General features: G+C 60.3%; 54 protein-coding genes and 2 pseudogenes (1 of these 56 cut by a window edge). 26 read left to right on the top strand and 30 right to left on the bottom strand.

What is annotated here, in order from left to right:
- The 4 genes in view from QP965_RS07720 to QP965_RS07705 are tightly spaced (at most 31 nt apart) and all read right to left on the bottom strand, a layout consistent with a single transcriptional unit that may run on beyond the window.
- On the bottom strand, positions 1 to 400 hold the 5' portion of the coding sequence (locus tag QP965_RS07720; protein ID WP_284844574.1) for a DUF3151 domain-containing protein. 17 nt of this gene lie to the left of the window's left edge; only the first 400 of its 417 coding nucleotides appear in the window; the start codon lies at positions 398 to 400; its stop codon lies beyond the left edge, outside the window.
- 31 nt (positions 401 to 431) lie between these two features.
- On the bottom strand, positions 432 to 1019 hold the full coding sequence (locus QP965_RS07715) for a Maf family protein (protein ID WP_269954123.1): 588 nt from the start codon (positions 1017 to 1019) through the stop codon (positions 432 to 434).
- Positions 1019 to 1228 carry an acyl-CoA carboxylase subunit epsilon gene (locus QP965_RS07710; protein ID WP_239278896.1) on the bottom strand — a complete coding sequence of 70 codons (210 nt, stop codon included), beginning with the start codon at positions 1226 to 1228 and terminating at the stop codon, positions 1019 to 1021. The genes QP965_RS07715 and QP965_RS07710 overlap by 1 nt, the downstream gene beginning before the upstream one ends.
- A gap of 8 nt (positions 1229 to 1236) precedes the next feature.
- Positions 1237 to 2697 carry an acyl-CoA carboxylase subunit beta gene (locus tag QP965_RS07705; RefSeq protein ID WP_269954122.1) on the bottom strand — a complete coding sequence of 487 codons (1461 nt, stop codon included), beginning with the start codon at positions 2695 to 2697 and terminating at the stop codon, positions 1237 to 1239.
- Positions 2698 to 3046: 349 nt separating this feature from the next.
- Here QP965_RS07705 and QP965_RS07700 point away from each other — a divergent pair, with 349 nt between their 5' ends.
- Genes QP965_RS07700 through QP965_RS07690 form a run of 3 tightly spaced genes read left to right on the top strand, consistent with a single transcriptional unit; the run spans position 3047 to position 5502 of the window.
- Positions 3047 to 4315: a hypothetical protein gene (locus tag QP965_RS07700; RefSeq protein ID WP_239235009.1), complete on the top strand. Its 1269-nt coding sequence runs from the start codon at positions 3047 to 3049 to the stop codon at positions 4313 to 4315.
- 33 nt (positions 4316 to 4348) lie between these two features.
- On the top strand, positions 4349 to 4921 hold the full coding sequence (locus tag QP965_RS07695) for a hypothetical protein (RefSeq protein WP_198492602.1): 573 nt from the start codon (positions 4349 to 4351) through the stop codon (positions 4919 to 4921).
- A 2-nt stretch (positions 4922 to 4923) separates the two neighbouring features.
- The gene (locus QP965_RS07690; RefSeq protein WP_005326721.1) at positions 4924 to 5502 is read left to right on the top strand and encodes a hypothetical protein; all 579 of its coding nucleotides are present in this window, start codon (positions 4924 to 4926) and stop codon (positions 5500 to 5502) included.
- A 112-nt stretch (positions 5503 to 5614) separates the two neighbouring features.
- Here the strand turns inward: QP965_RS07690 and QP965_RS07685 are convergent, their stop codons facing one another.
- The 5 genes from QP965_RS07685 to QP965_RS07665 form a co-directional block, all read right to left on the bottom strand.
- Positions 5615 to 7105, bottom strand: a complete 1491-nt coding sequence (locus QP965_RS07685) for an alpha-amylase family protein (protein ID WP_284844573.1) — start codon at positions 7103 to 7105, stop codon at positions 5615 to 5617.
- The gene (locus QP965_RS07680) at positions 7102 to 7287 is read right to left on the bottom strand and encodes a hypothetical protein (RefSeq protein WP_284844572.1); all 186 of its coding nucleotides are present in this window, start codon (positions 7285 to 7287) and stop codon (positions 7102 to 7104) included. The genes QP965_RS07685 and QP965_RS07680 overlap by 4 nt, the downstream gene beginning before the upstream one ends.
- Positions 7287 to 8108 (bottom strand): carbohydrate ABC transporter permease, encoded by an 822-nt coding sequence (locus tag QP965_RS07675; RefSeq protein ID WP_086587903.1) that lies wholly within the window; start codon positions 8106 to 8108, stop codon positions 7287 to 7289. Before QP965_RS07675 ends, QP965_RS07680 begins: the two co-directional genes overlap by 1 nt.
- On the bottom strand, positions 8108 to 9112 hold the full coding sequence (locus QP965_RS07670) for a carbohydrate ABC transporter permease (RefSeq protein ID WP_370658846.1): 1005 nt from the start codon (positions 9110 to 9112) through the stop codon (positions 8108 to 8110). Before QP965_RS07670 ends, QP965_RS07675 begins: the two co-directional genes overlap by 1 nt.
- 122 nt (positions 9113 to 9234) lie before the next feature.
- Positions 9235 to 10485, bottom strand: coding sequence for an ABC transporter substrate-binding protein (locus tag QP965_RS07665; RefSeq protein ID WP_284815229.1), 1251 nt, complete (start codon positions 10483 to 10485; stop codon positions 9235 to 9237).
- A gap of 401 nt (positions 10486 to 10886) precedes the next feature.
- Here QP965_RS07665 and QP965_RS07660 point away from each other — a divergent pair, with 401 nt between their 5' ends.
- The 4 genes and pseudogenes from QP965_RS07660 to QP965_RS11590 form a co-directional block, all read left to right on the top strand.
- Positions 10887 to 12539, top strand: a complete 1653-nt coding sequence (locus QP965_RS07660; protein ID WP_239278901.1) for an ABC-F family ATP-binding cassette domain-containing protein — start codon at positions 10887 to 10889, stop codon at positions 12537 to 12539.
- A complete protein-coding gene (locus QP965_RS07655) occupies positions 12536 to 13780 on the top strand; it encodes an MFS transporter (RefSeq protein ID WP_239228946.1) in 1245 nt (414 codons plus the stop codon). The genes QP965_RS07660 and QP965_RS07655 overlap by 4 nt, the downstream gene beginning before the upstream one ends.
- Positions 13780 to 13899, top strand: a pseudogene (locus QP965_RS11595) (IS481 family transposase); the annotation flags it as partial. The gene QP965_RS07655 and the pseudogene QP965_RS11595, both read left to right, overlap by 1 nt.
- 260 nt (positions 13900 to 14159) lie before the next feature.
- Positions 14160 to 14246: pseudogene (locus QP965_RS11590) on the top strand (hypothetical protein); the annotation flags it as partial.
- An 11-nt stretch (positions 14247 to 14257) separates the two neighbouring features.
- Here QP965_RS11590 and QP965_RS07645 read toward each other — a convergent pair.
- Positions 14258 to 15244, bottom strand: coding sequence for an ABC transporter ATP-binding protein (locus tag QP965_RS07645; RefSeq protein ID WP_239228957.1), 987 nt, complete (start codon positions 15242 to 15244; stop codon positions 14258 to 14260).
- Positions 15245 to 15288: 44 nt separating this feature from the next.
- On the opposite strand from QP965_RS07645, the gene QP965_RS07640 reads away from it, so the two are divergent.
- The gene (locus QP965_RS07640) at positions 15289 to 16158 is read left to right on the top strand and encodes a biotin--[acetyl-CoA-carboxylase] ligase (protein WP_284815224.1); all 870 of its coding nucleotides are present in this window, start codon (positions 15289 to 15291) and stop codon (positions 16156 to 16158) included.
- Between the two features lie 24 nt (positions 16159 to 16182).
- Positions 16183 to 16623, top strand: a complete 441-nt coding sequence (locus QP965_RS07635; protein WP_284844571.1) for a hypothetical protein — start codon at positions 16183 to 16185, stop codon at positions 16621 to 16623.
- Here QP965_RS07635 and budA read toward each other — a convergent pair.
- The gene (gene budA / locus QP965_RS07630; RefSeq protein ID WP_204610019.1) at positions 16601 to 17332 is read right to left on the bottom strand and encodes an acetolactate decarboxylase; all 732 of its coding nucleotides are present in this window, start codon (positions 17330 to 17332) and stop codon (positions 16601 to 16603) included. The two genes, QP965_RS07635 and budA, sit on opposite strands and share 23 nt — an antisense overlap.
- A gap of 79 nt (positions 17333 to 17411) precedes the next feature.
- Here budA and QP965_RS07625 point away from each other — a divergent pair, with 79 nt between their 5' ends.
- The 3 genes from QP965_RS07625 (at position 17412) to QP965_RS07615 (ending at position 20173) form a co-directional block, all read left to right on the top strand.
- Complete coding sequence (locus tag QP965_RS07625) at positions 17412 to 18527, top strand: 5-(carboxyamino)imidazole ribonucleotide synthase (protein ID WP_284844597.1); 1116 nt, start codon at positions 17412 to 17414, stop codon at positions 18525 to 18527.
- A gap of 24 nt (positions 18528 to 18551) precedes the next feature.
- Complete coding sequence (gene purE / locus QP965_RS07620; protein WP_005322524.1) at positions 18552 to 19052, top strand: 5-(carboxyamino)imidazole ribonucleotide mutase; 501 nt, start codon at positions 18552 to 18554, stop codon at positions 19050 to 19052.
- 257 nt (positions 19053 to 19309) lie between these two features.
- Positions 19310 to 20173, top strand: coding sequence for a DUF559 domain-containing protein (locus QP965_RS07615; RefSeq protein ID WP_284844570.1), 864 nt, complete (start codon positions 19310 to 19312; stop codon positions 20171 to 20173).
- Here QP965_RS07615 and QP965_RS07610 read toward each other — a convergent pair.
- Complete coding sequence (locus QP965_RS07610) at positions 20170 to 20421, bottom strand: type II toxin-antitoxin system Phd/YefM family antitoxin (protein ID WP_284766786.1); 252 nt, start codon at positions 20419 to 20421, stop codon at positions 20170 to 20172. The genes QP965_RS07615 and QP965_RS07610 overlap by 4 nt on opposite strands.
- A gap of 69 nt (positions 20422 to 20490) precedes the next feature.
- Between QP965_RS07610 and QP965_RS07605 the strand changes: the two genes are divergently transcribed.
- Positions 20491 to 20757, top strand: a complete 267-nt coding sequence (locus QP965_RS07605; protein ID WP_284844569.1) for a type II toxin-antitoxin system RelE family toxin — start codon at positions 20491 to 20493, stop codon at positions 20755 to 20757.
- On the opposite strand, the gene rbsD is transcribed toward QP965_RS07605, so the two are convergent.
- Genes rbsD through QP965_RS07575 form a run of 6 tightly spaced genes read right to left on the bottom strand, consistent with a single transcriptional unit; the run spans position 20754 to position 26421 of the window.
- Positions 20754 to 21128: a D-ribose pyranase gene (rbsD, locus tag QP965_RS07600; RefSeq protein WP_284844568.1), complete on the bottom strand. Its 375-nt coding sequence runs from the start codon at positions 21126 to 21128 to the stop codon at positions 20754 to 20756. The genes QP965_RS07605 and rbsD overlap by 4 nt on opposite strands.
- Positions 21121 to 22029, bottom strand: coding sequence for a ribokinase (locus QP965_RS07595; RefSeq protein ID WP_284844567.1), 909 nt, complete (start codon positions 22027 to 22029; stop codon positions 21121 to 21123). The genes rbsD and QP965_RS07595 overlap by 8 nt, the downstream gene beginning before the upstream one ends.
- Complete coding sequence (locus QP965_RS07590) at positions 22026 to 22940, bottom strand: substrate-binding domain-containing protein (RefSeq protein ID WP_284844566.1); 915 nt, start codon at positions 22938 to 22940, stop codon at positions 22026 to 22028. The genes QP965_RS07595 and QP965_RS07590 overlap by 4 nt, the downstream gene beginning before the upstream one ends.
- Before the next feature lie 12 nt (positions 22941 to 22952).
- On the bottom strand, positions 22953 to 23894 hold the full coding sequence (locus tag QP965_RS07585; protein ID WP_150851164.1) for an ABC transporter permease: 942 nt from the start codon (positions 23892 to 23894) through the stop codon (positions 22953 to 22955).
- A complete protein-coding gene (locus QP965_RS07580) occupies positions 23891 to 25435 on the bottom strand; it encodes a sugar ABC transporter ATP-binding protein (RefSeq protein ID WP_284844565.1) in 1545 nt (514 codons plus the stop codon). The genes QP965_RS07585 and QP965_RS07580 overlap by 4 nt, the downstream gene beginning before the upstream one ends.
- Positions 25432 to 26421 carry a LacI family DNA-binding transcriptional regulator gene (locus tag QP965_RS07575; protein WP_284844564.1) on the bottom strand — a complete coding sequence of 330 codons (990 nt, stop codon included), beginning with the start codon at positions 26419 to 26421 and terminating at the stop codon, positions 25432 to 25434. The genes QP965_RS07580 and QP965_RS07575 overlap by 4 nt, the downstream gene beginning before the upstream one ends.
- 130 nt (positions 26422 to 26551) lie before the next feature.
- Here QP965_RS07575 and QP965_RS07570 point away from each other — a divergent pair, with 130 nt between their 5' ends.
- From QP965_RS07570 to galK, 6 genes are all read left to right on the top strand, one after another.
- Positions 26552 to 26995 (top strand): YdcF family protein, encoded by a 444-nt coding sequence (locus tag QP965_RS07570; protein ID WP_284766779.1) that lies wholly within the window; start codon positions 26552 to 26554, stop codon positions 26993 to 26995.
- Between the two features lie 196 nt (positions 26996 to 27191).
- A complete protein-coding gene (locus tag QP965_RS07565) occupies positions 27192 to 28091 on the top strand; it encodes an aldose epimerase family protein (protein WP_284844563.1) in 900 nt (299 codons plus the stop codon).
- 11 nt (positions 28092 to 28102) lie between these two features.
- A complete protein-coding gene (locus QP965_RS07560) occupies positions 28103 to 29752 on the top strand; it encodes a sodium:solute symporter family protein (protein ID WP_225745861.1) in 1650 nt (549 codons plus the stop codon).
- 10 nt (positions 29753 to 29762) lie between these two features.
- On the top strand, positions 29763 to 30005 hold the full coding sequence (locus tag QP965_RS07555; RefSeq protein ID WP_005322508.1) for a hypothetical protein: 243 nt from the start codon (positions 29763 to 29765) through the stop codon (positions 30003 to 30005).
- Positions 30005 to 31099, top strand: a complete 1095-nt coding sequence (gene galT, locus QP965_RS07550; RefSeq protein WP_284844562.1) for a galactose-1-phosphate uridylyltransferase — start codon at positions 30005 to 30007, stop codon at positions 31097 to 31099. Before QP965_RS07555 ends, galT begins: the two co-directional genes overlap by 1 nt.
- The gene (gene galK, locus QP965_RS07545; RefSeq protein WP_284844561.1) at positions 31092 to 32291 is read left to right on the top strand and encodes a galactokinase; all 1200 of its coding nucleotides are present in this window, start codon (positions 31092 to 31094) and stop codon (positions 32289 to 32291) included. Before galT ends, galK begins: the two co-directional genes overlap by 8 nt.
- A gap of 172 nt (positions 32292 to 32463) precedes the next feature.
- On the opposite strand, the gene QP965_RS07540 is transcribed toward galK, so the two are convergent.
- Complete coding sequence (locus QP965_RS07540) at positions 32464 to 33507, bottom strand: RNase H family protein (RefSeq protein WP_284844560.1); 1044 nt, start codon at positions 33505 to 33507, stop codon at positions 32464 to 32466.
- Between the two features lie 251 nt (positions 33508 to 33758).
- Between QP965_RS07540 and QP965_RS07535 the strand changes: the two genes are divergently transcribed.
- The 3 genes from QP965_RS07535 (at position 33759) to QP965_RS07525 (ending at position 36782) form a co-directional block, all read left to right on the top strand.
- Positions 33759 to 34661, top strand: a complete 903-nt coding sequence (locus tag QP965_RS07535; RefSeq protein ID WP_284844559.1) for a DUF559 domain-containing protein — start codon at positions 33759 to 33761, stop codon at positions 34659 to 34661.
- Between the two features lie 187 nt (positions 34662 to 34848).
- On the top strand, positions 34849 to 36012 hold the full coding sequence (locus QP965_RS07530; RefSeq protein WP_284815287.1) for an NRAMP family divalent metal transporter: 1164 nt from the start codon (positions 34849 to 34851) through the stop codon (positions 36010 to 36012).
- Complete coding sequence (locus QP965_RS07525) at positions 36012 to 36782, top strand: putative hydro-lyase (protein WP_284815203.1); 771 nt, start codon at positions 36012 to 36014, stop codon at positions 36780 to 36782. Before QP965_RS07530 ends, QP965_RS07525 begins: the two co-directional genes overlap by 1 nt.
- On the opposite strand, the gene QP965_RS07520 is transcribed toward QP965_RS07525, so the two are convergent.
- From QP965_RS07520 to QP965_RS07495, 6 genes are all read right to left on the bottom strand, one after another.
- The gene (locus QP965_RS07520) at positions 36779 to 37399 is read right to left on the bottom strand and encodes a GntR family transcriptional regulator (RefSeq protein WP_284844558.1); all 621 of its coding nucleotides are present in this window, start codon (positions 37397 to 37399) and stop codon (positions 36779 to 36781) included. The genes QP965_RS07525 and QP965_RS07520 overlap by 4 nt on opposite strands.
- A 68-nt stretch (positions 37400 to 37467) precedes the next feature.
- Complete coding sequence (locus QP965_RS07515; RefSeq protein ID WP_284844557.1) at positions 37468 to 39249, bottom strand: acetyl/propionyl/methylcrotonyl-CoA carboxylase subunit alpha; 1782 nt, start codon at positions 39247 to 39249, stop codon at positions 37468 to 37470.
- Entirely contained in the window at positions 39239 to 40813 is a 1575-nt protein-coding gene (locus QP965_RS07510) for a 5-oxoprolinase subunit B/C family protein (RefSeq protein ID WP_284844556.1), read from the bottom strand. The genes QP965_RS07515 and QP965_RS07510 overlap by 11 nt, the downstream gene beginning before the upstream one ends.
- Positions 40813 to 41574, bottom strand: coding sequence for a LamB/YcsF family protein (locus QP965_RS07505; RefSeq protein ID WP_284844555.1), 762 nt, complete (start codon positions 41572 to 41574; stop codon positions 40813 to 40815). Before QP965_RS07505 ends, QP965_RS07510 begins: the two co-directional genes overlap by 1 nt.
- 212 nt (positions 41575 to 41786) lie before the next feature.
- Positions 41787 to 42359, bottom strand: coding sequence for a CAP domain-containing protein (locus QP965_RS07500; protein WP_204609981.1), 573 nt, complete (start codon positions 42357 to 42359; stop codon positions 41787 to 41789).
- Between the two features lie 531 nt (positions 42360 to 42890).
- Positions 42891 to 44798 carry a fructose-specific PTS transporter subunit EIIC gene (locus QP965_RS07495; protein WP_284844554.1) on the bottom strand — a complete coding sequence of 636 codons (1908 nt, stop codon included), beginning with the start codon at positions 44796 to 44798 and terminating at the stop codon, positions 42891 to 42893.
- Positions 44799 to 44893: 95 nt separating this feature from the next.
- Between QP965_RS07495 and QP965_RS07490 the strand changes: the two genes are divergently transcribed.
- Positions 44894 to 45403, top strand: a complete 510-nt coding sequence (locus tag QP965_RS07490) for a 2'-5' RNA ligase family protein (protein WP_284844553.1) — start codon at positions 44894 to 44896, stop codon at positions 45401 to 45403.
- Here the strand turns inward: QP965_RS07490 and QP965_RS07485 are convergent.
- From QP965_RS07485 to QP965_RS07475, 3 genes are all read right to left on the bottom strand, one after another.
- On the bottom strand, positions 45400 to 46593 hold the full coding sequence (locus QP965_RS07485; RefSeq protein ID WP_284844552.1) for an amidase: 1194 nt from the start codon (positions 46591 to 46593) through the stop codon (positions 45400 to 45402). The genes QP965_RS07490 and QP965_RS07485 overlap by 4 nt on opposite strands.
- Before the next feature lie 135 nt (positions 46594 to 46728).
- Positions 46729 to 47634: a polysaccharide lyase family protein gene (locus tag QP965_RS07480; RefSeq protein ID WP_284836533.1), complete on the bottom strand. Its 906-nt coding sequence runs from the start codon at positions 47632 to 47634 to the stop codon at positions 46729 to 46731.
- A 21-nt stretch (positions 47635 to 47655) separates the two neighbouring features.
- Complete coding sequence (locus QP965_RS07475; RefSeq protein WP_284844551.1) at positions 47656 to 49206, bottom strand: alkaline phosphatase D family protein; 1551 nt, start codon at positions 49204 to 49206, stop codon at positions 47656 to 47658.
- Positions 49207 to 49672: 466 nt separating this feature from the next.
- Here QP965_RS07475 and QP965_RS07470 point away from each other — a divergent pair, with 466 nt between their 5' ends.
- From QP965_RS07470 to uriH, 3 genes are all read left to right on the top strand, one after another.
- Complete coding sequence (locus QP965_RS07470) at positions 49673 to 49891, top strand: hypothetical protein (protein WP_225745844.1); 219 nt, start codon at positions 49673 to 49675, stop codon at positions 49889 to 49891.
- A 141-nt stretch (positions 49892 to 50032) separates the two neighbouring features.
- Positions 50033 to 51457 (top strand): uridine transporter UriT, encoded by a 1425-nt coding sequence (gene uriT / locus QP965_RS07465; protein WP_284844550.1) that lies wholly within the window; start codon positions 50033 to 50035, stop codon positions 51455 to 51457.
- 9 nt (positions 51458 to 51466) lie between these two features.
- Positions 51467 to 52408 (top strand): uridine-preferring nucleoside hydrolase UriH, encoded by a 942-nt coding sequence (gene uriH, locus QP965_RS07460; RefSeq protein ID WP_284844549.1) that lies wholly within the window; start codon positions 51467 to 51469, stop codon positions 52406 to 52408.
- Positions 52409 to 52561: 153 nt separating this feature from the next.
- Here the strand turns inward: uriH and QP965_RS07455 are convergent, their stop codons facing one another.
- Both QP965_RS07455 and QP965_RS07450 read right to left on the bottom strand, forming a co-directional pair.
- Entirely contained in the window at positions 52562 to 53620 is a 1059-nt protein-coding gene (locus QP965_RS07455; RefSeq protein ID WP_284844596.1) for a 5-methylcytosine restriction system specificity protein McrC, read from the bottom strand.
- A 46-nt stretch (positions 53621 to 53666) separates the two neighbouring features.
- Positions 53667 to 55763 carry an AAA family ATPase gene (locus tag QP965_RS07450; RefSeq protein WP_284844548.1) on the bottom strand — a complete coding sequence of 699 codons (2097 nt, stop codon included), beginning with the start codon at positions 55761 to 55763 and terminating at the stop codon, positions 53667 to 53669.
- Positions 55764 to 56068 lie beyond the last annotated feature (305 nt).

The raw sequence follows: 56068 nt of genomic DNA, 5'->3' as shown, positions 1-56068 counted from the left end.
CGACGGAGTCGGGGTCGGCGTCGGAAAGCATCTGGCGAATGCGGTCGTATTCGTCGTCCTCGCCGATGGCCTTGGCTGCATGGCCAAGCGCAGCGATGGCGCGCAGGACTCCCTGGTTCGGCTCGTGAGAGAAGGGGACAGGGCCCCAACCCTTCCAACCATTGCCGCGCAGGCGGTCGAGGCTGCGGTGGTAGCCCGTGCGCGCGTAGGCGTAGGCGGTGATGAAAGCGGATGGCTCAGAGCCCTCCTGTTGGTTGAGCTCCTGCTCCGCTAGGAGCGCCCACAGCAGCGGGGAATCGGGGTGGGCAACAATGCCGGCGGCGAGATCCGAGGTGGACTCTGCGCCGGGATCGGCTGGCAGCTCAATGGGTTTTGGGGCAAGCATGTCTTTCATTTCCATGCCACCCCACTGTAGCGACGCCGGCGCGCTGCTACCAGAAATCGGAGACGTTCAGATCAAAGGCGTAGAGCGCGCGGCGTACCACCGGTAGTGATAGTCCGATAACGGAGGAAGGATCGCCTTCGATGCGGTCAATGAACCAGCCGCCCATTGCTTCCAAGGTGAAGGCACCGGCGCAGTGGAGAGGCTCGCCGGAGTGGGCATAGGCGGCGATATCGGACTCGCTGGCCTGAGCAAAGTGCACCGTGGTGGTGGACGTTTCCACATGGCGCTCATCGCCAAAGATGAGGCAGTGGCCGGTAAGCAGCTCGGCTGTGCGGCCGGCTTGCTGGTGCCAGCGTTCAATGGTGGCTTCTTCGGTATGGGGCTTTCCTTGGAGTTCGCCGTCGAGCAGCAGCATGGAATCGCCGCCGATGACGGGCTCGGTGGGGTAGCGTTCCGCCACCTTTTCGGCTTTGGCGGTGGCGAGGGCCGCCACGATATCGGCCGGCGGTTGGCCTGCGAGCGAGGCTTCGAGGGAGCGCTCGTCAATATCGGCCGGCTCCAATACGGGCTCCACGCCCGCGCCGCGCAGAATAGACGCGCGCGAGGGTGATTGGGAGGCAAGGATAAGCCGCATTAGAAGTACCGCACGGTATGGAAGGCGGAGGGGTTGTAGACGCGCTGCGCGCCAAAGCGCTCGAAGCGCTCGGCCGGGTTGCCCCATTCATTGCGTTCTCCGGCAACGCCCGAGCGCTTGGCGCTCATCTGCGCCAATACGGTGCGCAGGGCCGCGAGCTCATCCTCGGTGGGATTGCCCTTGACTACCTTGATTTCCGGCGTAGACATTTCCCCTCCTAAACGGTTCCGTGCTTCTTCGGTACCTGGGCCACGGCCTTGCGCTCGAGCAAGCGAAGGCCTTCTACCAGGTAGTGGCGGGTTGCAGTTGGCTCGATAACATTATCTGCCAGCCCGCGCTCTGCTGCGGCATACGGGTGCAAGAAGAGCTCGTCCATCTCCTCTTCCTTGTCCTCCGAGCCATAAATGGCCAGGGAAGCTTGGGAGGCCTGGGTGACGGCAATTTCCGCGGTGGGCCATGCGTAGACCAGGTCCGCGCCGAGGTCCTTGGCGCCCATAAATACGTAGGCCGGGCCAATGGCCTTGCGGGTGATCACAGTAAGCTTGCCGACGCTCGCTTCAGCCTGCGCATAGGCAAACTTCGACGCCCTGCGCAGTAGGCCGGCCTTTTCCTCCTCCGGGGTAGGCACAAAGCCTGGGGAGTCCACGAATTCGACGATGGGGGTATTGAAAGCATCGCAGGTACGCACGAAGCGTGCGGCCTTTTCTGCCGCGGCGGAGTCCAAGGCACCGGCCAGTGCCAGCGGTTGGTTGGCAACGATGCCGACGGCGCGGCCATCAATGTAAGCAAAGCCAGTAACGATGTTTTGTGCCGCCTCGGCAGAAAGCTCGAAGAAGGAGCCTTCATCGACGACAGCCTTGATGACTTCGCTCATGTCATAGGCCTGCGCGGCGGTATCCGGGATGACGCTATTGAGATCAAAGTCCGCGACGCTACCGGCCTCCACGCGCGGCGCCGCGGCGCGGTTATTGGCGGGGAAGTAGGCCAAAACGTCGCGCACGAGGGACAAAGCCTGCTTGTCGTCGCTGGCCACCAGGTGAGCAGTGCCAGACTCTGCGTGGGCTGCGGCGCCGCCGAAGGTTTCTGGCTCCGCGCCGGCCACGTGGCTGGCGGCCTGGTGGAGGGCGGTGCCTTGGGTAACTACGAGGACATCGGCAAACGTCGGCGCGAACGCCGCAATGCCGCTGGTATTGCCCGCGACAACGGAAATCTGCGGAATGAGGCCCGAAGCCTGGGAGACACGCGCCATGAGGCGGGCGTATCCGGCCATGGTAACGATGCCTTCTTGTACACGCGGGCCGGTGGATTCATAGATGCCGATGATGGGCACGCCGGTCTTGATGGCGAGGTCATATACCTTGGTGAGCTTTTCGGCATAAACCTCACCCATCGTGCCGTCGAAGATCTCGCCGTCCTGGCTAAAGACGCACACGCGGCGGCCGTCGATAGTGCCGTAGCCGGTTACCACGCCATCGGTATAAGGGCGGTCATGCTCGCGACCGAAGTCGGTAGAGCGGTGGCGGGCTAGCGCGTCCGTTTCCACGAAGGAGCCCTCATCGAGCAGCTGCGTCACGCGGGTGCGGGCGGCCGGCTCGCCTTCTCCCAGCGGCGCGCGGGACTCGGCGAGCTTGGTGTCCAGGTCCTCGATCTTGCCGGCGGTGGTTTTCAGGTCAGTCATAGGCCCCCACACTACTAGCGCACCCCGCTCAATGCGGAATGGAACGCTGCGGGAACGCGGAGTGGAAAACGATTGTGTGGTAAATGCCACTGCAACGTGGGCAGTGCGTAGAATCTGGGGATTCCCTGGGTGACACCAGGTCGAAGGGCCCTAATCTGGGGGTGGTTTCTTCTGTAAACATTTAACGGTGCTGGGCAGGTGAGCACCCATTATTGCACCTCAAGGTGGGTAAAGCATTAGAAAGAATTTCATTCAACTATTGATGTGAGACCTGTAAGCCCTTATTATTACCTGAGTCTTCATGAATGTTTCCCCTAATTTTTAACGATCTATTAAGGACGGTCTTCTGGTGATTAAAAAGGGACTGCGTTTGCTCGCACCGCTCGCCGTAGCGGCTCTTTTCACGCCAGTGGCACACGCGGGAGATGTTCCCCCGATGCCGCAGGCATATCCCATTTCCAACCTCTACAAGAGCTGCAGTGCCGCCGGCGACAATGCAGAGCGTGAATGGCGCTTTGCGGAAACCGGCCGCCGCTACATGAGCGACGGCACCCTGCAGTTTAAAAACACCACCAACCAAGAAGTGCCCTACACCGCCGAGGTAGAAACTGGTACCAATCACGAGATTGAAGCCAATTCCAAGGCCAAGCTGCCTTCCGGTTGGGACACCACCGCTAAGTCCGATATCGGTCTGAAGATGACCAACGGCTGGCGCGATAAAGAAACCTTCGGCCCTGTGAAGCTGAAGCCAGGTGAGTCCTTCCGCGTCGAATACGGCGTCATTGAAAAGGACTTCATCTCCATGTTCGTAGGCTGCAACGATGACCGCCTGGAAAACATCCCAGGCTCCAACGTCATCCGCGGTAAGGGCCCGGCCGAGCGCTACGCCTTTGCCTACATCATCAAGGCGGACGGCTCCGTATCCGATTTGGCCATGGAAATTCCATCCCGTTCCCCGGGTGCAAACTCCAAGCCGATCGAGGGCAATTACACCTCTGTATCCGGCCCGAGCCTAGAAAAGATCGCCGATCCGAAGAAGGACGAGATCATGCAGCCTTCTGCAGATCTGCAGCGCGATCCCTCCTGGCCTAAGGAAGGCGACAAGTGTGAAGCCGGCGATAGCTCCTGGTACCCGCTGGACATCACCGCTGTAAAGCCGACCTACCGCAAGGCTGGTTACTCCACGGACTTCCTCAATTGGTCCAAGGGTGACTACGAGTTTGCACCGGTAACTGACTTCGTCGTTGGCGCCGAGCACGCCCCGTACACCAACTGGCAGGGCAACCGCGGCGATATTCCGAAGGGCTGGCTGGAGTCCGTCGGTGCCGTAAAGCGTGCCTACATGCCGGTCGGCACCGAGCTCAAGCACGTCGACCTCAAGCCAGGCGAGCGCGTGCGTGTGGAGTATGGCACCACCATGACCCGCATTAACTACCGCGAGATTCACTGCGGCAAGAGCGGAAACTACGACCTCACCTCTAACTACAAGCAGACCTCCGCCCCGAGCGGCTTCTGGGCAGAGGCCAAGATCACCGATAAGGCCGGCAATACCCGCACCGAGGACGTCACTCCAGACGAATTCCGCGACCTGCCGGTTCCTACCCAGACCATCTACTAAACACCACCCGCATCTACGCAAGGAGAAAGTTCCATGTTCAAGTCCAAGATTGCTTCTACCACCGCGGCTCTTGCCGTTGCTTCCGGCCTCATCTTCGCTCCGGCCGCTAACGCCCTGCCGCAGCGTGACCTCGGCCCGGCTAACCCGACCACCATCGGTGAGCGTTGCTCCAACCCGGGCGATACCGGCCAGACCGTTGACATCAAGCGCACCTACTTCGATGGCTCCGCCGGTTCCTGGACCGTGTCCAACTACAACGATGAGCCGTTGCCAGTAACCCGTTCCATCACCGAGACCAAGACCAAGACCTGGAATGTGTCCGCTGGCATTGACTTCAAGCTGATGGACCTCATCAACTTCACCTTCTCCTCCAGCTACACCGATAGCCAGTCCTACGAGGTAGGCGAGCAGGTTGGTCCGTACAACATTGCTCCGGGCAAGACCGCCGTCCTGCGCGCAGGCTGGGTTGTCTCTGACTTCGAGGGTCAGAAGACCGTGTGCGGTTCCGACCACAAGTGGCAGGCCAACGGTGGCACCTTCACCGCCACCCTTCCAAAGGAGCGCCACATCGAGGTCTCCACCCGCGATAACAACGATTGGGGCTAAACGTGAGCAAGACGTCCATCGCTAGCGCCCTCGCGGCGCTGAGCCTGGTGGCCGCTCCTGTTGCCCACGCCGCTGATTTCGGTGGGGACTTTGAGCTGCCCCAGCGCTGGAACGACGACTACAAGCCGGGCACGCATTGCTCGACGCCAGGTGAAAACGGCACCTACGTCACCGCAAAGCGCCGCTGGTTCAAGCAGACCGACGCCACCAGCGTGGCTAACCGCAACGCCGAGGAAGTACCGGTCAAGCACACCGTCACCCAAGCTCGCACCCAGACCATCGAGGTCTCCGGATCCGTTGAGGGCACCGGCGAGCTGGCCAAGGTGCTGACCAAGACCTATGGCTTCAACTACGTCAGCGAGCAGCACTGGAAGCTAAACCAGGTGGTTGGCCCGTACACCTTGCCTGCGAACTCGCAGGGCAAGCTGGTGTGGGGCTTTACCATGCTCGACACTGATGGTCAGGACGTGCGCTGCAACTCTGACCAGCAGTGGGAAGCCCAGGGCAAGCCATACTCAGCTTCTGTGCCAGAAGCGCGCTACTCCGAGCTGCGCCTCGAAGACGCGCCTGAGTGGAACTAGGCCACCACAACTATTAAGCGCCCTCTCGGTCCATAAGGACCGACAGGGCGCTTTTCTCTGTGGGTTGCGCAGTGCGCCAGTAGGAGAGGAGACTGCAGCCGCGCGCTAAGGCTTAGGCCGGCAGCCAGGCGTAGCCGTACGGCCCGAGCTCTACTGGGCCCAGATCGATGGACCGATCGCTGAAGTTGTGCAAGCACAGCAGATCGCCGCGCTGGTAGCCAAGGACGGCTTCCTCGCCCGTCTCGACCGGCTCGCACGGAGCGGTGCCGAGATCCGGATGGGCATGGCGCTCGGCAATCATGGCGCGGACGGTGTTGAGCAACGAAGTGGCGTCATCAAGCTGGGCGGCCACGGAGGTACCTCCCACAACCGGAAGGCGGGAAGGTGCGTTGGTACTAAAACCAGAGTGCTCGGAATCGTCCCACTGCATTGGGGTGCGCACCGCATAGCGGTCCGGGAGCGTGGTGTCATCGAGCATGCCAATCTCATCGCCGTAGTAGATAAACGGTGCGCCCGGCAGGGTCATCAGGAGGGAGAACATGAGCTCCACCTTGCGGCGATCGCCGTTCATCAGCGGCATCAGCCGGCGGGCAATGCCCACATGGGCGCGCATTTCATCATCGGGGAGGAAAGCTTCATACATCAGCTCGCGCACGTCATCGTCCACCATCTCCAGAGTGAGCTCATCGTGGTTGCGCAGGAAGGTGCCCCACTGGCAACCATCCGGCAGGGCGGGCAGCTCATCAAGGATGGAGTAGACCGGGGTGGCGTCGCCAAGCGCCAATGCTTGGTACAGCCGCGGCATGACCGGGAAGTTGAAGACCATGTGGAAGCGCTCGCCCTTGCCATAGAACTGCATGGTCTCGGCCGGAGGCTGGTTGGCCTCCGCGATGAGCACCGCATCCGGGTAGTGGGTGTCCATGAAGGAGCGAATCTTCTCCACAAACTCGATGGTCTCCGGCAGGGACTCGCCGCCTACACCATCGCGTTCAAAGAGGTAAGCAATGGCATCAAGGCGCAGGCCGTCCAACCCCTTGTCCATCCAGAAGGACAAGATCTTGAACACTTCCTCCTGCACGGCCGGGTTATCGTAGTTTAAATCCGGCTGGTGGGAATAGAAGCGGTGGAAGTAGTACTGGCCGCGCTGGTCATCCCAAGTCCAATTGGAGGTCTCCACGTCGGTGAAAATGACACGGATTTCGGGATAGCGCTCCGGGTCATCGCCCCAAACATAGAAATCGCCATAGGGGCCAGTGGGATCCGTGCGGGAGGCCTGGAACCACGGGTGGTCGGAGCTGGTGTGATTGAGCGCCAAATCCGTCATAATGCGCATGCCGCGGCGGTGCAGCTGCGCAATGAGCTCTTCAAAGTCCTCCATCGTGCCGTAATCCGGATGGATGGAGTAGTAGTCCGCGATATCGTAGCCATCATCGCGCAAGGGGCTGGCATAAAACGGCGAGAGCCACAGGCAGTCCACGCCTAGCCACTGGAGGTAATCCAGCTTATCGATGACCCCGCGCAGCGTGCCTACCTCCTTATCGCCGTCGGCTTTGAAGGAACCGACGAGGGCTTGGTAGAAGACGGCATTGTGGTACCAGCTCATGAAAGGTCCTTTCTTTTCGCCCGCCAGGTCAGATAGGTAAGGAGGCACAGGGTGCCGGCCAGGAGGCCGGGCCAGAGGGCGGGGGAGTCGTGGAAGAGATTGAGTACAGCTTGGATAACCGCGAGGAGGCTAAAGAAGCCGAGGAAGCCCAAGGCGGTATCCCACAGCATGGCCCGGCGCATTAGGCCTTGACACCGCCAGCGGTCAGGCCGGCGACGATGCGGTGCTGGAAGATGAGCACCATGATGACCAATGGGATGGTCACCAACGCGCCGGCGGCCATGGTGGCGGCATAGGGGTACTCGAAAGCGGACGGGCCGGAAAAGCGTGCAATGGCTACGGTCACCGGCTCGGTATCGGTGGTGGACAGCTGCTTGGCCAGCATGAACTCATTCCACGTGGTGATAAAGGCGATGATCGCGGTGGTAAATAGTGCCGGCGCCGCAAGCGGCAGAAGCACGAGGCGGAAAGCCTGGGAGCGCGAGGCGCCATCCACCCGGGCTGCTTCTTCTAGTTCCCAGGGCAGCTGGCGGAAGAAGCTCAGCAGCGTATAAACCGTCAGCGGAAGCGCAAAGGAAATATTGGGAATGATCATCGCGCGGTAGGTACCAATCCATTCCAGGTTGCCAAAGAGCTGGAAGAGTGGGGTGACCAAGGCAATGGCCGGGAACATCGAGGCGGCCAGGATAATTCCGGTCACGATTCCCTTGCCCGGGAAGTCATAACGGGAGAGTGCATAGGCGGTAAAGACGCCGATGAGCACGGCCACCGCAGTAGTAACCAGGGAGATGAGCAGCGAGTTTCCAAGCGCGGCTAGGAAGTCATTTCCCTTATCGGTAGCCAAGGCATCGCGGAAATTATCCAGCGTGACGTGGGTGGGCCACGGGGTGGTATCGAAGGTGAAACGCTGATCCCGCAGCGCGGTTACCAGCATCCAGTAGAAGGGCGCCAAGCCCCAGAACATGATGAAGACGATGCCGGCGTAGTGTCCGAATTTACGCATTATTTAGCTGCCTTCCTGCCGGAGACATCCGCGCCAAGGAAGCGGATGAGGATAAAAGCGACGACGAAGATGAGAAGGAAAATCAGGGTCGAGAGCGCGGAGGCGGAGTTGAAGTTACCCTGGCGCATATCCTCTACCACCAGCTGGGAGATGGTCGCGGTGGGGGAGTTGGAGGAACTAGAAATCATGATGACCGGTAGGTCATACATGCGCAGCGCATCCAGGGTACGGAAGAGCACGGCCACCATGAGCGCCGGGCGCACCAGCGGGAGGGTGATGCGGAAGAAGGTCTGAATTCGGTTGGCGCCGTCCACGCGAGCGGCATCGTAAACGTCCTTCGGAATCATCTGCAGGCCGGCCAGGATGAGCAGCGCCATAAACGGGGCGGTCTTCCACACGTCCGCGATAATGACAGCCAGGCGAGCGTAGAACGGGTCCGTGGTCCAAGCAATGTTCGCACCGAGTAGCGAGTTAACGATGCCCTCCGGGGCGAACATGAACTGCCACAGCTTGGCCGTGACGGCCGTAGGAATGGCCCAGGGGATAAGCACCGCAGCGCGCACCAGCCCGCGGCCGCGGTACTCACCATTCATAATGAGCGCCATCAGCATGCCCAGGATGGTCTCCAGCAGCACGGTAACGATGGTGAAAAAGAGCGTAATCTTTACCGCCGGCCAAAAATCCGTGGCGATAACGCCCGGCGGGCAGGTAGAAATCTGACCAGTGCCGGAAACGCACCGGTTATTAATCCAGTACAGGTAATTTTCCAGCCCGGCGAAGCCGCCCTCCTCAAAAAGCCCCGTTTGCGGGTTGAGCTGCCTATTGCCTTGGAAGGACAGGACAATGGCGCGGATGATGGGGTAGCCGATGATGACGGCGAGCACGATGAGCGCCGGAGCAATCAGCCCGGCCACGCGTCCATAATTCTTGCGCTGGGGCTTCGGCGCGCTTGCCGACGCCCCCTTCGGCGCCCCCTTGGACGCAGTCGGCGAAGCTATAGCCACGCTGGACCGCCTTTCTGTTCAAGAAATGCTAAGTATTGGCTAGATTCTATCCCCATTAGGGGAGTGAAAACCACAAAGGGTGAGGCGGCGGTGTGCCCGCCTACCTCACCCGGATTGGGCGTTTAGCCCTGGGAGGCCGATTCGATGGCCGCCTTCATATCGGCGGTGGCATCATCGACAGACTTGCCATCCGTCAATGCGGCGTAGGCATTGTCTTGGATGGCCTTAGAAATCGCCGAGTAGAACGGGGAAACCGGGCGCGGTGCTGCGTTCTCCAAAGATTCCTTCAGCGCCGGCAGGTACGGGAATTCCTGCTGCAGCTGCGGGTCATCGTAGATGGAAGCCAAGACCGGCGGGAAGGACTGCTCCGCAAAGGACTTCTGGTTGTCCTCGTTGATGATGAACTTCATGAAGTCGAGCGCGGTGCCCTTATTCTTGGAGTTGATATTGATGCCGTTGTTATAGCCACCCAGCGTGGACACGCCTACGCCGTCCTTGCCCAGCGGGGCCTGAACCTCGACGTCGACGCCGGCATCAACCGCATTGGAGTACATATAGGGCCAGTTCACGGCGAAGGCGGTCTTGCCTTCAGTAAAGGCCATATTGGTTTCTTCCTCGGTAGCGGCGGTGGAGTCCTTGGAAATGGTCTCCTCCTTGTAGGCATCCACCATGGCCTGCAGGCCGTCCTTGGCCTCCTTGGAATCAACGGTGACGTTGCCGTCCTTATCCAGGACAGAACCACCCCAACCTTCCATAAAGCCGGCGGTGTTGAGTGCCAAACCCTCGTACTGCTTGAACTGGGTGGTCAGGCAGTCCTTGCCCTTGTCCAGTGCCTTACAGGCGGACTTAAGATCCGCGAACTTCTCCGGCGCCTTATCCGCGAGCTCGGTATTGCGGAAAAGAAGCTGTCCGTTGGTGTTTTGCGGCAGGGCGTAGAGCACGTCGTTATAGGTGGCAGACTCCACGGTGGCCGGCAAAAGCTCATCCGTATTGGTTTCAAAGTCACCATTGAGCGGCTGGAGCCACTGGTTGGCGGCGAACTCTGCGGTCCACACCACGTCGAGGGCCATGACATCGTAGTCATCGCTGCCTGCCTGCAGGGACTGCACCAGGGTTTCGCGCTGGGCGTCGGCCTCGCCGGCCAGCTCCTTGAGCGTGACCTTTTCGTCTGGGTGCTCCTCGTTCCATTTCTCGATGATGGGCGTCACCTTGTCCGTGTCATTTTTGCCCATGGCAAAGGTGATGGGGCCGTGCGCATCCGCGCCGCCCTCGGAGGAACCGCCCGCAGCGGAATCGGAGGAGGAAGAAGAGCAGCCGGCCAGTGCCAAAACTGCGGTTGTCGCAACGGTGGTGCGAAGCAGGAATTTCTTCATGGAATTCACCTTTCGGAAAACTTTCGGTTCTTTAAACCTAAAATACGGAAACCAAAAGGTGGATAATTTTGGCCTATTTAACTCTAAATGGGGGTAGTAAAGGGGGATGTGGCTGGCTTGGCCGTGTACCTGTTCTACGACGGCCTAGCTGCCTTCGCGGCTAAGTCTCCTCCGTGGGGAATCGTGGGTGCTAGTTGTATTGACCTTAGATGTTAATTGGTTTGCCGAGATCCGCCCCGCTGGGTAGACTCTGCCGCATGTACTCAGGCATCGCTTCCATGAAGCTGCGTTCCGCCCGCTGACGGCGGCGGGACCCCTTCTGATCTTTCGTCTGCCGTCCTGGCCATCTGCCGGGCGGCCATCTTGTGCTGCCCGGCTCCATGACGAGCTGAGAGTATGCAATGCCAAACACACCAACCTTGCGGTCATGTGTGTGGAGTGGAACGCCCCAAGGGCTCGCCGCACACATCCGCGCTGAATCAATCCACATCACCTTGGGGGACAGGCACCTCCTGAACGGGCTGGACGTCACCGTCTCCGCCGGCTCACGTCTGGCGATCGTCGGGGACAACGGTCGTGGCAAGACCACCTTGCTTCACATTTTGGCCGGGCTCCTGACCCCTGACTCGGGAGTAGTGACCCAGATGGGTTCCCGCGTCTTGGTTAAGCAGGACATGTCTGCCGAGGGTAACCGCACCGTCGGCGACCTCATCGCCGAAGCGACTGCTCCCTCTAGGTCTGCGCTCGAGGCCCTTGACGTCGCGAGCGCTGCACTCGCCGCGGGTGACGACGCGGCCGATGCCTATTCCGCAGCGCTCGAGACCGCCACGCTACTGGACGCCTGGGACGCAGAAAGGCGGGTGGACATCGCACTGGCAGGCCTTGACGCCTGCAGCGACCGCGCTCGCATCCTGTCGACCTTGTCGGTCGGACAACGTTACCGGGTCCGGCTCGCCGTCGCACTTGGATCGACCCCCGACCTGCTCCTGTTGGATGAGCCCACCAACCACCTGGATGCTGAAGGACTGTCTTTTCTAACCGAGCAACTGCGTGACCACCCTGGTGGCCTGGCTCTGGTCAGTCACGACCGCGCGCTGCTGCATGATGTGGCGACGACCTTCCTGGATCTCGACCCGACCCGAGATGGTGTCCCGCGAACCTACTCGGGCGGCTACAAAGGCTGGATTGAAGGCCGCCGACGAGAACGCCTCAAGTGGGAACAGGATCACGCCGCCCAGGTTGCCCGACACGAGGAACTGACACGCGCTGCAGCCGAGGCGCGCTCCCGCCTGTCCCAGGGTGGATGGAGACCTGAAAAGGGCACAGGCAAGCACCAACGCGCCACACGCGCTGCTGGAGTGGTCCAAGCCTTCAACCGACGTATCGAAGACCTGAAAAGTCATGAAATCGGCGTCCCGGCGCCGCCACTGCGTCTTGCGTGGCCCGCCTCGGCAACCCGTGCCGGACAGAGCATCATGAACGCCACCCAGGTTACTGTGAAGGACCGATTGGACGCTCCGGTTTCGGTCGACGTGAACGGCGGTGACCGGTTGGTGGTCACCGGACCGAACGGCACGGGAAAATCCACCCTGTTGGCACTTGTCGCAGGGCGGCTGGCCCCCACCACGGGACATGTGCGAGTTAATCCGAGAGCGCGCATCGCTCTGCTGTCCCAAGAGGTCCCCGACTGGGACCGCTCCAGCCCCGCACACGAGGTCTATGAGGCGTACCTGACGAAGCTAGGCCGTCGAGCTCAGGCGCCGTCCCTCGGCTCGCTCGGGCTGCTGGAAGCCTCCGCAACCGGCACGCCGGTGGGGCGCTTGTCGCAAGGACAGCAACGCCGTCTCCACCTGGCCATGTGTCTGGCCCAGGATCCAGACCTGCTGCTCCTGGACGAGCCCACCAATCATCTGTCCTCGATCCTCGTTGATGACATCACCACCGAGCTGCTGCAGACCTCCTGCGCGGTGATCGTTGCCACGCATGACCGGCAGATGCTCCACGACCTGGCCGACTGGCCCCACCTGAACCTTGACCTGAAGGACATGCCATGAACCCGCTTCACCCCTTGACCATCACCACGTACCGTCAGCTGTTCGCAGCGATGGTGCTGACCATCTTCGCCCAGGGTGCCTGGGCCCTCTACCTTGCCATGCAGACCCTCGACCTGGGCGCCACGCCAGCCACCCTGTCGGGTGTCGTAGTCTGGAGCGGCATTGGCCTGCTTGCAGGATCCCTCCCAGCTGGCGTAATTGCAGACCGGATCCCCAATAAGTCCGTCATCGTGGGCGTGCTCACCCTGAACCTCGCTATCGCGACCGCGACGTCCACGGCAGCAATCCTCGACATTGTTACCTTCTGGATGCTCGCGGTTTCCGCGTTCATTATTGGCACTTCAACCGCCTTCTTCTTCCCCGCCTACACGGCGCTGGTGCCAGTCCTGGTGGACGGTGACGACTTAATGGCCGTCAACGGCCTCGAAGGTGCCGCCCGCCCGTTGGTCGGACAGGCAATTGCGCCCGCCGCCGTCGGAGCGGTCATCGGTGCCAGCATGCCCGCCGCTGGCGGATACCTCATCGCAGCAGCACTCGGACTTGCCCTGCTTGCGGCTCTGCAGCTTCCCGCCCCCACCCGCGCCGAGCCCGAGACCGACGGTGCGGAAGACTCACTGATCACCGACCTGCTCGACGGCTTCCGCTACGTTTCCCGCACACGTTGGGTCCGCTCCAGTGTCCTGTTCGCGGCCGTAATGGGACTGGTAGTGACTGGACCACTCGAAGTCCTCCTACCTGCCCTCATGCGCTCATCGCATGACAACGGACCTGCACTCTACGGCACCGTCCTGGCTGCCCTCGGCGCGGGCGGGGTGGTGGGTTCTCTGCTAGCTGGGTCGTGGCGCACACCGGAACGCTTCCTGCCGGCCATGGTCGGTGCCTGGGTGATCGGATGCCTGCCCCTGTCCATCCCGGCGCTCACCAGCAATTCGTGGGCCATCGGCGCAGGCCTCGCGTTCTACGGGGCGCTGATCGGGATCGGAATGGTCATCTGGGGAGCAGTACTCCAAGAACACGTCCCCTTGGAGATGCTCGGCCGGGTCGCCAGCCTCGACTTCTTTATATCCATCGCCTTCATGCCTCTGTCCATCGCTCTCACCGGACTCCTCAGCCGCCACATCGACATCAGAACTCTGTTTATCGCCGCCGGACTAGTGCCACTGGCCACGGGAGCACTCCTCGCAGCCCTGGGACAACTCAAGATGCCGCAGAAGACGCTTGTCGAGGCAGGAGAGGATTAATGCATGCCAACGCCATCCTCACACCTCGCCACCGCTCGGAGGTCGCCCAACTCCTCGTCGACGACGGATGGCCGATTAGCGAGGTCGCTGCCCGCTTCCAGGTCTCATGGCCGACCGTATCCTCTCGTCTTGCCATTTCAACCGGCTGACTCGCGTCGGCCGCGCTACGAGCATGACCACCCCGGAGCAAGCCCTACGACCCGTGGATAGGCACGGTCTACGTCCACGCCGTCATCGACGACTACTTCTGCCTCGTCTACGCCGAGATTCACGATGGCGAAACCGCAATCACCGCCACCGCGGTCCTGGTGGGGTTGGCGAGTGATTCAACGCCCACCGGTATACTTCCGAAGCCGAACGCCGCGGTGAGCTCGACGCCTGGCTGCATTACTACAACCGGCATCGTCCCCACACTGCGTGTGGAGACCAGCCGCCGTTTTCACGTTTGACTTACCGCTCCGGTTAGTTCAGCTAGTCCTAGGCGATGCGACGGCCCGTTTCTGGATCGAAGCGGTGCGCCTCGCGTGGGTTGAAGGTCAGTACCACCGCTTCACCCCGCTGCGGTGGGGTACCTTCGGCGCGGGCAACTAGACGATTGTCGCCAACGGTGACGTAGACATAGGACTCGGCTCCCAGCTCTTCCACAATGTCCACCACGCCTTGGAAGCCCACCGGGCCTTTGTTGATAAACATCTTTTCTGGGCGCACGCCTACGCGGGAACCGTTGTAGTCAAAGATATTCATGGCTGGTGAGCCGATGAAGCCGGCGACGAATTCGTTCGCGGGGGCGTCGTAAAGCTCGCGCGGCGGGGCAACCTGCTGCAGCTCGCCGTCCTTGAGCACCGCCACGCGGTCACCCATGGTCATAGCCTCCACCTGGTCGTGGGTGACATACACCGTCGTCGTACCCAGGCGCTGCTGCAGGCTGGCCAACTCCGCGCGGGTCTGTACGCGCAGCTTGGCATCCAAGTTAGATAGCGGCTCGTCCATAAGGAAGGCCTTCGGCTCGCGCACAATAGCTCGGCCCATAGCCACGCGCTGGCGCTGACCGCCGGACAGATCCTTGGGCTTGCGCTTGAGATACTCGGTCAGGCCGAGCGTTTCCGCCGCCTCGTGCACCTTGGCTTTGATCTCGGATTTGGGAAGCTTTGCCAGCTTCAGGGCAAAGCCCATGTTTTCCTCCACCGTCAGGTGCGGGTAGAGGGCATAGTTCTGGAAGACCATGGCGATATCGCGATCACCTGGCTCCAGGTCGGTCACGTCCTTGCCATCGATGGTGATGCGGCCGCTGGATGTAGGTTCCAGCCCCGCCAGCGCACGTAGCGTCGTGGACTTGCCGCAGCCCGAAGGGCCAACGAGGACTAGGAATTCGCCGTCCGCGATATCGAGGTCCAAGTCTTTTACCGTGGGCGCGCTCGCGCCGGGGTAGGTGATGTTGACCTTTTCAAAAGTGACCTTTGCCATGCGCAACACACTAGCACCATTGGCGGCCGGTATCCTTGAAGCTTATGACTGCACTTGATTTGGAACGCATTCGCACCGCGCTGGCGGACGATTTCACCACCATCGATTTCGTGGAAAAGACCGGCTCCACCAATACCGATTTGATGCAGGCCACCAACGTTGCGGATGGCACCGTGCTGCTTGCCGACGAACAACTTTCCGGCAAGGGCCGCCTCGGCCGCACTTGGACCGCGCCGGCCGGCTCCCAGGTCATTTTCTCCGTGCTCTTGCTGCCGGAATCCCTCGAGCACCTGGGCACACTGCCGCTGGCCGCGGGCCTCGCGGTGACCGATTCGATCGAGGGCACCGTGCTGAAGTGGCCAAACGACGTGCATATCGACGGCAATAAACTGTGCGGCATCCTCGCCGAAGCCGGCCCCGTGGGCCAGGCCTTCAAGGCCGCGCCGAAGACCGAGCTCACCAAGGTAGAGGTAGGCAAGACTGAGGTTAACAAGGCCGAGGTTAATAAGGCCGAAGTGAATAAAGCAGAGGTTAATAAGGCAGTAGGTGGCGCCGCACCATCTGCGCGCGTCGTCGTGGGCATGGGCATCAATGTCACCCTGACTCGTGAGGACCTACCGATTGAAAAGGCCACCTCGCTCGCACTCGAAGGCCGCGATACGGACCGCACCGAGCTGGCCATTACCGTGCTGAAGAACCTGCGCCGCCGCATCGTGCAGTGGGAGAACCAAGATCCGCAGCTCCTGCGCGACTACCGTGCGGTCTGCTCCTCGCTTGGCCAGGAGGTGCGCTTGGAAACTCCGTCCGGCGATGTCACCGGGCACGTCGATGAAATCGGCGAGGACGGCCGCATCATGGTCGCCGGCGAGTACTACTCCGCAGGTGATGTCACGCACCTGCGTCCACGGAAGTAGACACGCGAGGTAGCATCCATAGCTATGGGACTAATGAAGATGGGCCAAGGTGAGGTCAAGCGCGCGGATGTCTCCGCGCCGTTTCGCGCGCTGATTTTCCCCTTCCTCGAGCTCATCCTCATCACCGGCCTGCTGTGGATCGCCATCGGCTGGTGCGATGTCCAAGCAGTAGACCCGATGCTGCGAAATGGTCTCGTCGCGGTATGGGCGCTGCTGGGAATCTGGCGCTTTGTCATTCCTCTTTATAAGGCCCGCCGCAAGCGCTTCATCGTGACTAATAGGCGCGTCATCGCGCGCGAGGGCCGAAATATTGATTCGATTCCGCTGCAGGATATCCGCGGCGCCCGCAAGCGCCGGGGCGGGGTCTCCCTAGCAATTCACGGCTGGGACCGGGCCATGTATTTTCCCAACGTGGCCAAGCCCAAGCGCGTGGTCGAGATTATTAATGATCGCCCTTGGTTTTAACCTCGGTGGTGTGCAGCTGGCTATCCAGATCCTCAGGGGAGAGGTTAGCTCGGCTGAATTCTTGCGTCAGCGGCAGGCGCAGCTCTAGGTCGGAGGCAGGGCAAAGCTCAACCGTTGCCTTATCCACTACGTAGTCCAGCACGTGGCCACCGGAGGTGCGGGCGGCGTCGATAAAGTGCACGTGGCAGCCCGGTACCGAGATTCCCTTTTCATAGACGGGGGTGCGGAAGCCGCCGATAACGCCCTCGACGTCCTTAAAGTGCAGCTCCTTATCGCCGCCCACGGCCTCAGACATGGGCGGGTAGGGCTTTTCTTGTTTGACCACCGTGCGGGTGGTCACCTCCTTGAACGTGCCCACGATGCGTACCGCGTACATGTAGTTAGCGGAAGGCTCGAGCTTATCGATGAACGCAGAGAGCTGATCGCGGCGCAGGCCCGCGGGGGCGTCGGCAGTAATGCGCGGGACAAAGTTCGTGGCCACCGCGTAAGGGGTGCGCTGGTCTAGATCTGCAATCTGCGCGGAGCCATCGCCGCGCAGCTGGTAGCAGGTGCCATCCAAAATGATCATCTCTCCGTCGAGGCCATCAAAGGTGCCGAGGCCAAAATTGCCCTTACCAAGCAGTTCCGAAATGGTCATTTCGCCGTCATAAATGCCGTCCAGCAAAGCGGTCATGAGGGAATTTTGGAAGATGGTATGACGAGTGAACATAGTATCCAGGCTAGTATTGGGGGACGTGAGTGACTTAAAGCCTATTGTAACTGTTTGTGGCGACGGCCAGCTGGCTCGCATGATGCAGCCGGCCGCCGCGGAACTCGATATTCACCTGCGGATTCTGGCCAGCAAGCCGGACTCCTCCGCCGCGCAGGTCACCCCGGACGTGGTGCTGGGGGATTACACCTCCTTGGAGGAGCTGCGCGGTGTGGCAGAGGGCGCGGATGCCATTACCTTCGAGCATGAGCATGTGCCCAACGAGCACTCCGCCGCGCTTATCGACGCCGGATTTAACGTCCAGCCCCAGCCCACCGCCCTCATCTATGCGCAAGATAAGCTCAAGATGCGCGAAAAGCTCGCCGCGCTGGGCGCTCCCGTGCCGCGCTTTGCTGCGATCGACTCGGTGGCCGATGCCCGCGCCTTTTTCGACGCCGTCGATGGCCGCGTGTGCCTCAAGGCCCGCCGCGGTGGTTATGACGGCAAGGGCGTATGGTTCCCTACAGCTGAAAATTGCTACGAGCTGGTCTCCGAGCTGCTCGAGGCCGGAACCCCGCTGATGGCCGAGGAAAAGGTGGAACTTACCCGCGAGCTTTCCATCTTGGTAGCCCGCCGTCCTTCCGGTGAGGCCAAGGTGTGGCCGATCACCCAGTCCCGCCAAGAAAACGGCATCTGCGCCGAGGCCATCGCTCCCGCCCCCGGCCTTGCACCAGAACTCGCCCAGCGCGCTTCCGAATTGGGCCTGTCCATCGCCGAATCTCTCGGCGTGACCGGCGTGCTGGCCGTCGAACTCTTTGCCTTCGACGGCCCTGAGGGCGAGGATATCTCCGTCAACGAACTGGCCATGCGCCCGCATAACACCGGCCACTGGACCCAGGATGGCTGCGTGACCTCCCAATTTGAGCAGCACCTGCGCGCCGTGCTCGACCTCCCCTTGGGCGCAGTCGACGCGCTTGCACCCGTCACCGTGATGGCCAATGTCTTGGGCGCCGACGAAGATCCCGCCATGCCCATGCCGGAGCGTGTCCGTGAAGTAATGCAGCGCTACCCGCAGGCCAAGATTCACCTTTACGGCAAGGATCACCGCCCTGGCCGCAAGATTGGCCACGTCAACGTCACTGGTGAAGATACCGACGAGACCCTGACCATCGCCCGCCAGGCCGCGCACTTCCTCGTGCACGCCACATGGGCTTAAAATCCTGCCTGTAGAAAGGACACTATGCAACCGCATGTAGGCATCATCATGGGCTCCGATTCCGATTGGCCCACCGTTGAACCCGCCGCTCAGGTCCTCGCGGACTTCGGCATCCCCTTCGAAGTCGGCGTGGTCAGTGCCCACCGCACCCCGGAAAAGATGCTGGCCTATGCAAAGGAAGCCCATACCCGCGGGTTGAAGGCAATTATCGCCTGCGCCGGCGGTGCCGCGCACCTTCCCGGCATGGTCGCCGCGGCCACGCCGCTGCCGGTCATCGGTATCCCCCGCGCACTGAAGGATCTCGATGGCCTCGACTCCCTCCTGTCCATCGTGCAGATGCCTAGCGGCGTGCCGGTAGCCACCGTCTCCATCGGCGGTGCGAAGAACGCCGGCCTGCTCGCCGCCCGCATCCTCGGCGCTGGCGACCCCGCCATCCAAGACAAGATGGTGGACTACCAAAAGCAGATGGCCGAGGAAGTAGAGCAGAAGGATAAGAACCTGCGCGACAAGCTGCTAGGGGAGTAGCTCTCCGGTCTAAGGCCAAACAAAACAAGCACGTTTTAGCCAAAACAACGTAGTTTTTCGGCAAAACGTGCTTGTTTTGTCTCCTAGTCTCTAGCGAAGTTCTCGTCGCCCCTTGCCAACATGCCAAACAAGCACGATTGGGCAAAATTCGCGGAGGAAAAGGGTAAAACGTGCTTGCTTTGCATCGTTGTAGCCTGCGGGGTGAGGAAGCGTGCTTTAAGCTTTCGGGCAGGGGAATAATGCTCAAAGGGGGAAGCATGGAAGAAGTACTGGCTTCAGGCTTAAGCAGGGGCGAGCTTAAAACTCATGTAGCGAATGGAAAGATAATCCGAATCGGCCGCGGGATCTATACGTGGCGGGAACCGACTCCCATGGAAGTAGCTCGCATCCTGCACAAGCGGTGGCCTGGAATCATGCTTGCAGGCAGCTCTGCGGTGCAGCTGTACTCCAAGAAGGAGATGACCTTTCCTCTGAAATTTGCCTACAAGCATGTCGTGAGTGGTTCGCAGTGGTTTGAAGTCGAGCGAACGCGGCAGAAAACGAGATTTACGTTTGAAGGTATCCCTGTGCAAAATCCCCTGCTAGCGGCTGCTGCGGTGGATGACGATCAAGCAGTAACGATGCTTGAAACGCGATATCAAAACAGGCGCGGTAAGCAAGCCTTAGAAAAAGACCTCGGATGTATCGCACGGGTACCAGCTCGGGTTCGGGAATTAGTGAACAAATCTGCGGTAGGTGCAGATAGCGAAGCAGAAAGGAAAGTAGTCCGCGCGCTTCAGCGGCGTGGGAAGAAGGTTCAGGTAAACCACCAGATAGGTCCCTATTTATGGGACATCGTTGTAGGGAAGGTCGCCGTTGAAATCGATGGCTATGACTTCCATAAGGCGGAGGATTTGGGGACTTTCGTTAAAGACCGCTGGAAGGGAAATGATGCGGCGCTAAGAGGGTATACCGTTCTTCGCTATTCAGGCAGCTGCGTCAAGCATCACCTGGTGGATGTGGTTCAGCAGATTTCTGAGGCTCATGAGGGGCGAACGAATTTCGGCTCTCTTGCTCACGAATCCGTGTGGCGTTGGCATTGGCTTTTAGCCGGGTATGCAGCCGAGCCGATTTACGGCTAGCGCCTTTCAATTTCTTCCGTGACCTGCTCAAAAGAGAAGCGTTCGCCGGTATCGGCGGCGCGGGCTTGGCGGAGGGCTTCAGCATCTGCGGCGGCTTCGAGGCGGTCAAGGAATGCTAGTTCTTGAGGCGAAATGATAACTGCGGCTTCCTTACCGTTGCGGGTGACAACGGTGCGGGTGCCTGCGTAGTGGGCTTGGTCAATGACCTGGCCTAAGCGGGTGCGGAGTTCGGAAAGGGGCAAAGACAATGAAAGCTCCTAATACATCAAAGTACTACTAGTACTAAGTTAGCAAAGAGTACAACTTTTTAAGAGGTTATGGAATACAACATCGCGTTTACGCGGCAGGCTAAGCGAGAGTTACAAAAAATCCATCAGGGAAACCGAAAGCAATATCAACGGATTAAGCGCGCGATCGGTGGACTGGCTAAAGACCCATATCCACCGGGATCAATCGCTTTGTCTGGCAGGAGTGGCCGAAGAATAAGGGTGGGAAATTACCGCGTGCTGTACTCCGTAGAGGAGCAAGAAGTGCTGGTGGAAGTGTTTACCGTAGGGGCACGCGGAAGCGTTTATAAGCGCTAGAAGGGCACGCCGGAGCGCAGGATGGCATTGGCAAACGGCGTGGTGGAACCGGTGCGCACGACGAAGGAGGCGCGGGCGACCTCTCGCTTGAGGTCGTCATGGGTGACCTCGGTAAGCGGTACTGCGGGAAGCAGGGAGCGTACCTCGGGCGGGGTGGTATCGGCGATGGTGGCGGCTTCGACCACGACCTCCTTAAGGAGGGCGGCCAGGGTATCGGCAAAGGTGGGGATGCCGAAGGTCAGCGTGAGGTCGATGACGGGCACATCGTGGGGGATGGGCAGGCCGCAATCGGCGATAACGAAGGTATCGGTGTGCCCGAGGCGGGCGACGGCGCTGGTGAGCGTGGGATTGAGCAGGCCGGATTTACGCATCGGTGACCTCCGGCAGGGCGGATTCGGTGGTGGGGTAGGAAGGCTGTGCGCCGTTGCCGGTGGCGGCGAAGGCGCCGACGCGGGCGGCGAAGGTGGCGGCATCGACAAGCGAGGCACCGGTGAGCAGCTGGGCGCAGAAGGCACCCGCGAAGGCATCGCCGGCGCCGGTGGTATCCACGGCGGTCACGCGCGGGGTGGGGATATCCGTGCCGCTCTCCGGGGTGGCCACGTAGGCGCCGTGGGCGCCAAGGGTGAGTACAACAGAGCGGAAACCGGCCTCTACCAGGCGGTGGGCGAGCTCGCGCGGGGCGCCCTCTGCAGGTAGGCCGAGTTGGTCCAGGATGAGTCCTGCTTCGTGCTCATTGGCCAGCAAAGGATCGGCTTGCAGGAGCGAGTCGCGGTCGACCTCGACCACGGGCGCGAGGTTAACCACCACTCGGCCTTGGGCCGCCTCGACCGCCGCCTGGAAACCGGAGGCGGGGATTTCGCCCTGGAGGAGGACTACATCGGCATCGGCGATGGTGGAGGCGCGGGAGGAGACAAAGGGGGCGTCGACAAGCGCGTTGGCACCGGGGGAGATGACGATGGTGTTCTCGCCGTCGGCCGAGACGGTAATGACGGCGAGGCCGGTGTTGGTATCGGCCTGCTCCACGGCTCCCAGATCGATGCCGGAGGTACGCATGTAGTGCATCGCAGGCTCGGCATAGGGATCGGAGCCGACCGCGCCCACGAAGGCCACGGTGGCGCCCAGCTGCGCGGCCGCGACAGCCTGGTTAGCGCCCTTGCCCCCGGCCAAGATGTCGCCGCCAGAGCCCAGCAGGGTCTCGCCGGGCTGCGGGTGGCGCTCGGCGTGCACGATGAGATCGGCATTGATGGAACCGACGACGGTTAGCTTGCTCATTGGAAATCCTCCACATTGTCGCGGGTGACGGTGATGACCTCGACGGGGACGTTCTTCTCCGCCGCGCCACCGTGCAGGAGTGCTGCGGCTTGTTCGATGGCGCGGGCGCCGAGCTCTGCGGGCTGCTGGGCGATGGTAGCTTCTAGCTTGCCATCTTTGACCGCCTTGAGGCCATCGAAGGTGCCATCAAAAGCCACTACCTTGACCTCAGATCCAGCGCGCGAGCCCAAAGCTTCGACCGCGCCGAGCGCCATTTCATCGTTCTCTGCAAAGATGGCCTTGATATTAGGGTTGGCCTGCAACAGGTTGGTGGCGACGTTGAGGCCTTCCGTGCGGTCGAAATTCGCCGATTGCTTGCCGACGACCCGAATGTCCCCATACTTCGCAATCTGCTCTTCAAAGCCCTTGCCGCGCTCGCGCGAGGCGGAGGTACCAGCGGTGCCCTGCAGGATGAGGATATCGCCCTTTTCCCCGATGGCTTCGGCAAGCTTATCCGCTGCCTGCGCGCCGCCGGCGATGTTATCGGAGGCCACCATGGAATCCAGCTCTACGCCGTTGACATCGCGGTCCACGCCGATGACGGGCACGCCGTCATTTTTGATGCCACGCACGGCTGGAGCGACGGCATCGGAATCGGTGGGGTTGACCACGACGACCTTGGCGCCCATGGAAGTGGCATTGCCCAGCTGATTGACTTGCTGGGCGGGGTCATCGGAAGCGTCTTGGATGTCTAGCGGAACGCCGAGTTCCTTGGCCTTATCTTGTGCGCCGTGGCGCAGCTCGACGAAGAAGGGATTGGTCTGCGTGGAGAGCGCAAGAGTGATGCGGTTGCGGTCTTCTTCCGAGCGATTGCAAGAGGCAAGGCCCAGCGCGAGGGCCGGGACGAGGAGGGTAGCGATGAGCTTTTTCATGGCGGGTGCTCCTTAGTTGGCCGTCTTATTGCGGATGACGTCGAAGCCGACGGCCAGCGCGATGACCAGGCCGATGACGATCTGCTGCCAGAAAGAGGAGACGTTGAGCAGGTTCAAGCCATTGCGGATGACCGCTAGCAAGATCGCGCCGACCAGTGTGCCGGTGGCCTTGCCTTGGCCACCGGAGAGCGAGGCACCACCGATGACGACGGCCGCGATGGCATCGAGCTCATAGCCGGTGCCGGCCTGTGGCTGTGCGGATTCGAGGCGGCCGGCCATGACCATGCCGGCCCAGGCGGCGAAGAAACCGGAGAGCGCGAAGACAGCGATCTGAATACGCTTGACCGGCAGGCCCGAGAGGCGGGCGGCCTCCAGATTGCCGCCGATGGCGTACATGGAACGGCCGAGCACCGTGCGCTCCAGAATGAACCAACAGATGAGCCCGGCGATGACCATCATGATGATGGGCACGGGGAAGCCGGCGATATCGCCGCCAAAGGCGTTGACGGACGGGGCAGTTTCAATAGGCGAGCCCTGGGAGATGACCAGGGTGAGGCCGCGGGCGATGGACATCATGGCCAGCGTCGCGATGAAGGAGGGGATCTTGCCCCACGCGGTGGCCATTCCGCAGATGGCGCCGGCCAGCGCACCCACGATCAGGCCGAGAAGCAGGGTGAGCCAGCCAGGCAGCCCCGCGGTGGAGAACATATAGGCAGAGACCATGGCGCCGAGCGCGGCGACCGAGCCCACCGAGAGGTCGATGCCGGCGGTGACGATGACAAAGGTCATGCCGAAGGCCAAGATGGCCACCGTCGCGGCCTGGATGCCGATATTGAGCAGGTTCGCCACGGTAAGGAAATACGGCGTAGCGATAAACAGCGCGATGCACAGGGCAATGAGGCCGACGAGCGCGCCATTATTCATCGCCCAGTTAACTACTCGATTCTTGGTCATGCTTCATCCTTGGGGTTAGTGCCGGCAGGCGCGGCAGCAGAGGCAGAGGTAGAAGAGGTCACATTGGATACGGCAAAGGCCATGACCTCGTCCTGGGTGGAGTCCTTAGGTAGCTGGCCGGCGAGTTGGCCGCCGGACATGACGAGGATGCGGTCGGACATACCGAGCACCTCAGGCAGATCGGAGGAGGCCATGAGCACAGCGCCGCCGGCGGCGGTGACCTCATTGATGATGTTGTAAATCTCCACCTTGGCGCCGACGTCGACGCCGCGGGTGGGCTCATCGAGGAGGAGGACCTTGGAACCGGCCAGTACCCAGCGGCCAAAGACAGCCTTTTGTTGGTTGCCACCGGATAGGTTCCGGATGGGCTGGGAGAGATCAGCCATGCGGATGCGCAGCTTCTCCGCTACGTCACCGGCACGGCGGCGTTGGCCGCTGCGGTCTGCAAGCCCCGCCTTAGCGGTGGGGTAGAGGGTGGCGAATCCGAGGTTATCGCCCACGGAGGCATCTAGAACTAGCGCTTGGGACTTACGGTCTTCGGGGATATGGCCCACGCCGGCGCGGATGGCAGCACGAATATCGCCGCTGCGCAGCTGCGTGCCGCCGACACGGATGGTGCCGGAATCGTAGGGGTCGGCGCCTGCGATGGCGCGAATGATTTCGGTGCGGCCGGCGCCCACGAGCCCGGCGAGGCCGACGACTTCGCCGGCATGGACGGTGAAGGTGACGTCGTGAAAGGCTCCTGCGGAAGTCAGCTCGGAGACCTCCAGCAGGGCCTCACCGCGCTCAGGAGGAACCTCGCGCGGGTACTGGTTTTCAATCTCGCGGCCGACCATGAGGCGCACCAGCTCGTCTTCGTCCGTATCGGCTGGGACCTCGGCGATGAAAGAGCCATCGCGCAGCACGCTGATGGTCTCTGCAATGCGCGCCAGCTCCTCCAGGTGGTGGCTGATAAAGACCATGGCCACGCCCTTGGCCTTGAGTTCCTCGAGCACGGCAAAGAGCGCATCAACCTCCTTGCCGGTGAGCGCGGCCGTGGGCTCATCCAAGATGAGAATGCGCGCGTTCATAGACAGCGCCTTGGCGATTTCCACGAGCTGCTGTTTGGCCACGCCCAGCTCACCCACCGGCATGTCTAGGTCCACGTCCAAGCCGATAAGGTGCAGTGCCGCTTGGGCTTGTGCCTTGAGATGCTTGCGATTGACCAACCCGAAGCGGCGTGGGGTGCGCCCGAGCATGATGTTCTCGGCCACCGACATGGTGGGCACAAGGTTGAGCTCTTGGTGAATGGTGGCGATACCCAGCGCCTCAGAGGCCTTGGTATCTGGGATTTTCACCTCTGTGCCATCTACCAGGATGCGGCCGGAATCTGGTTCGTGCACGCCGGCAATCATCTTGATGAGGGTGGATTTGCCGGCGCCGTTTTCACCCAGCAAGGCCTGGACCTGGCCGCGGCGGACGGTGAGGTCTACCCCCTTAATGACCTCCACCGGGCCGAAGGATTTGGTGACATTGTCCAGGCGCAAAACGCAGTCACTCATGGCGTGGCTCCATCGAGTTGGTGGGCGGTGGACATGCGTGGGATGTAGCGGGTTTCTAGCACCTCGCCTTCCGGTTGGTGCTTATCATTGATGGCCGCGATGAGCTTGGCCGTGGCGGTCTCGCCCATTCTGGCCACATCTTGGTCCACCACTGAGATAGGGGAGGGTTGGAAGCGCAGGTAGATAAAGTCATCGAAGCCGACGAGCGCGATTTCTTCTCCGATGCGCTTGCCCGCATTATGGCAGGCCTCCAGCGCGCCGGCCGTCATCATGGAATCGCCGGCAATGAGTGCGGTGACGCCTTCTTGCAGGAGTGTGAGAGCTCCTTTATAGCCCTCGCGGTGGCGGTAGCTGCCGTGGTGGATATGGGTAGGCATACCGCGGGTGGAGGCCTTGAATGCTTGGAGGCGCTGGCGGCCGGTGGAGGTTTCCTGCGGCCCGGAAAGGTAGCCGATGTGCGTGTGCCCCTTCTCCTTAAGCTGTTCCACGGCTTGTTTCATGCCCGTGTGGGGGTCTGATAGCACTGCTGGAATCTGGCCCAGGGTGCGGTCAATGAGCACGAGCGGGCGGTAAGCGCGCGCCTGCTCCAGTGCTTCTTCGGCGCCTTCGAGAGGTACCGCGATAATGCCGTCTACCTGGCGTTCCATCAGGGCATCGAGGGCTTTGACTAGTCGCTGCGGATCCTCGCCGCAACTGGTAATCATCGTGGCGAGTCCCTGCTTATCGGCGGCTTCTTCAACGGCTGCGGCCATTGCGGCGAAGTAGGCATTGTCTAGGCTGGGGATGACCAAGCCGATGGCGTTAGAGCGGGAGCTGCGCAATGCTCGTGCTTGGGCATTGGGCCTATAGTTCAGCTTGATGGCCGTGTCCTTGACGCGTTGGCGCGTGGACTCCGAGATGGCTGGGTTGCCCGAGAGCGAACGGGACGCGGTGGAAATGGATACTCCAGCAGCAGCGGCCACGTCCTTGAGGGTGGTTCCGGCCATGCTGTCCTCCTTGGCTTAGGCGTGTGGGCCGGCTTCTGGCCCTCCTGGGTGCAATCGATTGCACATTTGAGTTAAAGGTACGGCTATTTCCATATTCCTGTCAAGAGCCGGCAAGTCTATGCTGGTATCCATGTCTGACCCGCTCCTTGTTCTGGGCTCCCGCGTAACCCACGGCTATCCCGGCGCCATGCTGCGCTCGCGCCTAGACAAGGCGCTGGCGCTCTATAGCGGTCAGCAGATTATTGTCTCCGGCCGTGGTGAAGCGGGACCTATGGCTACATACCTCAGTGAGCGCGGCGTGCCGGCCGAGCGGGTAGTGGTGGAGCCGGAAGCCACGAGCACTAATGAAAATCTAGAAAATGCCCACCGCTTGGCCCCGGATGCCGTATTGCACGTGGTAACCAATGATTTTCATATCCTGCGCACGGCGCTGTGGGCCTGGCACCTTGGCATTGTCGTGCGACTGCATCCCGCGCGCACCCCGTGGCGGTTGATGCCGCGCAATTACCTGCGCGAAGTCCTGGCCACACCACACTCCGCGGCGCGGATAGTGTGGCGACGGATGCAGGGATAGCGCTCCTGCCTCGGTGTGACGGACCGCTGTCCACAGGCGCCTCCAACCCCGAAAGAGGTTAACAGGCGGTTAACTCTAGGGTTGTGAGCAGCTGAAATCGGCGGTATTCGCGGGTAGTTATGCAAACGATTGACCGGCGCTTTGCCGTACTCCTAGGCTAAATCCAACGAAAGTTATAGCCAGAAAGGTCTTTGTTATGACCAGTGGAGCAGCGGCTGGCCCTGACGCCGACTACCCTAGCGTCGCACTTGCCCACGGCGATTATGTTGCCGAGATAGGTCTATTCGGCGGTGCACTCAAGACGCTGACCTATCGCGGCGCGCCCTTGGTAGAAAGCTACGAAGGCAAGCCGCCGCTGATGGCCGGAGTGGTGCTGGCGCCGTGGCCGAATCGCACCGAAGATGGCTGGTTTGAATGGCAGGGGACTGCCCACCAGCTAGAGATCACGGAGCCGGAGCGCAATAACGCCATCCATGGATTCGCGGTGGATTGGTGGCGCATCAAGGAACGCTCGGACAACCGGGTGGCTCTTGCCTTTGATATTGAGCCGCGCCAGGGCTGGCCGTGGGCGATTCAGCTAGAGGCCACCTATACCCTCGATGAGCAGGGATTGCACCACCAGCTGACCGCACGCACCACGGAGCCCGGTGAGGTTCCCTTCGCCTATGGGCTGCACCTCTACCTCTCCCCACAGGGAGCTGGGGCGGAGGAAGCGGTGCTCAGTGTGGACGTCGGCAAGCGCTACCTGCTAGGCGCCCGCAACCTGCCTACGGGAAAGACGGAGCAGGTGCGCATTGTTAATCAGCCCATCGCCGAGGTGGACTGGGACGATTGCTTCCACGGCGAAGGCCCACTGACGGCCGTGTATTCGGCCGGTGGAAAGGGTGTGCGCCTGGAGATGGGCGAAGGCCTGAACTGGGTGCAGATGTTTACCCCGGCCGATTTCCCGCGGGCAGGCGGCCCCGGCAAGGCATTGGCCGTGGAGCCGATGAGCGCGCCGCCGAATGCGCTGCGCAGCGGGGAAGACCTCGTGCGCCTGAGCGCTCAGAAACCGCAGAGATTCACGCTGCGCCTTGCAGCAGAGAACAATAACTAGAAAGGTCAGCCATGGAGACTGCTGAATCCGTATTGAGGCTCGATGCCTCCTGGGTGGACTACTTCTTGGTAGCCATCTACTTCCTCTTCGTGCTGGGCATCGGCTGGGCCGCCAAAGCTCGAGTGTCTAGCTCCATCGACTTCTTCCTCTCCGGCCGGGGACTGCCCGCCTGGGTGACCGGCCTGGCTTTCGTCTCGGCCAACCTGGGTGCGGTGGAAATCATCGGTATGTCCGCCAATGGCGTGGAGTATGGCTTCCAAACCATGCATTACTTCTGGATCGGCGCCATCCCGGCAATGGTCTTTTTGGGCATTGTGATGATGCCGTTCTACTACGGCTCCAAGGTGCGCTCGGTACCGGAGTTCATGCGCAAGCGCTTTGGCAATGCCGCGCACCTGGTTAATGCGATTTCCTTCGCCGTGGCCCAGCTGCTTATTGCCGGCGTGAACCTGTACCTGCTGGCCACGATCGTGGAGGCCCTGCTGGGCTGGCAGATGTGGGTCTCGCTCCTCGTGGCCGGCCTCATCGTGCTGTCCTATATCACCCTGGGTGGCCTTTCGGCCGCCATCTATAACGAGGTTCTCCAGTTCTTCGTCATCATCGCCGCCCTCGCCCCGCTGACCATCATTGGTTTGAACCGCGTTGGCGGTTGGAATGGGCTGAAGGACGCGGTGGCCCAGGATTCGCACTTCCACACGTGGCCGGGCACGGACATCTCCGGTTTTGAGAACCCAGTGTGGTCCGTCATCGGCATCGTGCTGGGCCTCGGCTTCGTGCTTTCCTTTGGTTACTGGACCACCAACTTCGTGGAAGTTCAGCGCGCCATGGCCTCCGATTCCATTTCAGCCGCCCGCAAGACGCCGATCATCGGTGCCTTCCCCAAGATGTTCGTGCCCTTCCTCGTGGTCATTCCGGGCATGGTTGCCTCTGTATCCGTGGCCGACTTGATGGAGGAGCGCGCGGAGCCGAATGACGCCATCCTGCTGCTCATGCGCGACCTTCTGCCCAATGGCCTGCTGGGCGTGGCGATCGCCGGCCTGCTCGCTTCCTTCATGGCCGGCATGGCCGCGAATATCTCGGCCTTTAATACCGTCATCTCCTATGACATCTGGCAGACCTACGTGGTCAAGGACCGCGAGGATGACTACTACCTGAAGTTCGGCCGCATCGCCACGATTATCGCCACCGCTATTGCCATCTTTACCGCGCTGCTCGCGCAAAACTTTGGCAATATCATGGACTACCTGCAAACCCTGTTTGGCTTCTTCAATGCGCCGCTATTTGCCACCTTCATTCTGGGCATGTTCTGGAAGCGCATGACCCCGCACGCCGGTTGGTCCGGACTCGTAGCCGGTACCGCTTCCGCCATCGCTTTCTGGTACGTCGCGTCCTTCACTGACCTCATCAACCTGCCGGGCCAAGGCACGGCCTTTGTGGCGGCCGGTGTGGCCTTCGTGGTGGATATCCTGGTATCCATCGTGGTCACCCTGTTCACCCAGCCCAAGCCGGATAGCGAGCTGGTTGGTTTCGTCTCTTCCGTGACTCCCAAGGACCACTTTGAGGACTACACCGAAAAGTCCTTGCCGTGGTATCAGCAGACCGTCCCGCTGGGCATCATTTGCCTGGTGATGGCCGTAGCCCTCAACGTCATCTTCGCCTAAGGAGCCCAACATGTCTGAGAAAAAGCGCGCGGGTGCATTCGACCTGCGCAACGTCATCGCCGCACTCCTCGGCCTCTACGGCCTGATTTTGCTCGGCTGCTATTTCTTCCTTGACCCAGGCATCAACCCGGATACCGGGCAGGCTAAGAACGCCAGCGATAACCTATGGGCAAGCCTTGCTTTGTTGGCCGTGGCCGCCGCCTTTGTGCTGTGGGCGCGCCTGAAGCCCATCACCATCCCAGGAGAAAACTAATGGTTGAGATTACCTCTGCCACGCTTGCCGACGGCCGCGAGATCCTCTACTTCGACGATCAACCCCACCCCGACCGCGTGCTTGTCGACGCCCGCGACATCCCCACCGTCTCCCCCGCTTCCGAAATGCGCCGGGATCCCCTAACGGGGGATTGGGTGGCCTTTGCCGCCCACCGCATGAACCGCACCTTCTTGCCACCGGCCAACGAGAACCCGCTGGCGCCCACGCGCGAAGGCCAGCTGCCCACGGAGATCCCTAGCCCCAGCTATGACGTGGTGGTCTTTGAAAATCGCTTCCCGTCCTTTGCCACCACCGCGGAGATCGAGCATCCGGAGGACGATAACCTGCTCGGCATGGTGCCGCGCCTTCCGGCCCGCGCCCGCTGCGAGGTGGTGTGCTTTACCGAGGACCCGGCCCTATCCTTCAAGGACCTGCCGGAATCGCGCATCCGCACCGTCATTGAGGCCTGGGCGCACCGCACCGCCGCGCTATCCCAGATCGACGGCGTGCAGCAGGTATTCCCCTTTGAAAACCGCGGCGAGGAAATCGGCGTGACCCTCCAACACCCGCACGGCCAGATCTACTCTTATCCGTTCCTCTCGCCGCGCCTGCGCTCCATCGTGGAATCCGCCCGTGCCTATGACGGCGATCTCTTCCAGGATCTCCTCGAGCGCGAGCGCGCCGCCGGCACCCGCATCATCGCTGAAACCGAGCACTTCACCGTCTTCGTCCCTGCCGCCGCCAAATGGCCGCTGGAAGCCATGGTCCTGCCCAACGAGGAAGTACCCGATTTCGCCGCACTTACCGACGCCCAACGCGCCGACCTCGCGCCCCTGCTCAAAAAGCTGTACTCGGCGGTGGACCGTTTCTTCGATGGTGTGGAGAAGACCCCGTATATCGCCGGCTGGACCCAAGCCCCGGTGGACCCGGACTTGCGTCCCGGAATCCGCATGCACCTGCAGCTCTTTTCGCTCATGCGCTCGCCCGGCCGCATGAAGTACCTCGCCGGTTCCGAGTCCTCGCAGGCCGTGTGGATCAATGACACCACCCCGGAGCGCATCGCCGCCCGCTTTAAGGAGATCTGGGATGCTTAACTGGATTAACACCCGCAGCGAGGCGGAGCTAGCAGCCGCAGCCCGCGACCTCTTCGCCGCTGCCTTCCCGGACGCGCCCGAGCCCGCCGGCGTGTGGGCCGCTCCCGGCCGCGTCAACCTCATCGGCGAGCACATCGATTACGCCGGCGGCGCCTCCATTCCCTTTGCGCTGGAACAAAACACCGCCGTCGCCGTCGCACCCCGCACCGATGGCCTTCTCCGGATAGCCTCCGAATACGACGGCAGCGTTGCCCAGGCCAGCCTCCCACTCTCCGAAGTCCGCCCCGGCCACCCTTCCGACTGGTCCGGCTACGTCGCCGGCACCGTCTGGGCCGCCACTGCCGCGGACGTTCTGACCTGCACCGGCCTCGATATTGCCATCGTCTCCGATGTCCCCGTCGGCTCTGGCCTGTCCAGCTCCGCCGCCCTCGAGTGCTCCGTGGCCGTGGCCGCCTACGAGCTTTGCCATGGCAAAGCTCCCGATGACGCCGCCCGCGCGCAGCTGGCCCAGGCTTGCATCCGCGCCGAAAACGAGGTGGTTGGCGCCTCTACCGGCGGCTTGGACCAAAACGCCAGCCTCCTTGGTCAGCGCGGCAAAGCCCTCTTCCTGGATTTTTCCACCGGTGCCGCCGAGCGCGTGCCGTTCAATATCGAGGCCCAGGACATGGTGCTGCTCATCGCGGACACCAATGCGCCGCACACGCTTTCCGACGGTCAATATGCCTCCCGCCGCGGCATCATCGACGCCGTCCAGGCTGCCGCCGGCCGCTCCATCCGCGAAATCCCGGACGCCGTCGCCTTCGCCGCCACCGTCAACCCCCAGGAGGCTGAACTCTACCGCCGCCGCGTGCGCCACGTGGTGGAAGAGACTGACCGCACCTTAGCCGCCGCCACCGCGCTCACCTCTTCCGACCTGGCAGAATTCCGCCGCCTCATGCGCGAAAGCCACATTTCCCTGCGCGATCTCTATGAGGTCACGACCCCCGAGCTCGACTCCGCCTTCTCAGCGGCAGGCGAACTCGGCGCCCGCATGACTGGTGGCGGCTTTGGCGGCGCCGTCATCGCGCTCATCCCGCGCTCGGACGTCGAGTCCACTGCCCAGGCCATTTATGACGCCGCAGCATCCCGCAGCTTCCCAGAACCTACCTTCTTGGTGGCCCGCCCGGGAGATGGCGCCCGCCGACTCGCCTAACTCCGCAGGCCGGCTGGCCTCAGTCGCGCCTCCTCCCAGCGCGCCTATTGTCGCGCCTTTTATCGTTAGGTCCATACTGATCAGGCTGATCTGAAGGCTGGGCCGCCTCAGATCGGCCTTAACTCCCTCAATTCGGCCTGATCAGATCAGCCCTAAGCCCTAAGCAATTGGATCACAACGCCGAGAGAGCTTTTTGAATCCCCTCGCGCAGCGTCTCGCGAGACTGCTTCATCGGATGCGCAATCGCGCGCAACCCCATGTACGCAATCTGGTCGGCTGCCCGATTCAGCGGATCCCCCGCATGCCCGAGCACGCGCCGGATATCGACCTCGCATTGACCTTGGATATCACCCCAAGCTTGCTGGAATCGGGACCGCGCACCCGAAGACACCCCTCGCCACGTGCGCCCCGGCCGCGATGCTTTAGAGCCGCGCTTATGCACAATCTGCTCGACCGCCTCCAAAGCGGCTACGGAATCGGACTCAATGACCGCCTTTCGCGCACCCACCTTGAGCAGGTATTTCAGCGCGAGCGTCAGTGCTTCGAGCTCGAGCTCATCGGTGCTCGCCTTGGTTTCTCGAGTCCGTAACCGGTAGTCGCCGTTGCCTGCAACGAAGCACATCGACCCCTTGAATACGGTATCCGAGGAAGCATCGGTGGCTATGCGCACCACGTCGCCCTTGGACCATGAGGAGGCGCGCGAGAAGTTCGGCCACCAGTGTGCTTTCGGCGTCTCTACCTGTGCCGATTGCTTCTTTTTCGGTGCCTCACCCATCTTGCGCGCCTTCCGTGCGGTCAGGCCGGCTTGTTTTCTGCGCACGGAGCTCGCGCTTTTCGAAGCCCTATTTTCTCCCGCAAAGCTGCCCGTCACCGTGAAACCGTCAGCCGTGAGTGCCGCTCGCAACGCATTCTGCCTGCGACCAGTGACAATCCACACTCGTCCGTCGAGTCCCTTGAGTGCGCGTTTGACCTCGCGCACGGCGATATCGACGATATCGCCCTTCTTCGTCTGGCCGCGGCGCACAAAACGCGTCTGCTTAGTATTGACTGCGATGACCCAGCCTTCGATGGTGCCGTTGGGGGCGGAATCCCAACGCTCGTCCCAGAGCGCGACCGCAACATGGATTGGTGCCGAGACCATGTCCGAGGTGATCTTGCGGGTGCCATAGGTGCGCGATTGCGTACCGGTTAGTTCTGAGAGCTCGATGGGTTCCATTATCTCTAGTAAAGCACGGTTAACCGCGCTGCTGAATTATCCCCCACACCGCCGCTGTGAACTACTTCCCCTTAGGTCGAAGGTGATCGAGCCGATCTGAGCACAACCCGCCCTCAAATCAGCCTCAACGCCTTCAACTCGGCCCGATCACCTTGGACCTAACGTTCCGCCTCTCACTCAAGGCCCTCGGAAATTCACCTTCCTGAGCCGCATGATGCGTGCCCCGCCCCGCCAGCCGCGAAGATGAAACCATGATTACAGATCACTTCATCAACCTTCGTTACGCCGGAGCCGAAAGTCCGCACCATTTAGCCCTCCAGCGCGGTGAGCTCACCCAGATAGCGCCCTGGGTCGCCGTTCCTACGGCCACCTGGAGGCAATGGGTGCGCCATAAACAACAATTCGCCAAAGTAGTCGCTGCCGGGTGGAGCACCCACCGCGCCGTCCTCATCGGTAAATCGGCCGCGCGGCTGTGGGGAATGTGGGTAATTTCCAGGGAAGGGGAGGAGGTGGAGTTAGCGGTGCCTTCGGGAAGCGTGCCCCCACGAAGGCTCACCGCGAAAGGCTATCGGTACCGCCGGGTAAAGTCCCTCCAGGAATCCACGGTGTCGATAGCGGGTGTGCGCGCCACGAATCCCGCCCGCACCTGCCTCGAAATCGCCCGGCTACACGGATTCCCAGATGGCCTGGTAGCTACCGATTCTGCCCTCAGACAACACGACGTCACCACATATGACTTGCACGAAGAACTAGCAAAGATGCGGCGCACGAGGAGACAAGCAGCCATGCGTAAGGTTATCGAGCACGCGTATGGCGGATCGGAATCGCCCTATGAGTCCTATCTGCGAGCCCTCATTATTGAGCGTTTCCCGCAGGTGAAAATTGAGCCGCAGAAACCACTGCTCGGGAAGTATCGGGCGGATCTCTGTCTCGATGGATGGCTGGTGGTCGAGGTCGATGGTGATGCCAAATATGACGGTGCCTATGGCGAGGCGCCCGCCCACGTGGTCAAGCAGCAGATAAAGAGGCAGCGAGCGCTAGAAAACCGCGGATACGTGGTGCTGCGCTTTGGCCCCAGCGAAATGAAAGTGCCGGACGAGGCTTTGCAGATAATCGCCAGCCACCTGGGAAAACGCGGCAGGAAAGTAGCCTAGATCACCCCCGCGCCACCCCGTAACACATAAAAGTTGTTGAACAAAAGGCATAGCTACCTTTAAGATGATGCGCATCACAAATTAATGCGACCTGCATCACGAAAGGTGAAATCTAGTGAGTGCTGAGACATCACACGCCACTCCGGCGCAGGCGGGGGACAAGACCCCGCCCAAAGGCCTCGGCGCCATGGCTGGTGCCATGTTCCTTATGGCCACCTCCGCCATCGGTCCGGGATTTTTGACCCAGACCTCGGTCTTTACCGTGCAGATGGGCGCGTCCTTCGCATTTGCGATCATGCTGTCCATCCTCGTGGACATCGCTATCCAGCTCAATGTGTGGCGCGTTTTGTGCGTGACCGGCATGCGCGCCAATACCTTGGGCAATACCGTGCTCCCTGGCCTGGGCTGGGTGCTTGCCGTATTCGTGTTCATCGGCGGCGCGGTCTTTAATATCGGCAATATCGCCGGTTCTGGCCTGGGCATTAACGCGATGCTGGGCATCGATTCGCGCATCGGCGGTGTCATTGCCGCGGCCATCGCGATCTTCATCTTCCTCTCCAAGAAGGCGGGCATGGCCCTCGACCGCCTCGTTGCGGTCTTGGGTGCGGTCATGATCTTGCTGATGCTCTACGTTGCGGTGGTCAGCCAGCCACCGGTGGGGGAGGCGCTAAAGAATACCGTCGCACCGGGCGAGATCGACTTCTTCGTCATCACCACCATCATTGGCGGCACCGTGGGCGGCTATATCACCTTTGCCGGCGCGCACCGCCTCATCGATTCCGGCCACACTGGCGTGGAAAACGTCAAGAACATTACCTATACCTCGGTAAGCGGCATCGTGGTCACCGGCATCATGCGCATGCTCCTCTTCTTGGCGGTTCTCGGTGTGGTGGCCACCGGCGTGGCGCTCTCGGACGACAACACCGCGGCGGATGCCTTCTACAATGCCGCCGGCGAGTTTGGCCTGCGTGCCTTTGGCGTGGTCCTCTTCGCGGCCGGTTTGTCCTCGGTTATCGGCGCCGCCTATACCTCGGTATCCTTCGTGACCTCCCAGGACACCTCGACGCGCACCCGCAATATCCTCACCATCGTCTTCATTGCGGTGTGCACGGTAGTCTTTGTGGCCATCAACTCCGCGCCGCAGAAGTTGCTCATCTTCGCCGGTGCCATCAATGGCCTGATCCTGCCTATCGGTTTCGCCCTCGTGATGTGGGTGGCCTGGCACCGCCGCGATCTCCTGCAGGGATACAAGTATCCCAAGTGGTTGCTGATTATCGGCACCCTGGCGTGGGTGCTCACCATCTTCATCGGCTTCAAGGCTTTCTCCGGCATCACCGAGCTGTGGGCATAATGCAGACCCCAGAGCAGGTGCGCGAGTATGCGCGCAGCCATGACATGGCCACCACCGCCGGGCATGCCCGCGGTTTCATGCAGGCTAACCTGCTGGCCGTGCCGCAGGAATACGCGTTTGATTTCTTGCTCTTCGCTCAGCGTAACCCCAAGCCGTGCCCGATTGTGGGCGTGCTGGAAGCCGGTCAGTACACCTCCGAGCTTCTGCCGGGTGGGGACATCCGCACCGATATTCCGGCCTACCGCGTCTTTGAAAACGGTGAGCATACTGCCACGCTTGCCGACGCCACCTCGTACTACACCCCAGACATGGTCAGCTTCCTCATCGGTTGCTCTTTTACCTTTGAGACTGCGCTGCAGGATAACGGCATTGAGGTCGCGCACATTGCTCAGCAGCGCAACGTGCCGATGTTTAAAACCACGATTCCCACCACCCCGGCCGGCGTCTTTTCCGGCCCCATGGTGGTCTCCATGCGCCCGATTCCGGCCGCGCAGGTCTCCGATGCGGTGCGGATTACCTCCCGTTACCCATCGGTGCACGGCGCCCCGGTTCACGTGGGTGACCCGGCGGCCATTGGCATTGAGGATTTAAACCGCCCGGACTTTGGTGATCCGGTCGAAGTGCCGGAGGGCTGCCTGCCGGTCTTTTGGGCCTGTGGGGTGACCCCGCAGGCCATCGTGATGGAATCTAAGCCGCGCTTAGCTATTACGCACGCACCGGGTCAGATGCTCGTGACCAACGCCCGGGATCAAGATTTTCTCATTCCTTAATCGTCTAGCACGGCGAGGATCTTCTCGCAGGTATTCATGAGGCTGTCATGCGCGAGTGTGGCGGCCTCGTGGCGTTTTCCGTCCGCGATGAGCGTGGCCAAGGTGATATTTCCTTGAATGTGGTCCGCATGTAGCTGCGGGTAGCGTGGGATTGCTAGCAGGAAGGTGAGCCGCATTCGGGCGAGAAGATTATCCATCTGCTCATTGAGCGTAGGCGAGCCCAGCGCGGCCACCAGCGTGCGGTGGAAGCGTTGGTTGATGGCGGAGACTTCCTGGTGCTCGCCGCGTGCCGCGTAGTCGAAGGCGGAGGAAGTGAGGGTGACGAGCGAGGGGGCGTCGGCAAAAGCGCCCCACCGCACCGCCGCTGGCTCGATGGCCGCGCGGGCGGCAAAGAGGTCGCGGATATAGTCTGCATCCGGCGTCGCGAGGAAGACGCCGCGATTAGGGATGCGCTCGACAATGCGCTCCGCGGCAAGCCTGGTGAAGGACTCGCGGAGGGTATTGCGCGAGCAGTTAAAGCGTTCGGCCGCTTTGACCTCGCTGAGCTGCTCGCCCGGCTGAAACTCGCCGGCGGAGATGGCCTCGCGCAACTCGGAGGCGACAGACTGGGAAAGCATGACCACAACTGTACTAAAAAGTTATACACCTCACATTGAAGATGGGGTGCATAACGATGGCGAGAGCGCTAATCGATGGTCGCGATGACCTTGGAGGAATCCAGACGGTCACCCTCGGAGGCCAGGAGCTTGATGGTACCGCCGCGTGGAGCCTTGATGGCCGATTCCATCTTCATGGCCTCGACGGTGGCGATGGCATCGCCCTCGGCCACGGTATCGCCGTCCGCAACGTTCCAGGCCACGAGGTTGGCCTCGAACGGGGAGGTAACCGCATTGTCATCGGTAGACTGTGCGCCGGCCGAAGACGGCGCGGTGGAGGCAGAACCACCGGCCGAGCCGGCGCCCGGCGCGGCGAGGAAGTCGACGGGGACGCCGACGTTGACCAGCTTGCCGTCGATTTCTACGGCCACATTGCGGCGCTGGGTGTAAATGGCCTCGACCTTTTCCACCTGGTTGGCGGCAGACGGACGGTAGTTGTGATCCACCCAGTCCGTAAACACGCCGATTTCGGAGGCACCAGCGGCAGCGGTGTCCTCGGCCGGTGCGGCAGTGCCGATGAGTGCAGGCTCATCCATCATGTCGCGGTGGAACGGCAGTACAGTGCGCACGCCAGTAACGGTGAACTCGCGCAGGGCAAAGCGGGCGCGGGCTAGGGCGATCTCGCGGGTTGGGCCCCACACCACGAGCTTGGCAATCAGGGAGTCATAGTACGGCGGGATGATAGAGCCAGAGCGCACCGCGGAATCTACGCGGATGCCCGGGCCGGTGGGCGGCTCGAAGGAGACGATAGTACCAGGGCACGGGGCGAAGCCATTGAGAATGTCCTCGGCATTGATACGGAACTCAAAAGCATGGCCGTGGGACTGCGGATCCTCATCGAAGGACAGCGGCTCGCCGGCCGCGATGCGGAATTGCTCGGCGATGATATCGGTTCCGGTGACTACCTCGGTAACTGGGTGCTCGACCTGGACGCGGGTATTGACCTCGAGGAAGGAAATGGTGCCGTCCTCGGAGACAATGTATTCCACGGTGCCGGCGCCGGTATAGCCCACCTTGGAACAAATGGAGCGCGCGCCTTCGATGATGCCGTTGCGTTGGGCGTCGGAAAGCGCGGGCGCCGGAGCCTCCTCAATGAGCTTTTGGAAGCGGCGCTGGGTGGAGCAATCGCGGGTGCCGAGCACGCGCACATTGCCGTGCGTATCGGCCAGCACCTGGGCCTCCACGTGGCGCGGGTGGGTGAGGAACTTCTCCACGTAGCACTCGGCGCGGCCGAAAGCCTCCATGGCCTCGCGGCCGGCGGAGTTGAACGCCCCCTCGATCTCTTCCATATTGTCCACGACCTTCAAGCCGCGTCCGCCGCCGCCATAAGCGGCCTTGATGGCAATGGGCAGGCCGTGCTCTTCGGCGAAGGCGCGGGCCTCCTGCCAGTCATCGATGGGATCGGAGGTACCCGGTGCCAGCGGCGCGCCGACCTCCTCGGCCACGCGGCGCGCAGCGATCTTGTCACCGAGCAATTCGATGGACTCCGGGGAAGGGCCAATCCAGATCATGCCGGCCTCGGTAACCGTGCGGGCAAAGTCGGCGTTCTCGGACAAGAAGCCGTAGCCCGGGTGGATGGCATCGGCGCCGGCGCGCACCGCGATATCGAGCAGTGCGGGCACGTTCATGTAGGTATCGGCCGCGGTATTGCCCGGCAGCGCATAAGCTTCATCCGCTACTTGGGTATGCAGGGCACCAGCGTCTGCTTCGGAGTAAATGGCGATGGACTTAATGCCTAGGTCACGAGCGACGCGGGCGATACGCACGGCAATCTCGCCGCGGTTAGCAATGAGGACGGTCTTAATCTGCATTCTGTTCTCCAGTGTTCAAGGCTTGGGGTGCTATGAGTTCAAAGTTCACGCGCGCGCCGGGTGGCAGCTGTGCAGCAATATCAATATCTTCTTCCAATACGGTGGCGATGACCGGGTAACCGCCGGTCACGGCATGATCACGGAGGAAGACCACGGGCTTGCCATTGGGTGGGATTTGGATCGAGCCGGCGACCATGCCCTCGGAGGGGAGCTCGCCGTCTTTAACGCGCTCAATCGGCTCTTCGCCATCGAGGCGCAGGCCCACGCGGTTGGAATCCGAGGTGACGGTCCACTCGGTATCCAGGAAGGCGGAGACATTATCGCCAAACCAGTCATCGCGCGGTCCAAGTACGCAGCGCAGGGTGGCGCGGGTTTTGCCGTCGGAGCTTTCAGAAACGCGCAGTGGGTTGGCTAGCTGGGCGTCGGTCATGCCGGTAGAGCGCGGCAGCACGCCGATGACATCGCCGGTGGTGACTGGGTCCGGGCCAAGGCCAGAAAGGACGTCGGTGGCCGCGGAGCCGAGCTCGGATTCAGCGATGATGCCGCCGCGGATGGCCACGTAATTGCGCATGCCTACCGTTGCAGGGTCCACCGTGACGGTTTGCCCGGCCGTGACCAGCACAGGGCGAGCAAGGTGAACCGGCATCTCGCCGAGGCGCACACGGGCGGTCGCGCCGGTGACGCAAATGACGGTATCGGTGAGCGCGTGGAGCTTAATGCCGCCGATATTCTCCAGCACTGTTGCCCCGCGCGGGTTGCCCACGGCCACATTGGCGGTCGCGGCGGCGGCGCGGTCGGCGGCACCGGAGGGGGTCACGCCGAGATCGCCCACACCGGGGCGGCCCAAATCTTGGTAGAGGGTGAGCAAGCCGGCATCGATAACCTCCATGCGCGGCAAGCGGGCAGGGGCGCGCTTCGAGCGGGCAGAGTGATCAACAAGCTCCGGCAGCTTATCCACGCTGCGATAGCGCACGCGGTCTCCCGGCTGTACCAGCGCCGGCGGGTTGGCATTGGAATCCCACATCGGCGTATTGGTGGTACCTAGCAACTGCCAGCCGCCCGGGGAAACGCGCGGGTACACCGCGGAAAACTCACCCGCGATACCTACAGCACCGGCCGGCACCGCGGTACGGGGACTGGAGCGGCGTGGCACAGCACGCGCCTGGGAGGGGTCCGACGGCGCACAGTAGGTAAAGCCCGGGGCAAAGCCGCCGAACGCCGCGGTCCACTCGGTAGAGGTATGCCAGTTAATGAGCGCTTCGCGCGAAAGACCCAGCAGGTCCGCGGCCTCGTCCACATCCTCGCCGTCATAGAGCACATCGATTTCTACCGTGCGGGCCTCCGCAGCCGTCGCGGCGGCAGGGGAGAAATCCTGCAGGAATTCGGCCGCATCGCGCGCCGAATCCGGCGCTTCAAACGTCACCAGCAGGGTGGTGGCGGCCGCGATGCAATCCACCTGATTCTTCAACGGCTTGGCAGAAAGCGCCGTGTGCCAATCCATGACCTGGTTCAATCCATCCAGGTCAATGAGCAACGCGCGCGTGCCCACAAAATTAATGTGCATTAGATAAAGCTCCGAATCTCGATGCCTTCTTCCCTCAGGCGCTCCACGACGCCGCGCAGCAGCTTCACCGCGCCGGGCGAATCGCCGTGGGTGCATACGGATTGCGCATCCACCTCGAGCTTCGTGCCATCCACGGCCGTAATCGACCCGGTCTGCGCCACCTCAAGTACTCGCTGCACCACCTCATCGGCGCTGCCCAGCACCGCATTGGCCTCCTTGCGCGAGACCAGCGTGCCATCGGGGTTGTAGTTGCGGTCCGCAAAGGCCTCACGGATGACGGTAAGCCCGCTGCGCTTGGCGACGTCCACCGCTACACCCCCAGGCAGCAACATCACCGGCAAGTCTCCAAAGGCCTTAATGCCCTTGATGACGGCTTCTGCCTGCGCCTTATCCTTCACAATCGCGTTATACATCGCACCGTGCGGTTTTACATAGGAGACCGTGGTTCCATTGGCACGGGCCAAAGCGTCGAGCGCGCCAATTTGGTAGGTCACCTCGTCTGCAAGCTCGTCCGGGTTGTAATCGATAAAGCGGCGGCCGAAACCTGCGGCGTCGTTATAACCCACGTGTGCGCCTACGGTCACGCCTGCTTCTGCGGCCGCCTTGAGCGTGCCGGCAATCGAGTGCGGGTCGCCCGCATGGAAGCCCGTGGCCACGTTTGCGGAGGACACCATCTCCAGCATTGCCGCGTCATCTGCGACCGGATTGCCCGCAGTGGTTTCTCCCAAATCCGCATTGAGATCGATATGGAGCGAGGACATTCAACACCGTCCTTAAGATTGTTGAACAATTCGAATGTCATTAAGTGTAACCCTCGCCACTGTCATTTGTGAAGACGGTTACGTTTCGTTTACCCGCGTGCGCACCCCCACCTAGGCGCGAGAAAACCGCCCCGTCCCGGGTAAGAGGTCCGGGAGGAGGCGGCATGGCCTGTTAGAGCCCAAGGGTCCGAAGGTTCTAGCTTGTGAAATCTTTAGCGGCCGTAGTTTTGGACAGCGTAAAGCTTGCCTTCAGAGTTAATGGCAACGCCGACTCCGATGGTCTTGGCGCGTGGGTCCAGCATAATCTTGCGGTGCCCCGGGGATTCGTACCAAAGCTTGACCAGAAGGGCATCGGAATAGTCGCTCCACGCCTGCAAGACATTCTCGCCGCCGGCCGGGATATTGGAAGGGTAGTAGTTCCAGTGCTGCGGGCGGTGGCTGAGCTTATCAGCGCGCACCAGCTGGTCGGCCCAATCTTGAGCCAGCCCATTGAGTGCGGCATTAGCGCGAACCGGGCGCAGGCCGTGAGCCTGGCGGTATTCGTTGGTGTGGTTGATGATGCTCTGCACGCGATTGGAAGCCGGAGCGGCGGGCTTTGCTGCTGTAGCCGGCGCGGCGGGAAGGTTTAGCGTCGGCACCGGAAGGTTCGCGCCATTAAAGTTGCCCGAGGAACTTAGGGAGCTGGAGGCTTCAGCGGGTGCAACGCACATTCCCAATGCGATGGCTGCTGCAAGGGCAGGGGCTATAAATTTTTTGGTGGAGAAGCGAATAGTAGGGGTGAACATGAGCGGAACCTTTCTTCTGTAACCTGGCGGAGAATCAGGCGGGAAACTGGGAGAATCAACAGAAAAATCCGTTCCCCTTTGTTTAAAAGTTAATCAATTCCAGCAGATAAAATCGACTTGAACAGCAATTATTAGAATATTTGAAGTTGATGTTCCGTATAACTAATTGCTTCTTAGTTATTTCTCGAATTGAGCTAGGAAACTCCTGAAATCCCTCAGTCGGTTGCGTATTTCTCCTCCCCAACGGGGGTGGTTTCTAGTCAGTGTCTTAGATTCTCGGAGAAGCAGTAAGTGCTTGAGTCATGAGGGTGGAGTTTTAAGTCAGGCATAGGCAAACGCGTCCGTTTCTTGGTAGAACCTATAAAGATCGTGAGATTTACTAGGTTTCTTAACCTCTACCTGTCCTTTGCTTCTATGGGTGTTGCCCGGCAGTTGTCTCTCGGCGTCGTTGTGCGCTCGGTGAACGGGGTTTAGAAAGGAATAAGAAAAGCGCCCGGCGATGAATCGCCGAGCGCCACATTGAACGAAGTATTATGCCTTTGCGGGCACTTCTGTCCCTTGAGAAGCTGGGGCAGGAGAAAGAGCCGAGGAAATGATCTCGGCTGCTTCCTTGCGGGTTTGTGCGCCATAAAGCTGGTTGCGGAAGTCTTCTTTCATGATGCTGCGCGCCAGCTTGGACAGCAGCTTGAGGTGTTGCTTGCCGGCATTATCAGGCACAGCGATAAGGAAGGCAAGGTTAGTCGGTTCTTCGCCTTCTCCCCATGTAATACCTTCGGGTAGGCGGGCAAAGGCAAGGGTGGGCACTTTCACGCCGGCCGAGCGTGCGTGTGGAATGGCCACGCCGTGGCCTACCCCGGTAGAGCGGGTTGACTCGCGCTTTAAGGCAGCCCCAGCTACCGCCTCCATATCGGACATGCGCGCGGAGGTGAGCTTCACCATGGAGCGAATGACCTCTTCGCTAGAAGAACCCAGATCTTTATCGAGGCTAATCGTATCGACAGCAACCAGCGGCTTATCCTTGCGCTGCGTCAGTCCCACGAGCAGGAGAATAAGGCCAGCACAGACAGCGATGCCGGCAAGCATGGCGATAAAGAAGCCAACGACGTTATCTACCGCGCCGAGCACCGCGACGATCGGGCCGCCGTGCATGACGTGGTCTTGTGCACCGAAAAGACCGGCGAGCGCGCCGGCTACGGCACCACCGGCAACATTAGCGGGGATAACTTGTAGCGGGCGTGCGGCCGCAAGTGGAATGGCGCCTTCGGTGATGCCGAAAAATCCCATGAACAACGCGGCGATGCCCGCATCATTTTCGGCCTTGGTAAACCAGCGGCGGCGCAGGAGCGTAGCTACGCCCACGGCGAGGGGAGGTACGGCAATCGCACATGCGGCCATGCCCATCGGCGCCGCATTGCCGGCCGCGATCATGCCGCCGCCGAAGAGGAAGGCCGTTTTATTGAAGGGGCCACCCATATCGAAGGCGATCATGGCGCCCAAGATGAGGCCCAGCACGATGACGGAGGAGCCCTGCATTCCAGCGAGATAGTTGGTCATTGCCTCGAACGCGGCCGAGACCGGTGCGCCAATGAGCAAGATGAAGATGAGCCCCACGATGAGCGTGGTGAAAATCGGGATGACGATGATGGGCCAAATCGGTGCGATGAACTTGTGCACCGGAATCTTCTTAATGGCAAGAGCCACATAACCGGACAAAATACCGGTGACAATGCCACCCAAGAATCCGGCACCTGCCTCAGAACCGTAAAGCGAGCCGGTGGTGGCGATGAGTCCGGTAATAAGGCCAGGGGCAAGGCCCGGGCGATCCGCGATGCCCACTGCAATGTAGCCGGAAAGTACCGGGACCATAAGCGAGAACGCCAGGGCTCCGAGCTCATTGACTGTGTTCCAGAAGCTGTCTTCCGGAATCGCCATGCCCTCGGGCGTGGGCGTGCCGCCGATGGAGAGGGCGACTGCAATGAGCAGACCGCCGGTTACCACGAACGGGATCATGTGTGAGACGCCGTTCATCAGTGCCTTGTACAAGGTTTGACCTACGCTATTTTTGCGAGGCGTGTCTTCTTCCGTCTTCTCGGAAGTACCCTCCCAGCGCGTGGCGCTCAAGGATCTGCTGAGCAGTTCCTTCGGGTGTTTGATGGCCTCGTCCACGCCGGTGGCCTCGAGGCGCTTGCCGTGGAAGCGGTCCTTGGAAATGACCGTATCGGCACCAATGACAATGGCATCGGCTTCGTCGATGTCTTGCTTGCTAAAGGTTCCCTCTACGCCGATGGAACCATGAGTTTCAATCTTGATGCGGTAGCCCAGCTCTTGGGCTGCGGCCTCGAGGTTCTCAGCCGCCATATAGGTATGCGCGATGCCCGTCGGACACGCCGTGATGGCGAGGATGAGGGGCGATGACTCTGTAGTGCTCATGGTTCTCATTAAACGGCAATCGTTTGCGTTGACACAAGAGGAGGTTGCCTACTCGATGGCCGGTACGCTGGAGGCACTCCGCTATAGAAAGGGAACGCTCGCTCGTGAGTAAAACATCGCCGGATAATATCTTGCTCTACCTGCCGCAAAAGCAGGAAGATCAGGTGCGCGATATCTTTGCCGGCCTTGCTGAGCGCGGCTTTCCCGTCCAGCAGCAACGCCCGCACATTACGGTCACCTTTTCGCCGCACATGCAGCCGGAAGTGGTGGACTTGGCGGCCCAGCTGCTGCCGGCCGTCATCCCAGCGGATTTCCGGCGGGTAGGAAACGTCATTTTTGGCACCAAGCGTAAACAGACGGTGGCCTGGCTGCTGGAGACCACCGACGAGTTAGAGTTTGCCGCGCGAAAAATCAGCGCCGCAAATCCGGACGGGCGCGGGCCGCGCTGGACCCCGCACCTGACCATGGGCTTGCGCCTGCCGCGCGAGGAGGTCCCCGGCTATATCCAAGCGATGGACGAGCTCACCTCATCGCACTTTAAGGAGCTCACCGCCGTCGAGGCCGCCTATTGGCGCCCGCGCACGCAGGAAAAGACCCTTCTAGCAGGGGCTTAGAGCAGGGCCTGCAGCGCGCGGGCAACGCGCAGGACGGTCAGGTCCTCGCCCGGCTGGCCGACGACCTGCACCGCATCACCCACGCCTTCTTCCTCTTCGCCGCGCAGTGGCACCGTAATGGCCGGCCAGCCGAGCACATTGAACGGCTCGGTCCACCGCCGTAGGCTTGCGGCCGATTCCGCGGTATTGTCCGGGGTGATATCGGACCACTTGAGGGGGCCGGAATCGAGGGTAGGGGTGAGGATAATGGGGGCGTCGGCAAGCAGGGCAAGGGCCTCTTCGCGCAGCTTCTCTACGCCCTGTGCAGCCGCGTCATAGTTTTCCTGGCTGATATCTTCTCCACCCAGAACGCGCTGCAAGATAACGTCTTGGTACTTATCGCGCTGATCCAGCAATGGCCGGTGGACGTCATAGACTTCCTTCAGGCGCATCGGCTCATAGAGCTTGGCCGTAGCGGCGATGGTTTCTTCCAAATCTACGCCCTCGCTGAGTGCAAAGTCCGAGGTTTCCAGCTTCGCCAAGAGTTCAGCAAAGCGTTCGCCTTTGGCCTTAAGCGCGGTGACATCGATGGATGAAATGTCCTGTGCCGCGGTCGGTTCCTCATCCGTAGTGGCGATAAAAGCCTGCTCAATTAGGTCAACGGAGCTGGCAAAGAAACCAATGCAATCGAAGCTGGGGGCAAAGGGGAAGACCCCTTCTACCGGAATCAGCCCGAAGGTGGGCTTAAAGCCCAAAACGCCCTGGCAGGCGGCCGGTACGCGCACCGAGCCAGCGCTATCGGAACCTACTGTCAGGTCGAGCGCACCGCACGCCACTAAAGCGGCGGACCCGGAGCTAGACCCACCGCCGCATACTTCGGGATCGCGCGGGTTGATAACGCGTCCGTACGCGGAGGCATCGCCTAAAATGCCATAGGAAAATTCCTGTAGATTCGCCTTCGCCACCGGCAGCGCGCCCTGGGCCGTGAGACGCTGTACCACCGGCGCGTCTTTCACAGGTGTGCAGACAGCTTTGACCTTGGAGCCACAGGTGGTTGGTACGTACGCCACATCCACAATGTCCTTGAACGCCACCGGCAGCCCCTTGAGGGTCGGCGAAAGATCCACCGCGTGTTCATCAAACGGGATGATGGTAATCACCGCATTATGATTCTGCTGGGCACGGTTTAGGCGATCAGAGACAGTAGGCATAAGGGGAGCTAAATCCTTTCAGCACCGGAGACTAGCGATGCTAGCGAGGTAGATAGAGTATGCAGATGTTACTACCGTACATCAGAAATTGGTGAACAATTTTCCAAGTCTAGGCAAAACACCGTCTGAGTGGTGTCACTTAGCAAAAATCCCCAGTGCATCCCACGCAAGCCAGCCTCCTTCGCGGAGAGTGAAAACCAGCTGGTTTTCTCCTTCCTTTAGGGTATCTTCGGCGAGATCAAACTCGATTGCTGCGGGGCGCAGCGGGGTCGGGTCCCCACTGGCATCGCCTTGGCGCGAACCTTGCGTTGCGCCCTGTGGGAGCTCTACTTGTTTATGAAAGTCATTAACAGTGACGTCGAGAATGCCGCCGAGCTTGGTAGTGTCAACGAGCCATAGCGCCAGTGCCGCCTTCGCGGTGGGCTTATCCAATTTCACCGTCCACTTCAGCGTGTAAGCCTTGCTTCCCGCCCACTTATCGCCGGGGCCGGGGAGAAGGTAGGGGACGTCGGCGGGCGTAGCATCCGGTCCAACAGTGATTGTCTGGTCTGGATGCGCGGTGACGATCTTCTTGTAGTCCTTTGGGGAATACTGAAACTCCGTGCCCTTTCGGTCAAAGGAACCAATCGTGGCTAGCGCTGTGCCAGCAGTGACCGAAGGCAGGGAGGTAGACGTCGCTTTGCCAGAAGGAGAGGACTCAGCACCGGCAGCATCAACCACCTTGACATAATAAGACCACTTTTCACCGACAACATCGCGCCGGGAGTGGCGGAAAAAGGGAAAGATCGTCTTGCCCAACAGCACGTCTACACCATTGGAATCAGTGCCGATGACGCGGTAGTGATCCAAAACGACGTCCCAGGAGGCAGGCTCCCAGGTGACGTAGTTTTCCATGAGCTGCGGTTCTGCCTGAACACCGGTTACGGCCGGCGGAGCAGCAACCGCACCAGGAGCTGGGGTAGAGGAATCCTGGTTAGAAGAACCCTTGCGGGAAGAACCGCGGCGAGAGGAAGAAGAGGAAAGCGAGCTAAATAGTCCCATGATGAATTGTCCTTTCGGGGTTTAGAGGGAGCGCAGCGTGTGCTCGCCGGCATTGGTGCGGAAGGAGAAAGCAGTCTCACGCGGGGCGGTATCATCACGCTCGATCCAAGGCACGACGACGAATTCGGAATCAAGGTGCTCGCGGGAAGCGCGCACCTTGATGTAGCCGCGGCGTTTATCCATGGCCTTCACATATGGCTTTTCCAGCCACTCGGTACTCTTGGAGCCGGCGAAGCCATCGCCATCGGAAGCAATGGAAGTAGCAACCAATTCCACGCCTACAGGTTGGCCGGATTCAGATTGGATTTCGGCAGCGCAGTGCTGATGAATATCGCCGGTGAAGACAATAGGGTCACTGACCTTGGAAAGGGATTCGATAAGCCGGCGACGCGCTGCGGGGAAGCCGTCCCATTGATCGGTGCTATCGGCGATCGGTACGACGACCACGCTATTGACCACCACGTTCCACTGTGCTGGGGAAGTGGCGAGCTTATCGTTGAGCCACTGCTCCTGCTCCGCGCCCAAGATGCTGGCATCTTTCGCAGATTCTTCGCGGTATTGGCGGGTATCGACCAGATTGAAACGCAATAGCGTGCCCACGTCGAAAGAATCGTAGATGCGGTTATTGGGGCCATCGGGAAGCGCGGGCGGGGCAACCGGCAGATTCTCGTAGAAGGCCCGGTAAGCAGCCGCGCGCTGGTAAAGGAAGTGCTCGGCTTTGGTGCCAATCTCGGACCAATTACCGGCGTAGTTATTTTCTACTTCGTGGTCATCCCACACAATCGCCATCGCGGCGCGTGCGTGAGCGGCCTGCAGGTGCTCATCGGACTTAAAGAGCGAGTAGCGCAGGCGATACTGTTCCAGAGTCTCCACCTTTGCCTTGAAAACGTCGGGCACGCTTGCGCCTTGGCGCCAGAGATTATCGCCTTCCAAAATGCCGTACTCGTAGATGTAGTCGCCCACGAAAATCGTCATATCCAGGTCCGGTTCCTGCGCAATGTGTTTCCACGGGGTGAAATAGCCGTGGTACCACGCCTGGCAGGAAGCCACGGTGAAGGTGAAATTATCCACCTTTGCGTCGGGCGTGGGCAGAGTCTTAAACCGACCTACCGGGCTCACCTTGCCATCCGCGCGGAAGCGATAAAAATACTCAGTGGCGGGCTCCAGCCCAGTCACCTGCGGGTGCACCGAGTGCGCCAGCTCTCGTTGAGCTAGGGCTTCGCCGTGCTTGACGACGTCCCCAAACCCCTCATCCTTCGCAACTTCCCATCCCACGCGAACATCGCCGCCGGTCATGCCGCCATGGCCATCCTCGGCCAGCGGTTCAGGGGCCAGGCGCGTCCACAAGATCATCGAATCGTGCCGCGGCGTGCCCGCCGCTACACCTAGGCCAAAAAGATCAGAATCCTGCGGATGATCCCCACCTTGCGACGATCCCCATGAACTCAGACTCGACTGTGCACTCGCCTTGGTCGGTGCATTAATTCCCGCGGCCACTGCTGCTGCAGAAACACCAGCAATCTGCAGGAAATTACGACGATTAAAAGAAGGACGACTATTTGAATCAGACATACAAAGCTCCGTTAAAAGGTCTATAAGGAACTTTTCCAGCCTAAGTAGCCGCAGTGAATCGCTGGTTAATTCTGCGGCAATAGTAAGAGAACGTCAGTAACCACCTCGCTGCCATGGATCGTTCTCTCGGCAGTACTCCGGGGAGTTTGCGTTCACGCAATCCGCCCACCATTTATGTGCTCGCATGTGCTCTTCTTCCACCTCGCCGGTTCGTGTCATCGCTGCGGGCAAATCCGAATCTGAACCCCCGTTCCCGCTGCCCGCCGGGGAGGAACACTGAGATGGATCGGAGACGTAGTGATCCGTTTGCGGGCACCGGTAGGGGTACTTTGACATCTGCTCGTCGTGGAGGTTCTGACATTCTTGCGCCCAACGGATAGTTCCATCGCTGTACCAACCATTGGTGGTCCAGCTACCGCCGCCATAGACGCACTCGGTAAGGGTGGGTTCTGCGGTGGATTCGGCGGTGTTCGTTAGGGGAGCGTCGGCAAGCGAAGGCTCAGTTTCCGATGTCGGCTGTGGCTCCGAAGAGGTCGTTTCCGGGGCAGAGCTTGTGGAACTAGAGCTGATAGTAGAACTATCGGCCGTGCTTGAGGTGCTAGGCGTCGTCGTTTCTTCCGGCTGTGACTCCGGAGAGGAACAGGAAGCTAAAGAAAGTATCACCGTTGCGACAGCGGCGATGTAGGAGAGAATCTTCATAATCTATGGATAGTAGACAATGAGAAAATAGCTGGTGGCGCTAAGTGGGGTGTCCTGCGCAACACCAAGGAAGTTGAGGCATGCTTCCCACTATGGAGCGGAGGATTCATCAACTACATTTAAAGCCATGACTTCCACCACCTCCGAGCCGCCAAAGCTCCAGCCCAGCTCCTATATTCCATTGATGTTCGCACTGCTTACGGCAGTGTTTGCCTTCCAGCTCAATGCGTCGATGCTCTCGCCTGCCTTGGCAACGATGGAGGATGAGCTGAGTGCCACCACCGCACAGATTGGCCTAACACAGACAGCCTTCTTTACGGCCGCGGCACTGTTCTCGCTGTTCCTACCGCGCTGGGGCGATCTCATCGGGCGCAGGAAGGTCCTCGGCGGCATGATGGCGGTTGCTGCGCTGGGCTGCGTGGCTTCCGCCGTCGCGCCAAACGTCGCCGTGCTGCTTATCGGCCGCATCATCCAAGGCGTGGCCGGGCCGACCGTCCCGCTCTGCCTCATCATGCTGCGCCAGCAGGTGCTCAATGAGAAGCAATACGCACTACTGCTGGGCATTGTGACCTCGGTAAATGGTGGTATTGCGGGCGTGGATGCCCTGGCCGGCGGCTGGCTGGCGGGCAACTTTGGCTACCGCTCGGTCTTTTGGACCATGGCAGTACTCTGTGCCATCGCGGTAGTAGCAGTGCAGGTATTTACCAAGGAATCCACGGCCACCGAAACCCCGCGCATGGACTGGGCGGGTGTGCTGCCCCTGGCCGTGGCGCTGGGTTGCGTTCTCACCGCATTCAACGAGGCCGGCAAACTTGCCGAGGCCAATTGGTTCCTCGTCATTATCCTTCTTCTTATCGGTGCCGCCGGCTTCTGGGCCTTCTGGAATGTGGAGAAGAAGGTCGCCGACCCGCTCGTGCCGGTGGCTTACCTTAAGCAGCGCCGCACCTGGGCACTGCTTTCTACCACGCTGCTTACCATGACCGGCGTCTTCGCCGTAATGAACGGCCTCATTCCGAACCTCGGCCAAGACCCAGACGCCGGCGCCGGCATTTCCGCCAGCACCATTTCCTGGGTCACCCTGACCCCGTACGCTCTCGCCGGCCTGGTCTTTGGCCCGATTGCCGGTTGGATGGCCTCCAAGCTGGGCTATAAGTACGTCCTGCAAACCGGCCTCATTGGCACCGTCGTCGGCCTGATTATTTCCATCTTCGTGGTCGGCGCCCCGAACGCATGGACCCTGCTCTTCGTCTCCATTTTCTTGGGCGTAACCTACGCCGGCATTGCCAATATCATGCTCAACGGCCTGGGCATTGTGCTTTCGCCGGCCGATAACCAGGGCTACCTGCCCGGCATGAACGCCGGCGCCTTCAACCTCGGCGCGGGCCTGTCTTTCGCCGTGCTCTTTGCAGTTTCCGGTTCCTTCGAGCACGGCTACCGCGCGGGCATGATCGCCGGCGTCATTATTCTGCTTGCGGCCCTTGCCCTGTCCTTCCTCATTCCTCGCCCCGAGTCCATTGATGACACCGTGGCGGCCGTCAACGCCCGAAAGTAGGCTCGTGGCATGACGCGAAAAATCATTCTGGACTGCGACCCCGGCCACGATGACGCGGTGGCCCTGCTTCTAGCTATGGGCAATCCCACCATTGACCTGTTGGGCATTACCACCGTTGGCGGCAATCAGACCTTGGATAAGGTCTCCCACAATGCCCTGGTGATCAAGGAAATCGCCGGCCACCCGGAGGTTCCGGTGTACGCAGGCTGCGATCGCCCGCTCGTGCGCCCCGTCGAGGTTGCCGAGGCCATCCACGGCTCCACCGGCATGGACGTCGAGGGCGTCCAGCTTCCGGAGCCAAGCACCGCGCTTGCCGACGCCCACGCTATCGACTTCATCATCGACACCATCATGTCCCATGAGCCCGGCGCCATTACCCTGGTGCCCACCGGCCCGCTTACCAATATCGCGATGGCCGCGCGCAAGGAGCCGCGCATCGTCGAGCGCGTCAAGGAAGTCGTCCTCATGGGCGGCGGCTACCACGGGGGCAATTGGTCCCCGGTTGCCGAATTCAATATCAAGATCGATCCTGAGGCCGCCCACATCGTCTTCGAAGAGCCCTGGCCCGTCACCATGGTCGGCCTCGATCTCACCCACCAGGCGCTTGCTACCCCAGAGGTCGAAGCCGAGATTAAGGCGCTAAATACTCCCGTCTCGGAGTTCGTCGTGGGCCTCTTCGGTTTCTTCCGCAAGGCCTACCAGGCCAACCAGGGCTTTGATAACCCACCGGTCCACGACCCGTGCACCATCGCCTACCTCATCGATCCGGACATCGTCCAGACCCGCAAGGCGCCCGTCCACGTCGAGCTCGCTGGCGCACTGACCACCGGCATGACCGTCACTGATTTGCGTGAGCCTGCCGACGCCTCCTGCCACACCCAAGTCGCCACCACCCTCGACCACGCCGGCTTCTGGCGCCTTGTTACGGACGCCCTCAAGAACCTCGCCTAGGCCGACTTCGCCTCGCCCCAGCTGCGCGTCCGCCGCGCGGGACCCCTACTTTCAGCCACGTTATGACTCCTGAACCACCAGTTCGGGGCCATAACGTGGCTGTTTTGTACTCCAACGATTCACCTCTCCTTGGCTTGTGCCTTTGGGAAGCCATTATGGAGTTTCGTGTGGGTCCAATCGAAGGAATTCGAGATTCGGGGCCACAAGGTGAAGCGCTTTCTGACGAAACTCACGAATTGAGGTTTCGAGACTGATGCTAGCGAAAGCTACTGGGTGTCCGTCGAGGAGGAATGAAATCGTCTCATCCTGTAAGTTTCGACCCGAAGAAGCGTAGAGCATGATGCCCTTTGCGGTTTTCCATTCTCCGCCAAGCGCTTCTTGGCTACGTAGGTAGGCGTAAAGCTGATAAAGGTGGGGGCTTTTAAGAGATTCGTTTCCTACGCGGTTCTCAATAAACATATTCGTGAACTTCGCATCAATAACTGTAATGTCACCTTCTGGTGATCGCAGAATGATATCTGTCTGCATGCTCGGTAATTGGCTGGGCGTTTGTTGAGCATTCCAGTGCAACCATTCTCCGCTGCTTACTTTCCAACCGATAGGGCTGAGGTGGTATTGAAACAGACCAAATAGAGCCTTTTCGAAAAGCTTTCGGAGCTCGTGTTGCGTGAGGTGCTTTCTGCTGAATCGAGTATGGGCGTCATCCCCACGCGCGGGCACGGCTAATTCCAAAAGCAGTCTGGCTACTGCAACTGGTTTCTTATCTGCAGGAGACAGCCTTCCACGAGGGAAGGCTGTCGATTTCGGCTTGGAAACTCCCATTTGAGTAAGTCTTCGAGCGAGCACCTTGCACCGGTGCGCAGCATCGCAACTGCTTACGTCTAAGAGCATTTGTGCTGCATATTCGAGGGCGTACTTAAGGAATTGGTTAACTTTGCTATTGATGGTGAGTTCATTGAACTCACAGGCAATGAGTCCCTTTTCGAGGAGTTGGTGGCGAGTGGTTTCGTACATGTCAATTCGGCCTCGCACCCGAGTTATATTTCGTTCGGTAAGGGTGAAACCAATGCTCAATTCTCTCCGAAAACGCCTTTCTACAGCGTCACACAGCATCGTTCCGATTAGCTCCGGAAGCTCAACACCCGCGTCTTCCACCGAGGCGTTGGATATATGACCATCAATAAAAGACTGCGAGGCGTATAGCTGGAGCATCCATACACTTCGAATAGGAACGTATATGTCTTCCGGTTGAGGGGAACTATCCGTTGAGGACATCGAGGGCCTGCTCTCGCTTCGCAGGATTGTCGAACCAATACTCTGCTATGAGCGGCTTGAGATCCGAGGCTACTACCTGGTCAAACCATTCCATAGTTGCATCGAAGGAACTGTCTGCAAGCTTTCGGCGTGGAGTAACAAAGCTGTGTCCGATTAGGTAGTCATCACCGAGATTGAAATCGTCCCGGATCAATTGATTGACCTTTTCGATCCTTCGCGCGATTTCACTGAGAGCCTCGTCATTGCGATTACGATTGGAAACACAAAAATTGCGCCAAGTGGAGCCCAGCTGCGGTACGAGATTAATGAAAGCGAACCTACGACGTAAAGCCATATCTACCATGGCAAGGGACCTGTCTGCTTGGTTCATCGTGCCGATGACGTAAAAGTTATCGGGAAGGAAAACTGCTTCTCCTTCTTTGCTATAAAGCGTGGTAAGCGCATTTTCAGGGTTTCTTTTGTCAGCTTCCAAGAGGGTAAGCATCTCACCAAAAATCTGCGCTGGATTGCCGCGGTTGATCTCTTCAATCACCACTACGTGTGGATTGGAGTCCTCCTTAGCTTTTTCCACTGCTTGGAGGAATGGGCCATCTTTTAGTTCAAGCTTCCCGCTACTGCTGGGACGGAAACCCTGAACGAAGTCTTCATAAGAAGTAGAAGGGTGGAATTGGACGGAGGTGACTACATCTTCCGCGTCTGACTTGCACAAGATATATGCCAAGCGACGTGCAAGCCAAGTCTTTCCCGTACCCGGCGGGCCTTGAAGAATCAGGTTTTTCTTTTCCTTCAGGCGTTCCAGCATTAGTTCGAGATCGTCTTTCGGGATAAAGCATCCGTCTTCGATAATTGCAGAAATGGTATAGACGTCCTCTTCCGACGAAGACTCTACGGTTTGGGCAGTAGCATCGGTTGGTTCTTGGTTGAAAACCCATGCTTCGTAAGACAATTGGGGAAAATTAGCCGGTTCGATCTCGGCAGTAGTAAGCCAATCTCGGATTTCATCGAGTGTAAGCAAATAATCTTTACCCGTCGAAACATTTTTCTGAATATTGATTCCAAGCGCGGAGTCTTGGGCAAGATACTTGGTGATGACTGAATCGAAAGTGAGGAAATAGCGGGGACGTGCCCAGAACAATGCCATGGTGTATGCCGTGATCTGGCGGTCTTTGGTCATCACGTCGAAATCGTGTATAAACTGAGCTCGATTTTCGGGCGTATCCGATTGGCTCACCGCGAGGGCCGAAGCGAAAAGGCTCCAGCTATTCTCCCAAAAACTTAGATTAATAACATCTGACGGCTTCGTAGCAAAGCACGAGCGTAAGTTGTTGAGTTGGGGCAGTCCCGAAAAATCCGTTGGTGCTGGGGCTTCAATTCCGAAGACGGTTTTAAAGGCTTGGCAGATTGCCACCTTATTAGATGTCGAAATTTGCCGGTTAGCAACACCGAGGATGGTAAAAGGATCCATATCAGTAGCGGGCACTTCTTCATCATCTATGTGCCATTTCCATAGGTGCTTGAACCGGAGCGGGCGTCCTGAGATTTCAGCAGTCTCTTTTAGTTTTTCGAGTAGCTCCGCGCGGTTGTTTTTGAAGGCAAGAAGTTTGGTGGCGAGTTCTGCGAAAAATTCCGGCCAGTCAAACGACGGTGACAATGGAGTTTCAGAGGAAAAGTCAGGATCTCCCATGCCTTGGATGACGGACTCTACTCGGTCAAAGGCATGGTTCCGAGAAACTTGGCAGATAGTAAGCAGTGAAGTTAGAGATCGTTGGAGGTCTATTCCTAGGTCATCGCGATTGAAGAAATCGCTTGACCAGTTGATCGGTCGGACGTGCCGCATCTCTTTTGGCTCATGAGGGCGGTACTCGTAATCGCCGGAGACATAGCCAAAATAAACTCGCCCTTTGTGCAACTTGCTCGGCATCAGAACCAGGTCGCCTACCTGCATTTGGTTCTTAAATCGGTTGAGTTGAGAAGCGTAGCTTGTGGATGTTTGTGCTTTGAGATCTGGGTGCTCTCGCACCATCGAGGCCTTGATGGAGTCTAAGGTAGTTTGCTTATTCACCTCTGGGCCATAGTCCATACCGGGAATGCCTAAGTTTGACTCTAGGGCTTCCTTTTCTCGTTCACCTTTGCGGCCTGCGCGTAGCACCCAGAAAAAGTCCGCACTAGATTCTTCAGGAAGCTCCTCTTGCGGGCCCGAATCGACTTTTCGTTGCTTATGCGCTTTGGAAATAAGCTCGTCGATTTCTCGGATCTGATGTTTTCCTAAAGGGTATGGGTTGGAAGCAAGCCAAGTGGCGCCCTCGGGAGGGTGTCAGGAAGTTTGTGTGTGAGGCTCTGATCTAGAAGGAGTTTCACCGATAATGACTACGGTGTCACCGAAGA

This window comes from Corynebacterium sp. MSK074, from assembly GCF_030229735.1.
Lineage (GTDB): Bacteria > Actinomycetota > Actinomycetes > Mycobacteriales > Mycobacteriaceae > Corynebacterium.
The sequence above is the reverse complement of the archived record's forward strand: the minus strand, read 5'-3'. Positions and strand labels throughout refer to the sequence as shown.

Excerpts from the sequence above, each read along its gene's own strand:
- QP965_RS07715 (WP_269954123.1), bottom strand. The coding sequence starts at position 1,019 with ATGCGGCTTATCCTTGCCTCCCAATCACCCTCGCGCGCGTCTATTCTG.
- QP965_RS07710 (WP_239278896.1), bottom strand. The coding sequence starts at position 1,228 with ATGTCTACGCCGGAAATCAAGGTAGTCAAGGGCAATCCCACCGAGGAT.
- QP965_RS07705 (WP_269954122.1), bottom strand. The coding sequence starts at position 2,697 with ATGACTGACCTGAAAACCACCGCCGGCAAGATCGAGGACCTGGACACC.
- QP965_RS07695 (WP_198492602.1), top strand. The coding sequence starts at position 4,349 with ATGTTCAAGTCCAAGATTGCTTCTACCACCGCGGCTCTTGCCGTTGCT.
- QP965_RS07685 (WP_284844573.1), bottom strand. The coding sequence starts at position 7,105 with ATGAGCTGGTACCACAATGCCGTCTTCTACCAAGCCCTCGTCGGTTCC.
- QP965_RS07680 (WP_284844572.1), bottom strand. The coding sequence starts at position 7,287 with ATGCGCCGGGCCATGCTGTGGGATACCGCCTTGGGCTTCCTCGGCTTC.
- QP965_RS07675 (WP_086587903.1), bottom strand. The coding sequence starts at position 8,108 with ATGCGTAAATTCGGACACTACGCCGGCATCGTCTTCATCATGTTCTGG.
- QP965_RS07665 (WP_284815229.1), bottom strand. The coding sequence starts at position 10,485 with ATGAAGAAATTCCTGCTTCGCACCACCGTTGCGACAACCGCAGTTTTG.
- QP965_RS07660 (WP_239278901.1), top strand. The coding sequence starts at position 10,887 with ATGCCAAACACACCAACCTTGCGGTCATGTGTGTGGAGTGGAACGCCC.
- QP965_RS07655 (WP_239228946.1), top strand. The coding sequence starts at position 12,536 with ATGAACCCGCTTCACCCCTTGACCATCACCACGTACCGTCAGCTGTTC.
- QP965_RS07645 (WP_239228957.1), bottom strand. The coding sequence starts at position 15,244 with ATGGCAAAGGTCACTTTTGAAAAGGTCAACATCACCTACCCCGGCGCG.
- QP965_RS07640 (WP_284815224.1), top strand. The coding sequence starts at position 15,289 with ATGACTGCACTTGATTTGGAACGCATTCGCACCGCGCTGGCGGACGAT.
- QP965_RS07635 (WP_284844571.1), top strand. The coding sequence starts at position 16,183 with ATGGGACTAATGAAGATGGGCCAAGGTGAGGTCAAGCGCGCGGATGTC.
- budA (WP_204610019.1), bottom strand. The coding sequence starts at position 17,332 with ATGTTCACTCGTCATACCATCTTCCAAAATTCCCTCATGACCGCTTTG.
- QP965_RS07625 (WP_284844597.1), top strand. The coding sequence starts at position 17,412 with ATGATGCAGCCGGCCGCCGCGGAACTCGATATTCACCTGCGGATTCTG.
- purE (WP_005322524.1), top strand. The coding sequence starts at position 18,552 with ATGCAACCGCATGTAGGCATCATCATGGGCTCCGATTCCGATTGGCCC.
- QP965_RS07615 (WP_284844570.1), top strand. The coding sequence starts at position 19,310 with ATGGAAGAAGTACTGGCTTCAGGCTTAAGCAGGGGCGAGCTTAAAACT.
- QP965_RS07605 (WP_284844569.1), top strand. The coding sequence starts at position 20,491 with ATGGAATACAACATCGCGTTTACGCGGCAGGCTAAGCGAGAGTTACAA.
- rbsD (WP_284844568.1), bottom strand. The coding sequence starts at position 21,128 with ATGCGTAAATCCGGCCTGCTCAATCCCACGCTCACCAGCGCCGTCGCC.
- QP965_RS07595 (WP_284844567.1), bottom strand. The coding sequence starts at position 22,029 with ATGAGCAAGCTAACCGTCGTCGGTTCCATCAATGCCGATCTCATCGTG.
- QP965_RS07590 (WP_284844566.1), bottom strand. The coding sequence starts at position 22,940 with ATGAAAAAGCTCATCGCTACCCTCCTCGTCCCGGCCCTCGCGCTGGGC.
- QP965_RS07585 (WP_150851164.1), bottom strand. The coding sequence starts at position 23,894 with ATGACCAAGAATCGAGTAGTTAACTGGGCGATGAATAATGGCGCGCTC.
- QP965_RS07580 (WP_284844565.1), bottom strand. The coding sequence starts at position 25,435 with ATGAGTGACTGCGTTTTGCGCCTGGACAATGTCACCAAATCCTTCGGC.
- QP965_RS07575 (WP_284844564.1), bottom strand. The coding sequence starts at position 26,421 with ATGGCCGGAACCACCCTCAAGGACGTGGCCGCTGCTGCTGGAGTATCC.
- QP965_RS07570 (WP_284766779.1), top strand. The coding sequence starts at position 26,552 with ATGTCTGACCCGCTCCTTGTTCTGGGCTCCCGCGTAACCCACGGCTAT.
- QP965_RS07565 (WP_284844563.1), top strand. The coding sequence starts at position 27,192 with ATGACCAGTGGAGCAGCGGCTGGCCCTGACGCCGACTACCCTAGCGTC.
- QP965_RS07560 (WP_225745861.1), top strand. The coding sequence starts at position 28,103 with ATGGAGACTGCTGAATCCGTATTGAGGCTCGATGCCTCCTGGGTGGAC.
- QP965_RS07555 (WP_005322508.1), top strand. The coding sequence starts at position 29,763 with ATGTCTGAGAAAAAGCGCGCGGGTGCATTCGACCTGCGCAACGTCATC.
- galT (WP_284844562.1), top strand. The coding sequence starts at position 30,005 with ATGGTTGAGATTACCTCTGCCACGCTTGCCGACGGCCGCGAGATCCTC.
- galK (WP_284844561.1), top strand. The coding sequence starts at position 31,092 with ATGCTTAACTGGATTAACACCCGCAGCGAGGCGGAGCTAGCAGCCGCA.
- QP965_RS07540 (WP_284844560.1), bottom strand. The coding sequence starts at position 33,507 with ATGGAACCCATCGAGCTCTCAGAACTAACCGGTACGCAATCGCGCACC.
- QP965_RS07535 (WP_284844559.1), top strand. The coding sequence starts at position 33,759 with ATGATTACAGATCACTTCATCAACCTTCGTTACGCCGGAGCCGAAAGT.
- QP965_RS07530 (WP_284815287.1), top strand. The coding sequence starts at position 34,849 with ATGGCTGGTGCCATGTTCCTTATGGCCACCTCCGCCATCGGTCCGGGA.
- QP965_RS07525 (WP_284815203.1), top strand. The coding sequence starts at position 36,012 with ATGCAGACCCCAGAGCAGGTGCGCGAGTATGCGCGCAGCCATGACATG.
- QP965_RS07520 (WP_284844558.1), bottom strand. The coding sequence starts at position 37,399 with ATGCTTTCCCAGTCTGTCGCCTCCGAGTTGCGCGAGGCCATCTCCGCC.
- QP965_RS07515 (WP_284844557.1), bottom strand. The coding sequence starts at position 39,249 with ATGCAGATTAAGACCGTCCTCATTGCTAACCGCGGCGAGATTGCCGTG.
- QP965_RS07510 (WP_284844556.1), bottom strand. The coding sequence starts at position 40,813 with ATGCACATTAATTTTGTGGGCACGCGCGCGTTGCTCATTGACCTGGAT.
- QP965_RS07505 (WP_284844555.1), bottom strand. The coding sequence starts at position 41,574 with ATGTCCTCGCTCCATATCGATCTCAATGCGGATTTGGGAGAAACCACT.
- QP965_RS07500 (WP_204609981.1), bottom strand. The coding sequence starts at position 42,359 with ATGTTCACCCCTACTATTCGCTTCTCCACCAAAAAATTTATAGCCCCT.
- QP965_RS07495 (WP_284844554.1), bottom strand. The coding sequence starts at position 44,798 with ATGAGAACCATGAGCACTACAGAGTCATCGCCCCTCATCCTCGCCATC.
- QP965_RS07485 (WP_284844552.1), bottom strand. The coding sequence starts at position 46,593 with ATGCCTACTGTCTCTGATCGCCTAAACCGTGCCCAGCAGAATCATAAT.
- QP965_RS07480 (WP_284836533.1), bottom strand. The coding sequence starts at position 47,634 with ATGGGACTATTTAGCTCGCTTTCCTCTTCTTCCTCTCGCCGCGGTTCT.
- QP965_RS07475 (WP_284844551.1), bottom strand. The coding sequence starts at position 49,206 with ATGTCTGATTCAAATAGTCGTCCTTCTTTTAATCGTCGTAATTTCCTG.
- uriT (WP_284844550.1), top strand. The coding sequence starts at position 50,033 with ATGACTTCCACCACCTCCGAGCCGCCAAAGCTCCAGCCCAGCTCCTAT.
- uriH (WP_284844549.1), top strand. The coding sequence starts at position 51,467 with ATGACGCGAAAAATCATTCTGGACTGCGACCCCGGCCACGATGACGCG.
- QP965_RS07455 (WP_284844596.1), bottom strand. The coding sequence starts at position 53,620 with ATGCTCCAGCTATACGCCTCGCAGTCTTTTATTGATGGTCATATATCC.
- QP965_RS07450 (WP_284844548.1), bottom strand. The coding sequence starts at position 55,763 with ATGGACTATGGCCCAGAGGTGAATAAGCAAACTACCTTAGACTCCATC.